38 protein-coding genes, 1 tRNA gene and 2 pseudogenes (2 of these 41 only partly in view) are annotated in these 57,671 nt (G+C 45.9%); 22 read left to right on the plus strand and 19 right to left on the minus strand.

Annotated elements, in window-relative coordinates:
• The 6 genes and pseudogenes from BQ9893_RS16015 to rpsO all read right to left on the minus strand — a co-directional run.
• Positions 1-2,275: the 5' portion of a SusC/RagA family TonB-linked outer membrane protein gene (locus BQ9893_RS16015; RefSeq protein WP_075966868.1), read on the minus strand. The gene continues 1,004 nt to the left of window position 1, outside the view; the window shows 2,275 of its 3,279 coding nt (coding positions 1-2,275); it begins with the start codon at positions 2,273-2,275; the stop codon falls past the left edge of the window.
• Positions 2,276-2,365: 90 nt separating this feature from the next.
• A pseudogene (locus BQ9893_RS16020) lies at positions 2,366-2,536 on the minus strand (DUF3037 domain-containing protein); the annotation flags it as partial.
• Positions 2,523-3,188: pseudogene (locus BQ9893_RS16025) on the minus strand (HipA family kinase); the annotation flags it as partial. The pseudogenes BQ9893_RS16025 and BQ9893_RS16020, both read right to left, overlap by 14 nt.
• A gap of 133 nt (positions 3,189-3,321) precedes the next feature.
• Positions 3,322-4,977: an AMP-binding protein gene (locus BQ9893_RS16030; protein ID WP_075966869.1), complete on the minus strand. Its 1,656-nt coding sequence runs from the start codon at positions 4,975-4,977 to the stop codon at positions 3,322-3,324.
• Between the two features lie 12 nt (positions 4,978-4,989).
• The gene (locus BQ9893_RS16035) at positions 4,990-5,574 is read right to left on the minus strand and encodes a helix-turn-helix domain-containing protein (RefSeq protein ID WP_075966870.1); all 585 of its coding nucleotides are present in this window, start codon (positions 5,572-5,574) and stop codon (positions 4,990-4,992) included.
• Between the two features lie 160 nt (positions 5,575-5,734).
• On the minus strand, positions 5,735-6,004 hold the full coding sequence (gene rpsO, locus BQ9893_RS16040) for a 30S ribosomal protein S15 (RefSeq protein ID WP_075966871.1): 270 nt from the start codon (positions 6,002-6,004) through the stop codon (positions 5,735-5,737).
• A 171-nt stretch (positions 6,005-6,175) separates the two neighbouring features.
• Between rpsO and typA the strand changes: the two genes are divergently transcribed.
• Positions 6,176-7,972, plus strand: coding sequence for a translational GTPase TypA (typA, locus tag BQ9893_RS16045; protein WP_075966872.1), 1,797 nt, complete (start codon positions 6,176-6,178; stop codon positions 7,970-7,972).
• Between the two features lie 85 nt (positions 7,973-8,057).
• Here typA and BQ9893_RS16050 read toward each other — a convergent pair whose 3' ends face one another.
• Positions 8,058-10,874: a M16 family metallopeptidase gene (locus BQ9893_RS16050; protein WP_075966873.1), complete on the minus strand. Its 2,817-nt coding sequence runs from the start codon at positions 10,872-10,874 to the stop codon at positions 8,058-8,060.
• Positions 10,875-11,176: 302 nt separating this feature from the next.
• Between BQ9893_RS16050 and BQ9893_RS16055 the strand changes: the two genes are divergently transcribed.
• The 7 genes from BQ9893_RS16055 (at position 11,177) to tyrS (ending at position 16,964) form a co-directional block, all read left to right on the plus strand.
• Positions 11,177-12,613, plus strand: coding sequence for a Gfo/Idh/MocA family oxidoreductase (locus BQ9893_RS16055; RefSeq protein ID WP_075966874.1), 1,437 nt, complete (start codon positions 11,177-11,179; stop codon positions 12,611-12,613).
• 193 nt (positions 12,614-12,806) lie between these two features.
• The gene (locus tag BQ9893_RS16060; protein ID WP_075966875.1) at positions 12,807-13,535 is read left to right on the plus strand and encodes a DUF4271 domain-containing protein; all 729 of its coding nucleotides are present in this window, start codon (positions 12,807-12,809) and stop codon (positions 13,533-13,535) included.
• The gene (locus BQ9893_RS16065) at positions 13,532-14,299 is read left to right on the plus strand and encodes a uroporphyrinogen-III synthase (RefSeq protein ID WP_075967406.1); all 768 of its coding nucleotides are present in this window, start codon (positions 13,532-13,534) and stop codon (positions 14,297-14,299) included. The genes BQ9893_RS16060 and BQ9893_RS16065 overlap by 4 nt, the downstream gene beginning before the upstream one ends.
• A complete protein-coding gene (gene rnpA / locus BQ9893_RS16070) occupies positions 14,289-14,678 on the plus strand; it encodes a ribonuclease P protein component (RefSeq protein ID WP_075966876.1) in 390 nt (129 codons plus the stop codon). The genes BQ9893_RS16065 and rnpA overlap by 11 nt, the downstream gene beginning before the upstream one ends.
• Complete coding sequence (gene yidD / locus BQ9893_RS16075) at positions 14,678-14,899, plus strand: membrane protein insertion efficiency factor YidD (RefSeq protein WP_036723952.1); 222 nt, start codon at positions 14,678-14,680, stop codon at positions 14,897-14,899. Before rnpA ends, yidD begins: the two co-directional genes overlap by 1 nt.
• A gap of 3 nt (positions 14,900-14,902) precedes the next feature.
• Positions 14,903-15,574, plus strand: coding sequence for a TatD family hydrolase (locus tag BQ9893_RS16080; RefSeq protein WP_075966877.1), 672 nt, complete (start codon positions 14,903-14,905; stop codon positions 15,572-15,574).
• 97 nt (positions 15,575-15,671) lie between these two features.
• The gene (gene tyrS, locus BQ9893_RS16085) at positions 15,672-16,964 is read left to right on the plus strand and encodes a tyrosine--tRNA ligase (RefSeq protein ID WP_075966878.1); all 1,293 of its coding nucleotides are present in this window, start codon (positions 15,672-15,674) and stop codon (positions 16,962-16,964) included.
• Between the two features lie 257 nt (positions 16,965-17,221).
• Here the strand turns inward: tyrS and BQ9893_RS16095 are convergent, their stop codons facing one another.
• From BQ9893_RS16095 to BQ9893_RS16105, 3 genes are read right to left on the minus strand one after another with little or no spacing between them, the layout of a single operon-like run.
• On the minus strand, positions 17,222-18,232 hold the full coding sequence (locus BQ9893_RS16095; RefSeq protein WP_075966879.1) for a S41 family peptidase: 1,011 nt from the start codon (positions 18,230-18,232) through the stop codon (positions 17,222-17,224).
• 41 nt (positions 18,233-18,273) lie between these two features.
• Complete coding sequence (locus BQ9893_RS16100; RefSeq protein WP_075966880.1) at positions 18,274-19,143, minus strand: DUF3316 domain-containing protein; 870 nt, start codon at positions 19,141-19,143, stop codon at positions 18,274-18,276.
• 26 nt (positions 19,144-19,169) lie between these two features.
• Positions 19,170-21,902, minus strand: coding sequence for a DNA gyrase/topoisomerase IV subunit A (locus tag BQ9893_RS16105; protein ID WP_075966881.1), 2,733 nt, complete (start codon positions 21,900-21,902; stop codon positions 19,170-19,172).
• Positions 21,903-22,073: 171 nt separating this feature from the next.
• Here BQ9893_RS16105 and ilvA point away from each other — a divergent pair, with 171 nt between their 5' ends.
• Complete coding sequence (gene ilvA / locus BQ9893_RS16110) at positions 22,074-23,273, plus strand: threonine ammonia-lyase (RefSeq protein ID WP_075966882.1); 1,200 nt, start codon at positions 22,074-22,076, stop codon at positions 23,271-23,273.
• Positions 23,274-23,305: 32 nt separating this feature from the next.
• Here the strand turns inward: ilvA and BQ9893_RS16115 are convergent, their stop codons facing one another.
• From BQ9893_RS16115 to BQ9893_RS16150, 8 genes are all read right to left on the minus strand, one after another.
• On the minus strand, positions 23,306-25,630 hold the full coding sequence (locus BQ9893_RS16115) for a TonB-dependent receptor (protein ID WP_075966883.1): 2,325 nt from the start codon (positions 25,628-25,630) through the stop codon (positions 23,306-23,308).
• Between the two features lie 173 nt (positions 25,631-25,803).
• The gene (locus BQ9893_RS16120) at positions 25,804-27,681 is read right to left on the minus strand and encodes a helix-turn-helix transcriptional regulator (RefSeq protein WP_244155160.1); all 1,878 of its coding nucleotides are present in this window, start codon (positions 27,679-27,681) and stop codon (positions 25,804-25,806) included.
• 104 nt (positions 27,682-27,785) lie between these two features.
• Positions 27,786-28,985, minus strand: a complete 1,200-nt coding sequence (locus BQ9893_RS16125) for a glycoside hydrolase family 88 protein (RefSeq protein WP_374046543.1) — start codon at positions 28,983-28,985, stop codon at positions 27,786-27,788.
• A 40-nt stretch (positions 28,986-29,025) separates the two neighbouring features.
• On the minus strand, positions 29,026-30,846 hold the full coding sequence (locus BQ9893_RS16130; protein WP_075966885.1) for a heparinase II/III domain-containing protein: 1,821 nt from the start codon (positions 30,844-30,846) through the stop codon (positions 29,026-29,028).
• Positions 30,847-30,996: 150 nt separating this feature from the next.
• Positions 30,997-32,736: a RagB/SusD family nutrient uptake outer membrane protein gene (locus BQ9893_RS16135; protein ID WP_075966886.1), complete on the minus strand. Its 1,740-nt coding sequence runs from the start codon at positions 32,734-32,736 to the stop codon at positions 30,997-30,999.
• 12 nt (positions 32,737-32,748) lie between these two features.
• Positions 32,749-35,895 (minus strand): SusC/RagA family TonB-linked outer membrane protein, encoded by a 3,147-nt coding sequence (locus BQ9893_RS16140; protein WP_075966887.1) that lies wholly within the window; start codon positions 35,893-35,895, stop codon positions 32,749-32,751.
• A gap of 163 nt (positions 35,896-36,058) precedes the next feature.
• Positions 36,059-39,982 (minus strand): hybrid sensor histidine kinase/response regulator transcription factor, encoded by a 3,924-nt coding sequence (locus tag BQ9893_RS16145; protein ID WP_244155161.1) that lies wholly within the window; start codon positions 39,980-39,982, stop codon positions 36,059-36,061.
• 198 nt (positions 39,983-40,180) lie between these two features.
• Positions 40,181-43,126, minus strand: coding sequence for a DEAD/DEAH box helicase (locus BQ9893_RS16150; RefSeq protein WP_075966889.1), 2,946 nt, complete (start codon positions 43,124-43,126; stop codon positions 40,181-40,183).
• A 355-nt stretch (positions 43,127-43,481) separates the two neighbouring features.
• Here BQ9893_RS16150 and BQ9893_RS16155 point away from each other — a divergent pair, with 355 nt between their 5' ends.
• From BQ9893_RS16155 to BQ9893_RS16215, 13 genes are all read left to right on the plus strand, one after another.
• Entirely contained in the window at positions 43,482-45,167 is a 1,686-nt protein-coding gene (locus BQ9893_RS16155; protein WP_075967408.1) for a hypothetical protein, read from the plus strand.
• A gap of 151 nt (positions 45,168-45,318) precedes the next feature.
• The gene (locus tag BQ9893_RS16160) at positions 45,319-45,672 is read left to right on the plus strand and encodes a DUF3244 domain-containing protein (RefSeq protein WP_075967409.1); all 354 of its coding nucleotides are present in this window, start codon (positions 45,319-45,321) and stop codon (positions 45,670-45,672) included.
• An 18-nt stretch (positions 45,673-45,690) separates the two neighbouring features.
• Complete coding sequence (locus BQ9893_RS16165; RefSeq protein WP_075966890.1) at positions 45,691-46,692, plus strand: DUF4848 domain-containing protein; 1,002 nt, start codon at positions 45,691-45,693, stop codon at positions 46,690-46,692.
• 30 nt (positions 46,693-46,722) lie between these two features.
• On the plus strand, positions 46,723-47,352 hold the full coding sequence (locus tag BQ9893_RS16170; RefSeq protein ID WP_075966891.1) for an outer membrane beta-barrel protein: 630 nt from the start codon (positions 46,723-46,725) through the stop codon (positions 47,350-47,352).
• Between the two features lie 457 nt (positions 47,353-47,809).
• Positions 47,810-51,052 (plus strand): glycosyltransferase family 117 protein, encoded by a 3,243-nt coding sequence (locus BQ9893_RS16175; RefSeq protein WP_075966892.1) that lies wholly within the window; start codon positions 47,810-47,812, stop codon positions 51,050-51,052.
• A gap of 2 nt (positions 51,053-51,054) precedes the next feature.
• Positions 51,055-51,663, plus strand: coding sequence for a polysaccharide deacetylase family protein (locus BQ9893_RS16180; protein WP_075966893.1), 609 nt, complete (start codon positions 51,055-51,057; stop codon positions 51,661-51,663).
• Positions 51,664-51,746: 83 nt separating this feature from the next.
• Positions 51,747-52,661: a tRNA epoxyqueuosine(34) reductase QueG gene (queG, locus tag BQ9893_RS16185; RefSeq protein WP_075966894.1), complete on the plus strand. Its 915-nt coding sequence runs from the start codon at positions 51,747-51,749 to the stop codon at positions 52,659-52,661.
• A 4-nt stretch (positions 52,662-52,665) separates the two neighbouring features.
• Positions 52,666-53,970, plus strand: a complete 1,305-nt coding sequence (locus tag BQ9893_RS16190; RefSeq protein WP_075966895.1) for a S28 family serine protease — start codon at positions 52,666-52,668, stop codon at positions 53,968-53,970.
• Between the two features lie 134 nt (positions 53,971-54,104).
• Positions 54,105-54,186 (plus strand) — tRNA-Leu (locus BQ9893_RS16195).
• Between the two features lie 96 nt (positions 54,187-54,282).
• The gene (locus BQ9893_RS16200; RefSeq protein ID WP_075966896.1) at positions 54,283-55,182 is read left to right on the plus strand and encodes a metal ABC transporter solute-binding protein, Zn/Mn family; all 900 of its coding nucleotides are present in this window, start codon (positions 54,283-54,285) and stop codon (positions 55,180-55,182) included.
• Positions 55,166-55,927, plus strand: coding sequence for a metal ABC transporter ATP-binding protein (locus BQ9893_RS16205; protein ID WP_075966897.1), 762 nt, complete (start codon positions 55,166-55,168; stop codon positions 55,925-55,927). Before BQ9893_RS16200 ends, BQ9893_RS16205 begins: the two co-directional genes overlap by 17 nt.
• Positions 55,920-56,120: a PLDc N-terminal domain-containing protein gene (locus BQ9893_RS16210; protein ID WP_075966898.1), complete on the plus strand. Its 201-nt coding sequence runs from the start codon at positions 55,920-55,922 to the stop codon at positions 56,118-56,120. Before BQ9893_RS16205 ends, BQ9893_RS16210 begins: the two co-directional genes overlap by 8 nt.
• Positions 56,121-56,132: 12 nt before the next feature.
• Positions 56,133-57,143, plus strand: coding sequence for an NAD-dependent epimerase/dehydratase family protein (locus tag BQ9893_RS16215; protein ID WP_075966899.1), 1,011 nt, complete (start codon positions 56,133-56,135; stop codon positions 57,141-57,143).
• 51 nt (positions 57,144-57,194) lie between these two features.
• Here BQ9893_RS16215 and BQ9893_RS16220 read toward each other — a convergent pair whose 3' ends face one another.
• Positions 57,195-57,671: the 3' portion of a head GIN domain-containing protein gene (locus BQ9893_RS16220; protein ID WP_075966900.1), read on the minus strand. The gene runs 309 nt beyond the window's last position; 477 of the gene's 786 nt are visible here — the last part of the coding sequence; the start codon falls outside the window, past its right edge; it ends in the stop codon at positions 57,195-57,197.

Consider the following 57,671-nt stretch of genomic DNA (forward strand, 5'->3'; position numbering starts at 1 on the left):
TATACATATCCGTTGTCTTACGGATGTAATAGTCACCGTTGAATTGCAGGCGGTTGTTCAGCATACCGAAATCCAACCCGACATCGGTTGTCGTAGCCGTTTCCCAGGTCAGTCCGTCGGGCATGACGGCAGGAGCGCTCGTGTACTTGTTCTTCAAACCGTTCAAGACACGTCCGGAAGTGTTGATGTTCAACAGTTCGAGGAAGCTGTAAGGAGAAACATTACCATTTCCTAACGAACCGTATGAAGCACGTATTTTCAGATTGGAAAACAGATCCGGATTCACCTTCCAAAACGCCTCTTCCGACACGCGCCATCCACCGGAGACAGAAGGGAAGAACGCCCATTGCTGGTCGGTCGGGAATTTGGAAGAGCCGTCATAGCGTCCATTCACCTCCAACAGGTAGCGATCCTTGAATGTATAGTTCAGACGGAAAAAGCCGCCTGCCACACGCCATCGGTTATAACCGCCCGATGTAGTGATAGCATCTCCCAACGCCAAGTTAATGTTTTCCGAATCGTCGAGCAGCAAACCGTTACGTTGCACATATGTGCTTTTATAAGTAGACTGTTCATAGTTGTAACCGACCATACCTTTGAAATAATGCGCATCACCGAATGTATTCTCGTAGTCGGCATACAGGTTGGTCGCGATATATTCGGTTCGCATATTACTTTCCTTCAAGTCGTTGTACTTGGTGCTCAGTTCGACTGTCTGCCCTTCATGAGTGCTATAGGGAACCGGCACGCGGCGTTGCGTCTGCCCCTCGTCTGTGTTGCGGAACGTGAAGTCGCCCCGTACGTGCAGTTTGTTCTCCAGGAAAGAAGCCGTAAAGCCGGTCGTATTCTTCAACACCTTGTTATTGGTATCAATGCCGTTCTTGCCATAGATAAAGTCACCGACCGAATAAGCAGCCGAGAAAGTCAGACTACCGTCGGGATTGAAGATGGGCGAACTCGGATGGCCTTCATCGGAAATGTTACGCCAGATGGAACCGCCTTCGCCGACATTGATCGGGTTATGGTAATCCATGTTGGAGAAATCCATGTTGTTCTCGATCTTCAGCCAGTCGAACACCTGTACGGAACCTTTCGCACGCAGGTTCATCATCTTATAATTGTCGGTATTATAGCGGAACAGACCGTCGTAGCCATAGAAACGCCCGGAAACGTAGTAGTTCAGTTTCCCGTTGTTACCGGTCACCGACAAGTTATGGTCCTGCGCAAAAGTCGTTTTCTTATACAAAGCGTCGTAATAGTCTTCGTTGCCGTAGTAGACATATTTGCCGGTAGCATCGACTGTCACCTCGTCAGTTATACCCTGTTCCTTCCGGTTTTTGAAGTCTTCCAGCCAGCCGAGGGAGAATTCTTGCGTCTTGTTTATATTCTTAGGGTCAGCAGAATAGTTGTTCCACGCATGATAGGCTTCATAGAAGTGGCTGGCATATTCATATCCGTCGGTCACGAAGTCGGGAACCGTCACCGGCTTCTGCATGGCGAAGTTTCCGGAATAGGTGATGGAAGTCTTGTCTTTGGTCGGCTCTTTCGTGGTGATCAGCACAACACCGAAAGTACCGCGTGCTCCATAGATGGCAGCCGAAGCGGCATCTTTCAGGACAGACACGCTGGCGATATCGTTCGGGTTCAACATCGAGGGATCACCTTCCACACCGTCGATCAGGACCAGTGCGCTACCCCCCTGCCCGATCGAAGTCGTACCGCGGACATTGTAACTCGCCGAACGGGTCGGCTTGCCGTCGGTCAACTGGATGTTCAAGTTGGGGATCGAACCTTGCAGGGCCTGTGTCACATTGGGGACGGAACGATTGTCAAACACTTCGCTGGTCACCTGTTCGACGGCTCCAGTCAGGTTCACTTTCTTCTGCGTACCGTAACCGACCACGACCACCTCGTCCAGCGTCTGCGTATCTTCCATCAAGACTACTTTCAGCTCTTTCTCTCCTTTCAGTGTGATTTCTTTCGGGATATATCCGATAAAAGAGATGGTTAACACAGCGTCAGGGGCTACTTCCAGCGAGAACTTCCCGTCGATATCGGTCACTGTCCCGTTTGTCGTTCCCTTTTCCATGACATTGGCTCCGATAACGGGTTCTCCGTATCCATCCACAATCGTACCTGTCAGATGATACGTTCCCTGCTGGGCTACGCTTATGATTCCATCAGGATTGGCGGAATAGATTACAGGGAATCCCTGTAATGCACTTGCGACACATAGTAAACCCGCAAGCCGGGTCACTCTACTCTTAATCTCCATGTTTGTTCTTTTTGCGTTTTTATCTATTAAAACTGCCGCAAAGGAACAACCGGAGTATTAAATCGCTGTTTACTATCAATTACAATATTGTTACAGAACCAATTCTTTGAACAGTATCTCCAACGTTTGATCCAAGTCGTCGGAGAAGCCCGGATGCGGACGCGAAGTCTGGATGGATGCGCTCCGCACGGCTGTCAGCCAGCGGAACCGTTCCGGAATGTCCAGGGCGGCAATAGGACCGCCTTCTTTCGCTCCAATGCAACCAATCGTCGGGAATCAGAGCCACGATCTCCCGTATCTTCTCTTCCGTCAGCAGGCGTTTCATCTCGGCATCCGCCTCTTCCAACCCGGATGCTTCGGGCAGCAGCACGTGGTCTTTGACCTGCACGAAAGGGCTTACGGCGTGTTTTTGCCAGTTCACCCACGAATAATGGAAATAAAGCGAAGCGCCATGATCGATCAGCCACAGTTCCTTATGCCACATCAGCATATTGGTATTCCGGAATGTACGGTCAACATTGGTCAGGAATGCATCCAGCCACACGATACGGGACGCCAACTCAGCCCCGACCTTCGTCATTGCCGGGTCGAAAGTAAGAGCTCCCGACAGAAAATGCAGTCCGAGGTTCAATCCCCGGCTGCCTTGCAATAGATCCTGTATTTCCTCGTCACCCTCGGTACGCCCGAAAGCCTCGTCCAAATTCAGAAAGACCAGTTCGGGAACCCAGAAACCGAGTGCACGGGCTATTTCACCGCCAACAAGTTCGGCTATCAGCGCTTTCGTCCCGTGGCCTGCCCCACGGAACTTCACGACATATTTAAACTCGTCATCAGCTTCCGCCAATGCCGGCAACGATCCGCCTTCCCGGAGAGGCATGATATAGCGCGTCACATTTGCTGTTCGTAATTCCATCACATTCCAATTATTTGAAGATAAAGATACACGTTCTTTTTAAACAAACAAAGGTTGACCGCACACTCTCTATAAGCTATAATAATTTCAGAAATACATCGTAATAAAAATTTACCGAAGTTACGGAAAAGCTTTAAACCGGAGTGATTCCCTGGTCGGCCAATAACTTCAATCCCAAATCCTTCAGTTTGAACTTTTGGATCTTTCCGCTACCGGTCATGGGGAAGGTGTCGACAAAGAATATATATTTAGGAATCTTATGCCGGGCAATTTTTCCGCGGCAGAAATCTTTAACGATTTCTTCTGTCATGCTAACTCCTTCGTGCAGGATGATAAAGGCACCAACTTCCTCTCCGTATTTTTTGGATGGGACGGCGGCAACCTGTACATCTTTCACGCCTTTCAGATGATAGAGGAACTCCTCTAACTCGCGAGGATAGATATTTTCTCCACCGCGGATGATCATATCCTTGATACGTCCGGTGATGCGGTAGTTGCCGTTTTCGTCTTTCACTCCCAAATCACCGCTGTGCAGAAAACCGTTTTTATCGATAACTTCGGCCGTCGCTGCCGGGTTATTGTAATAACCTTTCATGGTGTTGTAACCCCGGTTGCACATTTCACCTTGTACACCGACCGGGCATTCTTCACCCGTTTCCGGATCGATCACACGGACTTCTGTAAACTCGTAGTCGCGGCCTACCGTATTGTAACGGACTTCTGCCGGATCATCTATGCGCGAATGCGTCATACCGGGCGATGTTTCAGTCAATCCGTAGACGCTGGTCACACACATAAACATTTTTTCTTCTACTTGTTTCATCAGTTCCACAGGACAAAGAGAACCGGCCATGATACCGGTACGGAGAGATGTCAGGTCGAACATGCTGAACATCGGGTGATTGAGTTCGGCGATGAACATGGTCGGCACACCGTAAAGGGCCGTACATCGTTCCTTGTGGATGGAGGCAAGGACAACCAGCGGATCGAATTTTTCGACCATAACCTGTGTACATCCATGCGTCAGGACGTTCATAGAAGCGAGTACGACACCAAAGCAGTGGAACAGAGGCACACAGCAGCATAGTTTGTCATCTGCCGTGAACTTCATGTGTTCACCTGTTAGCAACCCGTTGTTGGCAATGTTATAGTGTGTCAGCATGACTCCTTTCGGAAAGCCGGTCGTGCCGGAAGTATATTGCATATTCACGACATCCTGCGGAGTCACCAGTTTTTTGGCTTCCACCAACGCTTCGTCACTTACGTTTTCACCTAAAAGCAGCAGTTCGGGAGTGTTATACATTCCTCTGTATTTCTCCTGCCCGATATAAACTACGTTTTTCAGTACCGGGAAGCGTTTGCTTTTCAGGTAGCCGCGTTGCGATTCCTTTAGTTCGGGCAGCATAGTATACACCATGTCGACATAGCTTCCGTCGAACACGCCATCGGTGATACATAGCGTATGGATATCTGCATTTTCAACCAGAAATTCCAGTTCGCTCTGTTTATAGTTCGTATTGACAGTAACGGCCACTGCCCCGATCTTGGCGGCGGCATACAAGAATGTAAGCCAGTCCGGCACATTTGTTGCCCAGATACCGACGTGCGTACCATGTTTGATCCCGATTGAAAGCATACCTTTCGCCATCCGGTCTACACGTTGGTTGAATTCTTTCCAGGTGAAACGGAGGTCACGGTCGGAATACACCAAGTATTCCTTGTCGGGGGTTATTTCGGCCCAATGTTCCATCCACTGACCGAGTGTCCGGTCTTGTAATTGTATTTCCATAAGGACTGTATATTAATATGGGGTGTAGACGACTCCGAGAATTTTTGCCGTATTATCGGCTGCGGCATGTACGTGATGGGCGACGATGGAATCGTAGTAGATGCTGTCGCCTTCTTCCAGGATATAGGTATTCTTGCCGTAGTTGATTTCAAGGACACCTTCCAGCACATAGATGAATTCTTCCCCTTCATGTGTGGAGAGTACGAAGTCCACCCCGTCTTCAGTCGGAGCGACATCAATCAGGAACGGTTCCATATGGCGGCCGGATTTGTCTTGTGACAAGGAATGGTATTCCATATGCTTGCGTGCCTTACTGTCGTTGTTGCTGAAACCGATGCCGTTCGTATCGTTGCTGTCTTTCTTGCGGCAGATGACAGGCCCCAGTTCGACCTGGTCGTCCAAGAATGTACCCAGACGTACGCCTAATACACGGGCTATCTTGATTAGCGGAGCGAGAGACGGAAAGTCTATGTTGCCCTCGATACGTTCTATTTGCCCGATGCTCAGACCTGAACGTTCGGAGACTTCCTGGGTGGAAAGTTGCTTGGATTCACGGATACTTTTGATTTTCGCTCCTATGATTTTGTTGTTTCCCATGAGTATTATATGTTTATCGTTTGTTGAATCTTTTAATTTGTAGCAGAACGACGCAAAAATACATTAATTTTTTATCAAACAGGGGGTATTTGGTAAAAGAAAAAAGGATGATCCCCGTAGAGACCATCCTTTTTGTAACTTCTTGCGAAGAAATTGTTTCTTACTTTCTGATACCGAGCTCTTTGATGATAGTACGATATCTTTCGATATCTATCTTGATCAGGTAATCCAGTAAACGGCGACGTTTACCTACCAACATTTTCAGAGCTCTCTCAGAGCTATGGTCTTTGTGATTAACCTTCAAGTGTTCTGTCAAATGTGCGATACGAACTGTGAACAGTGCGATTTGGCTTTCTGCCGAACCTGTGTTTGTAGCAGATTTGCCATACTTTTCAAAAATCTCTTTTTTCTTTGCTGAATCTAAAAACATGATTCTTGTGTACTTTAATAAATTAATACTATGTTATCTAAGCGGGGACAAAGGTAGACATTCATTTTTGATTGACAAATCTTTTTATGTATCTTTTTTGATTTTGAAGCCTCAATGTCATATACATATCGCAAATTTATTGTAATTTTGCAGCCAATAAATTAGTTTTCAATGCAAAAGATTAGAAACATCGCGATTATCGCGCACGTAGACCACGGTAAAACAACACTCGTGGATAAAATGTTATTAGCCGGTAAGCTTTTCCGTGAAGGACAGGCAGAGCCGGATCAGTTCCTGGACAATAACGACCTGGAACGCGAACGAGGGATTACGATCCTTGCCAAAAATGTCTCTATTAATTATAAAGGTTATAAAATCAACATTATCGACACTCCGGGTCACGCCGACTTCGGAGGTGAAGTAGAACGCGTATTGAACATGGCCGACGGCTGCCTGTTACTGGTCGATGCTTTTGAAGGGCCGATGCCACAGACTCGTTTCGTGCTTCAGAAGGCTATCCAGTTGGGGTTGAAACCGATTGTGGTGATTAACAAGGTAGACAAACCGAACTGCCGCCCGGAAGAGGTGCAGGAAATGGTATTCGATCTGATGTTCAGTCTTGATGCGACGGAAGAGCAACTCGACTTCCCGACGATCTACGGTTCAGCCAAGCAAGGTTGGATGTCGGAAGACTGGAAAGATCCGAAAGAAGATATTACCGCTTTGTTGGATGCCATCATTCAATATATCCCGGAACCTCAAGTGCTGGAAGGCGCATCCCAGATGTTGATCACTTCATTGGACTACTCCAAATATGTCGGCCGTATCGCCGTGGGCCGCGTACACCGTGGCGAGCTGCGCGAAGGCCAGGATATCATGCTTTGCAAACGCGACGGTTCGATGGTGAAATCGAAGATCAAGGAAATCGACGTATTCGAAGGGTTGGGACGCACGAAAGTAGACGTTGTCCAGTCCGGTGACATTTGTGCGATTATCGGCGTGGAAGGTTTCGAGATCGGTGAAACAATAGCTGATGCCAACGATCCGGAACCGCTGCCGACGATTGCCATCGACGAACCGACGATGTCCATGCTCTTTACGATCAACAATTCTCCGTTTTTCGGGAAGGATGGCAAGTTTGTGACATCCCGGCATATCTACGACCGTTTAATGAAAGAGTTGGACAAGAACCTTGCTCTGCGCGTAGTTCCGACAGATTCTGCCGATTCGTGGCTGGTGTACGGACGTGGCGTGCTCCACTTGTCTGTCCTGATCGAAACCATGCGTCGTGAGGGTTACGAATTGCAGGTAGGCCAGCCGCAGGTTATTATCAAGGAAATCGACGGCGAGAAATGCGAACCGGTTGAACAGTTGACAGTCAACCTGCCGGAAGAATGTTCCAGCCGCATCATCGACATGGTCACCAAGCGTAAGGGTGAAATGACTATGATGGAAAGCAAGAACGACCGTATGCATCTGGAATTCACGATTCCTTCTCGTGGTATCATCGGTTTGAACAACGCAGTCCTGACCGCATCCGCCGGTGAAGCGATCATGGCGCATCGTTTCCTCGAATATCAGCCATGGAAAGGTGAGATCGAACGCCGTACGAACGGTTCCATCATCGCGATGGAAACAGGAACAGCCTATGCTTATGCATTGAACAACCTGCAATCCCGCGGACGTTTCTTTATCGCTCCGGGTGATGAGGTCTATGCCGGCCAAGTCGTCGGTGAGCATACGAAAGACAATGACCTGGTGGTTAATGTGACGAAGTCGAAGAAACTGACGAATATGCGTGCTTCAGGTTCGGATGACAAGGTTTCGTTGGCTCCTCCTACGGTGTTCAGTTTGGAAGATGCCCTTGAATACATCAAAGGTGATGAATATGTAGAAATCACCCCAAACAGCATGCGCATGCGTAAAATTATTCTTGATGAACTTGAACGCAAGCGTCAGGGAAGATAAAAAGCTGCTTTTAATACAAAGAATATATTATATAGAAAAGCCGGAAGTGAATGTCACTTCCGGCTTTTCTATATATACACCCGGTTCACGGCTCCATTACCACCTCGATCCTATTACCTTGTCCTAACAGCTTTTTGGCAAAGGCCTGGAGCTTGGCGGGGGTGATGCCTTTTATCGTTTCTTCGTATGCCGTCTCGCCGTTGAACCCGCGGAAGTAATAATTATCTAAAGTCGTCAACCAATAAACATTCTCCTGCAGGTTCTCCGCATGACGTTTCAGGATATTATCCTGGCTCTTCTTGAAATCTTCAGCGCGCGGTCCGGACTTGACGATATTATCCAACTCTGCGCGAATAATGGCATTCATCTTTTCCCGTTTGGCCGGATCCGTATCGAAATAGGTTTGCAGGAATGTCTGTCCTTCGGGGAAGGAAGAAATCTGCGCGGAAGTCTGCACTCCATATGTCCCGCCTTCGTCCTCGCGTACCTTTTCCATGTAGACCAGATCGAGAATTTGCTTCAACATCATGGCGGTGAGGATGTTTTCAAGGTTATATTCCATCTTGCCGGACCAGAAGTTGACAACCGACGCTTTCGGTGTTTCCAGGGTACGTTTGAAGATATTCGTGTATTCGCCCGTGCGGATAGCCGGTACTTCGGCGGGATTGGCTCTCTCGACGCGTCCTTTGGCCGGGAGCGTCGCCAGATATTGTTCTACCAAAGGACGGATGCTATCCGTATCGATATTCCCGACGAACGTAAAGACAAAGTCCGAAGCGTCGGCAAACCGTTCTTTGTACATCTCCATGATGCGCGGGTAGCTGATTCGCTTGAAGTCGTCGGCAGTGATGCGGGCAGCACGCGGGTTATTGTCGTAGATCGCCTTTGTCAGTGTGTCGCTGAACGCCACCATCGGATTCAGTTCCAGGTTTTTCAACTGTGCAATCATGCGGTTCTCGAAGGAAGTATAAGCTTCTTCATCCATACGCGGAGCCGTGAAATAGAGATAAACCAACTCAAACAATGTCTTCAAGTCGGTAGGAGCGGCATAACCGTTTACATTTTCCGTATTCAGCCCGATGGAAGGAGAGCAGGAGACTTTCTTTCCTGCCAATATCTTGTTCAGATCGGTTGCTGAGAAGTTGCCGACTCCGCCAAGCGTAATGGCTTCATTGAAAACTTTCAGATTGTCGATATCTTTCGCCCCGAACAGGGTACTGCCACCGGGGCTGGTAGCCGTCATCAGGATCTCGTCTTTCTTGAAGTCCGTATGTTTCAGTACGACCTTGATACCGTTGTCGAGTGTCAGGACCGTCGCCCCGAACAGCGGGTCCGTCTTCATCTCCCTGATCTTTCCCGGAGCGGGCAGCCCGGGAACCAGCGGTTCGTTGGAAACAGTCTCTTTATAAGGTTCGACCGGCAATTGCCGTGCCTTGATGAAGTCTTCTAATAATCGGGCCTCGGTCGGATATTTCATGTCTGCCTTGTCAGGACCGGTGAGGCCGATTACGATATTCTTGTCGCCGATCAACTCCTGGGCGTATTGATTCACCTGTTCGACAGGGATTTGCGGTGCGATCTGGCTGATCAGTTGATATTCCGTTTCGATGCCCGGAATGTAACCGCCGTCCGTAAAGTGCCGGACATATTCATTCGTATAAGAGCGGTTCTTTTGCTTGTCGCGGTCGTTGAACAGCGATTCGTACTGTTTCAGGACATTGATACGGGCACGGTCATATTCGGAAGCCGTGAAGCCGTACCGTTTCACCCGTTCCGTCTCCGTCACAAGCGCATCGAGCGCCTTGTTTATCTCGCCTTCCTTTACCAGGGCGGCAACCGTGAAAGCTCCTTTTGTCTTGGCGATCATGAAATCGCCGTCCGAAGCCTGGGCGGCGACAAAAGGAGGATCCGCTTTTTGCACCATCTCGGCAAAACGTTCGTTTATCATCGTTTCGATGACATTTTCCATGTAGTCCTTCATCAACCCGGTGGCAGTGGCATACAGTTCTTTCGGCATTTTGTCGTGCTTATAGAATATGGAAAGGATTATATTGGATGCCTCCTTGTCCGTGGCGATGGAAACAAGCGGCTTGTCATTGTCCGCCACCTCCGTATATTCCCGTCTGGGCGGATTTACCGGAGCCGGAATATCGGCAAAGATACGTTTTACGGCCGCTTCGACCTTGTCTACATCTATATCCCCTACAATGATAATGCCTTGAAGGTCGGGACGATACCATTTCTTGTAATAAGCCCGGAGCTCGTCCGGCTTAAAGTTATTGATTACGTCGATCGTGCCGATCGGCATCCGGTGTGCATATTTGTTGTCCGGGAACATCTTCGGTAGCTGCTGTTCCCAGATACGTGCCTGGGCATCCTGCCGCGTACGCCATTCCTCCCGGATTACGCCCCGTTCCTTTTCGATGGCCGTATCTGCGAGCGTGATGAAGCCCGACCAATCGTGCAGGATCAGCAGGCAGGAGTCGACAATGCTTTCGCGGGTGACCGGAGCGTTCATGATCATATAGACCGTTTCGTCGAAACTTGTATAAGCGTTGAAGTTCTCGCCTCCGCGCATCCCGATGCTCTCGGTAAATTCATCCATGCCATGCCCAGGGAAGTTCTTGGTCCCGTCAAACGCCATATGTTCGAGGAAATGGGCCAGCCCGCGTTGGTTCTCGTCTTCCAGGATCGATCCGACATTTTGGGCGATAAAGAAATCCGCACGGTCTTTTGGCTGTGCATTGTGCCGGATGTAATAGGTTAACCCGTTGCTTAGCTGTCCGTATCTTACCTTCGGATCTATGGGCAAGGGCTGTATTTCCGATTGCTGCGCTGCCAAACGGAGGACGGCAAATACCCAAAGGAGGCATCCGATGGATAGAATCTGTCTGATCTTCATATCACTTTTGTTTTCATTTTTAATAGAACAAATGTATATAGTTTTTGTTACAAAATGACACTGCTACCCCATGTAAATAGGATTAATACCCCATATATTAGGAATTACACCTAAGGGTAATATATTTTAACACTACAAAGTGTTCGCAAGCTTGGCCTTTTGCTATCAGAATGACAAAAGGGGCTTTCTTACTTTTTGCTTGTAAAAATCCTTGAGAAAGTTTTTGTGTAAGAAAAAAATATCTACTTTTGTAAAGTTGTTATGTGCACGCAAACATTAATAATTTATCTAATATATTTACCATGAAATCTGAAGATATTTCACGTCGCTCGTTCCTGAAACGGGCAGCCGCTCTTTCAGCTGCGGCAGCAATTCCTTCTTTCTGGATTCCGTCCAAGGCCAATGCCATGCCGGGCGTTCCTTTTGTCAGCGCCAACGAAAAAGTGAGAATCGCTTTTATCGGTATCGGTAACCGTGGAGGTGAGATCGCACGCGAACTGTATAAAACAGGTTTGTGTGAAGTCGTTGCTCTTTGTGATGTAGATATGGGTGCGCCTCATACTCAGAAACTTATTTCGATGTTCCCGAAAGTACCGCGTTTCCAGGATTTCCGTCAGATGTTCGACAAGATGGCCGACAAGATCGATGCCGTAACAGTCGGTGTACCTGACCACGCGCATTTCCCGATCACTATCGAGGCAATGGCTCATGGAAAACACGTATATGTAGAAAAACCGATGGCCCGCACCTTCCAGGAAATAGAAGTGATGATGCGTGCCGAAAAGAAATTCGGTGTCGTTACGCAGATGGGTAACCAAGGACACTCCGAAGGCAACTACTTCCAGTTCAAGGCATGGAAAGAAGCCGGCCTGATCAAAGACGTTACCGCTATCACAGCTCACATGAACTCACCGCGTCGTTGGCATAACTGGAACCCGAACATCACGCACATGCCTATGGGCGAACCGGTTCCCGAAACATTGGATTGGGACACTTGGTTAGGTGTTCGTCCGTTCCACGAATATAACCATGATTACCATTTAGGACAGTGGCGTTGCTGGTACGATTTCGGTATGGGCGCACTGGGCGATTGGGGTGCTCACATCCTCGATACTGCTCACGAATTTTTGGAACTCGGTCTGCCGACAGAAGTAAACCCGTTGTATCTGAAGGACCACAACCCGTTCTTCTTCCCGATGTCTTCCCGTATCCTGTTCAGATTCCCGGAAAGAAAAGAAATGCCGGCTGTCGATGTCACTTGGTATGACGGTCTGGATAATATTCCTCCTGTTCCAGAAAACTATGGTTCTTCCGATGTCGATCCGAATATCCCGACAGTTGCCGGTGGCAAACTCCAGTTGGCCAAACTGAACCCGGGTAAGGAAATCTATACGAAGACTCTGACATTCAAGGGTGGTTCTCATGGTAGCACTTTGTCTGTAATTCCTGATCAGGTAGCGAAGGATATGAATCCGAAATTGCCGGAATATCCGAAGAGCCCGTCCAACCACTACGCAAACTTCCTGTTGGCTTGCCAAGGCAAGGAAAAGACCCGTTCTCCGTTCTCTATCGCAGGTCCGTTGAGCCAGGTATTCTGCCTCGGTGTGTTGGCACAGCGCATGAACCGCAAGATCGTGTTCGACCGCGACACGAAGCAGATCGTGAACGACCCGGTTATGAACCAGATGCTGGTTGGCGAAATGCCGCGTAAAGGCTGGGAACAGTATTACAATATTTAATGGACAGTTGGCAATGAACAATTGGCAATTGTGAAGACAAGCAACATGCGTTTTTTCAAATAAGATTGTTATTTATTAGGAAGGTAAACCCCGGTTGGTTTACCTTCCTTTTTTGTGTAGAGTAAATAAATGTCAAATGTCAATTGCCAATTGTCAATTGTCTCTATCTTTGCACCTGTAATACGCAGGGAACATGAATATATTTGAAGGATATGTGGGCATTCGCTTATGGGACGGACAGCTGGTGGATGATGTCATCTTCTCCCTGCTGTTATTTCTGCTTGTTGTCTTTTCCTTTGTATTCCGGGCTAATTTCCAATTGTTCGTGAAAATGCTGAAAGATGCTTTTCTCGTAAAGGAGAGACAGAATCTTTTTGACGATGTGGTGGGGAAGAATGTTTTCTTCTTTCGCAATTTTATGATATTTCAAGCATTATTCCTTTCGAGTATTGCCCTGATTGCGATCGGCAGGATATACGGATTTGTGAACTATGTGGAATGGCAGGAAGTTTTGTCGGCAATCGGGACGGTTTTTTGTGTTTTATTCCTGTTTTATCAGTTTAAACAATGCAGTTATTACCTTCTGGGTAGTGTGTTTGCCGACCCCAATAAATACAAATTATGGAAGACGAACTATAATGCCATTATGGGAATTTGGGGAGTGTCTTTGTTTGTTCCGGTTTTGTGGTTGGTGTTTGTCGGGACGCACGTAACTATACCGATAACAATGTTTTGCCTTCTCTATATTTTGTGTCGTTTTGTAATAATTTATAAGACAATACGGATATTTCACAAGAAAAGTACTGGTTTATTGTATATAAGTTTGTACCTTTGCGCCCAAGAAATTTTACCTCTGGTATTTTTGTACGAAGGTATGGTTTATTTGTATAACTTTATCGAGACAAGTACTCTATGGCATTGAACATCAAAAAGTTGCTGGTATCACAACCGAAGCCTGCATCCGAGAAGTCCCCGTATTTCGACATTGCAGAGAAGTATGGAGTTGAGATTGACTTCCGTCCATTCATTAAAGTAGAACCTCTTACATCTAAGGAGTTCAGACAGCAGAAAATTTCTATATTGGATCATACAGCTGTTGTTTTTACGGCTCGTACGGCGATCGATCATTTCTTTCACCTGTGTGAAGAATTGCGTGTATCCATCCCCGAAACGATGAAGTATTTCTGTATGACTGAGGCCATTGCCGTATATTTGCAGAAATATATTGTGTATAGAAAGCGTAAGATCTTTTTTGGACAGACCGGAAAACTGGATGACTTGGTTGCTGTTATCGCCAAACATGCAAAAGAAAAATATCTTGTGCCAGTTTCCGATGTGCATAAAGATGATTTGTTGACTATGTTGGAAGCGAAGAAGATTTCTTTTACGAAAGCTGTTATGTACCGTACCGTAAGCAATGACTTCTCGAAAGACGAAAAGTTTGACTATGACATGCTGGTATTTTTCAGTCCTTCAGGAATTTCCTCTCTGCTAAAGAACTTCCCGGATTTCAAACAAGAAGATATAAAGATCGGATGTTTCGGCCCGACAACGGCCAAAGCGGTCAAAGAAGCCGGTTTGCGCCTGGATGTAGAAGCGCCTACTCCTGAAGCTCCGTCTATGACGGCTGCCCTGGAATTGTATCTGAAAAAAGAGATGGGTGGTAACAAAAAGAATGGTAAATAGAAGGTATACCCTTTCAAAAGAAGAGCGCCTGTCGTGGAAACGTTACATTGACCTGCTGTTTGCAAAAGGGCAATCGTTTGTGGCGTTTCCACTGCGGGTCGTTTATTTATCGGTGGAAAAGGAAGAAACATTGGCTCCGGTATCCATTCTGATAAGTGTTCCCAAAAAGAAATTCAGACGCGCCGTAAAACGAAATCTGATCAAACGTCAGGTCCGCGAAGCCTATCGGGTACGCAAATATGACCTGATCGATCCGCTAACGGGGAAAAACAAGTGTATGCTGGTCGCTTTCCTTTATCTGGACAAGGAAATCCATTCTTTCGCCGATATGGAGAAAGCCATGACAAAGGCATTGAACATACTTCGCGACAAAGCATGATAAAGCGTTTTTTCACATTCCTTCTGCTATTACCGGTCTATTTCTATAAATATTGCATTTCTCCCATGACGCCGGCATCGTGCAGGTACACGCCTACTTGTTCCGAATATGCCGTGCAGGCTCTCAAAAAACACGGTCCGGTAAAAGGATTGTATTTAGCTGTCAAACGTATTCTTCGCTGCCACCCCTGGGGAGGAAGCGGATATGACCCTGTTCCGTAAAGAATGGTTTATTACGACATACATACCCATCATTTGCCCGTTCATCCCGAAGATATCGCGATCGTCAACCGCCTTGTTCCCACGCTCGACGCAGGATCGCATTTGGAGCAGGCCATGTCGCGATTAAACGCGAGAACAGGGTTGTTCTGTTCTGTCGGTATTCATCCTTGGTATATATATAGTGTAGAAGAACAACTTGCCGAACTGGAACGGCAGACGTCATTCCCGAATGTGGTGGCAATTGGCGAAACAGGCCTGGATAAAGGAGCGGAAGCTCCGCTGGACCGTCAGCAGGAAATTTTCAAGGCGTCGGCATCTCTTGCCGAAAGCACCGGCCTCTTCTTAATTATTCACTGCGTAAAAGCTTGGGGCGAACTGATCGCCTCGAAAAAAGAACTAAAACCCCGTATGCCCTGGGTTATACACGGTTTTCGTGGTAATGCCATATTAGCCGGACAACTTATCCGGCAGGGCTTTTACCTCTCTTTTGGCGAGTATTTCAATCCCGGAGCCGTACGTGAAGCATGGCCTTGCCGTTTGTTTGCCGAAACAGACGACCGCGAAATCGATATCCGCACCGTCTACCGTAACCTTTCGGCCTCCCTGGATCTCTCACCGGAACAGGTTGCCGCTCAGATCGCCCGAAACGCCCACGACATCCTCCATCTCCCTTAAATCACTGTTATACCCTAATTTTCAATTCTCAATTCTCAATTTTCAATTATAAAGTCGTACCTTTGTCGACATTCAATTAATACTATAATCTAAAACGATGAATTTTGTTGAAGAATTAACATGGAGGGGCATGATCGCTGATATGATGCCCGGAACAGAAGAACAGTTGCAAAAAGAGATGACTTCTGCTTATGTAGGTATTGACCCGACGGCTGACTCATTACATATCGGTCACCTGGTATCGGTTATGATGCTGAAACATCTCCAACGTGCAGGACACCGTCCTATTGCTCTGGTCGGTGGAGCTACCGGTATGATCGGAGACCCTTCAATGAAGTCGGCAGAACGTAACCTGCTCGATGAAGCAACGCTTCGTCATAACCAGGATTGCATCAAGAAGCAGTTGTCCAAGTTCTTGGATTTCGATTCGGATGCGCCTAATGCAGCCAAGTTGGTAAACAATTACGACTGGATGAAGGATTATTCTTTCCTGAACTTTATCCGTGACATCGGTAAGCATATCACCGTTAACTATATGATGGCTAAAGAATCCGTTAAAAAGCGCCTGAGCCGCGAATCTTCTGTCGGTATGTCGTTTACGGAATTCTCTTACCAGTTGCTCCAGGGATACGATTATATGTATCTGTATGAACACGAAGGCTGCCGCCTGCAGATGGGAGGAACCGACCAGTGGGGTAACATCACGACCGGTACGGAACTGATCCGCCGCAAGTTGGGCGGTGAGGCTTTTGCCTTGACCTGCCCGTTGATTACGAAAGCCGACGGAGGCAAGTTCGGCAAGACCGAGTCCGGCAACGTCTGGTTGGACCGCCGTTATACCTCTCCTTACAAATTCTACCAGTTCTGGCTGAACGTGAGCGATGCCGATGCTGCCAAATATATCAAAATCTTTACTGACCTGCCTAAGGATGAAATCGATGCCCTGATCAAAGAACAGGAAGAAGCACCCCATCTTCGTCCGTTGCAGAAACGTTTGGCAAAGGAAGTGACGGTCATGGTACATTCCCAGGAAGATTACGATGCTGCCGTCGAGGCCTCCAATATCCTGTTCGGCAACTCAACATCAGAAGCATTGAAACATTTGGACGAACAGACATTGTTGGATGTGTTCAACGGTGTTCCTCAGTTCGAGGTTTCCCGCGAAGATCTGAATGCCGGTGTCAAAGCGATCGACCTGTTCACTGAAAAGGCTGCTATTTTCCCCTCGAAAGGTGAAATGCGTAAGCTGGTTCAGAGCGGTGGCATCAGCGTGAATAAGGAGAAACTGACGGACCAGGATATGGTAATCGACTCTTCTTCCCTGCTGGATGAAAAATACTTATTGGTCCAGAGAGGTAAGAAGAACTACTATTTACTGATCGTAAAATAAGAAATTCATGCAAAAATACTTGCAAGGTAAGATTTTATTCTTACCTTTGCATCGCTTTAGATAAAGCACCGGATTGTCTCATGGTGTAATGGTAGCACTACAGTTTTTGGTTCTGTCTGTCGAGGTTCGAATCCTCGTGAGACAACTCACAGAATAAAAAAGGTCGGAATGAAAATTCCGGCCTTTTTTCATATATACCCCATGAGTGTGATTCAACCTAATCCCGTTTCATCCGTCATCACCCCTTGTTTGCGTTTTTATATCTCTGTCGAATCGTTCTTCGCCAGCAGCAATTCGATTGCGGCATCTATGATCGTATCCCGCCCTTTCATGATATCCTCGCCTGTAATGGAGACCACAGTGTCAGGATCGATCCCGAACTCCGTATGCTGTTTGTTCACATCCAAGACCGGACAGGCTGAGAAACGGACACTCCATCCGTTCGGCAATTCCGAACTGAAAGGCAGGCCACTGCCGCCTCCCGTACGGTCGCCCATGATTGTAACTTGTGGAAGGAGGCGCATCGCGTTAACAAAATCGTTTGTGGCGCTATAGGAGTGTCGGTTGGTCAAGACAATGACCGGGCGCAGCCAACGGATACGATCCGACGGATCAAGATAGACCGGACTGGGCTCGGTGAAGTCATTATGACCGTTCCCTTTTTTATATTGCGTATAACCTGTCAGTGTTCTTTCTTCAAGGAAACGCGAGGCGATGCGGTCGGAAAAGAGCATGGAGCCGCCACCATTGTCACGCACGTCGAATATCAACCCTTTACATTCCTTGAAATGCGCAAACATATAATCCAGATTGTTTTCACCCACGCCACTCGAAAAACTGCCGTAATAAACATACCCGACCTTATCGTCCGCCAAACGCTTGTACTTCATTCCCCCGGCAATCTTGTAGTCCGTACCGAGATAATTGTCTTGTATTTCTTTATAGAAGTTGGCCGGATAATCTTCGTACCAGGCCCAATAACGGGACATATCGAAAGAAGAGATCAGGTTTGTATGCCCGTCTTTCACTTCGGCAAGCATCTTGCCCAGGATATCGAACAATTCATACTGGTTCATCGTGTCCTTGACAAGCCGGTCATACCGGTCATGCACATCGTCCCAATCCACATCCTTAAAGGCAAAGAAACAGTAGTTCTCATCCATGATGCGCCAAAGTGCCTCGAAGTTATCGTGGGGAGACGAATTGTATTCCGTTGCTTTCTCGCAACCGGAGAACAAGACACATAAGAGGAGAAGATAATACTTCATTAAATTAGGATTTAAAAATTAAGAATTTCCAGTTTTTGATTTTAGTAGTATGCACTCCTGTATCGATGTGCGTCCTTCTTCAAACGCTTGCCTCCGAAAGAGACAAACTCTTTCACAAGTCCGATCATAAACGAGTTGGAGAGAACATGCGTCTTGATGTTATTCACATCCGTCCGATACATGCTGTTCAGATAACCGACACGGACCGTAAAATCAGACACCGGTACATCAAGAGTGAAATAATTCTTCATCGCAAACTTATTATGAAACGAACTGAACCGTACAATCCCGTCCGCACTGCCTTGTGTCAGGAAATAATACGGTTCGCCTTTATGTACCGAGAAGAGCACGCCGGCAAACGGTATCTCCGCCTGATAACGAATCGTGAGCGGAAAGTTCTTGAGCTTGAAATTATAGATTGCCATAGCCGACAGGTTCAGGTCGAAATCCGCCTTGCCGGAAACCGGATTGTTGCTGTTACGCGTATTATAGATAAAACCACCTGAAAGACGTGCGGAAGCACCAGTCAAGATTTTCAATCCGGGCAGTACTTGCGAAAAATGATAATGATATCCCAAGCCGTAATCCACGAATCCGGCATATTCATTTGCCGTCTCCGCGCCGTTGCGGGTCGAACCGAACTCCACGTTAATCAGTTGCTGGCGGGATACTCTATAGTCTGCCAACCGTACAACCTTCATCCGTTCATTGAGAATCCGTGCTACCCAGCCCGTATAATTAATGTCCGTACTGGGCGAGAGATAGGTGTCCCGCAGATTATAACTGCCGACCCCAACCATTGTGCTCTCGTTGATCGAACGGGGCACTTCGTCCTCCTCGGACTGAGCCATCAGTGGCAAAGCCAGACAAAGGAAACTGAAAATTGAAAGTTGAAAGTTGAAAGCCGACATTTCTTTTTAGGTTTTTGATTTCTAATTCAAAAAAGTTTCATTTGTCCGGTAATTTCATCGATAATATCCGAATTGCTTTTATCAGCTTCCGGATCGGGAACCGCTTCCTCTTCATCGGCATCATTTCTCTCCTGCGGTTGTGTCTCCGAAGCAAAAAGGACCGGATCAAGCTCATTGATTGTTTCTATGTCAAAAGTCGAGATACGTTTTCCTTTTGCTTTGAATCCTTTTACTGCAATAAATTCTTCCGCATCCAACACCAATGGTTCGCGGAAGGCGTCGTGCCCGCCAAACACCACCTCGATCCGCGGATAGGCCTCGTCGGTAAGTAGCATCAGGTGGCTCTTCGGATTTTCACCGAGGAAGTTCTGCTTACGGCTTCCGGCCTCCAGTTGGAAACGTTTCAAGTAGTAATACTTTTGATCGGCATCGTAAAGGGCGGCCGTCCATACTTTATTCGCATCGAACTTTTCGATACTCAATATATTAGGTTCATAATGATTACTCAGATCGAAGTTGGTCGTATAGAAATAGCCGTTCTGGAGGATTACCAAGATCAGGTCGTCACTTTGGAATTCGCCTAACTCTTCTCCACGCCCGTCGTAATTCAAGCGCAACACATCACGGTCAAACCAAACCATACGGCCTCCCAGAGTCGAGCTTCCTTTCTGCTTCAGGCTGATCTTATGTATATCCGCCTTTGTCAGTATGTTTCCCATAGAGCCACGCCCTTTGATTGCGATCTCGCTGAAATCTTTTTCAAAAACAAGCAACTTCTGGCGAGGTTTCGGTTTCAGGATCACCTTCACCGTCTCGGCTTCTCCATTGGCATTGGCGCTGAAATAAAGGATGCGTGAACCTTCCGTTCCCTTGGTGATGTCATATTCCTTATCACGCGTTACACCTGTTACGGCAAAACGCTTGATATAATTATAGCCCGCCTTTCCATCCCGGTAGATCACGTTATAGATCGTGCGGTTGTCGTTACGTTTGAAGACATTTAGGTAAAGGATATCCTTTCCGACGAACATCTTTTCACTCACCTTCACGACTTTGTACGTACCGTTGCGGTAGAAAATAATAATATCGTCGATATCGGAACAGTTACAGACATATTCATCTTTTTTCAAACCTGTCCCGATGAATCCTTCAGCACGATTGATATACAGTTTCTCGTTCGCTTCGACCACCTTGGTCGCTTCGATCGTGTCGAAGTTGCGCACTTCGGTCATGCGCGGATAGTTCTTGCCATATTTTTCTTTCAACATCATGAACCAATCGACCGTATAATCGATGATATGCGCCAAATGGTCATCGATCTTGGCTATATCTTCTTTGTACTGGGCAATGATCGCATTACACTTGTCCGTATTGAACTTAAGGATGCGTCCCATCTTGATCTCCATCAGTTTCAGGATATCTTCGCGAGTCACTTCACGGATGAAGTGCGGTTTGAACGGGTCAAGACGTTTGTCAATATGGGCAATTGCCTCATCCATATCTTTCGCCTCTTCGAATTCCTTGTCTTTGTAGATGCGTTCTTCGATGAATATTTTTTCCAAGGAAGCAAAGAAGAGCGATTCTTCCAGCTCCCCTTTTTGTATTTCCAGTTCGGTGCGGAGCAGGTGCAGCGTGTCGTCTGTCGAATGCTTCAACACATCGCTTACCGTCAGGAAATGCGGCTTGTTGTCCATAATGACGCAGCAGTTCGGCGAAATGCTGATCTCGCAATCCGTGAAAGCATACAATGCATCGATCGTCTTGTCGGAAGAAACTCCGGGAGCCAGGTGCACGAGGATCTCCACGTTACGAGCCGTATTATCATCCACTTTCTTGATCTTGATCTTTCCCTTATCATTCGCTTTCAGGATCGATTCGATCAAAGTAGAGGTAGTCTTTCCATATGGGATCTCGCTGATGACAAGCGTCTTGTTATCCATTTTCGTAATCTTGGCACGTACCTTTACGGAACCGCCACGCTCACCGTCGTTATATTTGGTGACATCGATATATCCGCCGGTCTGGAAATCGGGATACAAGGTAAACGCCTCCCCTCGCAGATAAGCGACAGACGCATCCAGCAGTTCATTGAAGTTGTGCGGCAATATTTTGGAAGAAAGCCCCACGGCGATACCCTCCACTCCTTGTGCCAACAGCAGAGGAAACTTAACGGGAAGCGTCACCGGTTCCTTATTTCGTCCGTCGTAGGAAAGTTGCCAAAGAGTCGTTTTCGGATTAAATACCGTTTCCAGTGCAAACTTGGAAAGGCGTGCCTCGATATAACGTGGAGCTGCCGCACCGTCTCCGGTGAGGATATTGCCCCAGTTTCCCTGGCAATCGATCAGCAGGTCTTTTTGTCCGAGTTGTACCAGTGCATCACCGATAGAAGCGTCGCCATGCGGGTGGAATTGCATGGTATGTCCGACAATGTTCGCCACCTTGTTGTAGCGCCCGTCGTCCAACCGCTTCATAGAATGCAGGATTCGACGCTGTACAGGTTTCAGCCCGTCGTTGATATGCGGAACAGCACGCTCCAGAATTACATAGGAAGCATAATCGAGAAACCAATCCTGGTACATACCCGACAAATGGTAAGACACCCGACTTTCCGATTTCCCCGGTATCTTATATTCCGAATGTGTCTCCTGGCTTGCTTCTGTTTTGACAGTTCCATTCTGGTTTTCATCAGCAGCAGATTGTCCTTCCGTCTCTTTTATTTTTTCGTTTTCGTCCTGTTCAGTAATATCTTCTGGTCTCATATATCTCTATCCAATTCTTTTGCTTCATCCCGGGCTTTGGGGCAATTGCTCATAAGCCATAATAGGCTGTAAATATACGAAATATTGCTGAAATAATAAAAAGTAAACTTTATTAGCCCGGATTTTATAGCAGGTTTTATATCTTTGCCTCGTTGTTTTAACAAATAAAAAATGCTGACACTCGATAGAATTTACCAGGCATCGTTTGCCTTGAAAAATGTGATTCGCCGTACGGATCTGATTATGGCTCCTCATATCAACCCGGAAAGTAATATTTATCTCAAACCTGAGAATCTCCAAATAACAGGGTCGTTTAAAGTTCGTGGAGCTTGCTTCAAGATTTCCCAACTGACCGAAGAAGAAAAAGCGCGAGGCGTTGTCGCCTGTTCCGCCGGTAACCATGCACAAGGAGTGGCATTGGCAGCCACCACACACGGTATCAAATCTTTGATCTGCCTTCCGGATAATGCACCCATCTCAAAAATCGAATCTACCAAATGGTATGGAGCGGATGTCTGTCTGGTGGAAGGAGTTTATGATGATGCTTATCGGAAAGCTCTGAAGCTCAGGGATGAAAACGGATATACATTCGTTCATCCTTTCGATGACGAGGATGTTATTGCCGGACAAGGTACGATCGGCTTGGAACTACTTGAACAATTACCGGATGTGGAAGCCGTGATTGTTCCGATAGGTGGCGGCGGACTAATATCGGGTGTAGCTTTTGCCATCAAGAACCTGAACCCGAATATCAAAGTTTACGGCGTACAGGCAAGTGGCGCTCCGAGCATGTTGACTTCCATCGAACATGACAAGATCGAGCGGTTAGGTTTCGTACGCACGATTGCTGACGGTATTGCCGTCAAAGAGCCGGGCGAACACACGTTTGAATATTGCCGGGAATATGTGGATGAGATCGTTACGGTCAACGATGACGAGATTTCGACAGCAATCTTAGCTCTGATCGAGCGTCACAAGCTGATTGCCGAAGGAGCCGGTGCTGTAGCTGTTGCCGCGGCAATGTTCAACAAAGTGCCGATCAAGGGGAAAAAAGTGATCTGCCTGGTCTCGGGTGGCAATATAGATGTAACGATCCTCTCCCGGGTTATCGGCCGCGGTCTGCAAAAGTCCGGTCGTTCCTATACGATGACCATCGAACTGGTCGACAAACCCGGACAGTTGCAGCATGTTTCCGAAATCATCGCTTCGACAGGAGCGAATGTCGTATCCGTGCATCATGAACGGGTAAGCCACACGACCGACATCAACGGTTGTTACCTCCGTCTCGAAATGGAAACCCGCAACCAGCAACACATCGAAGAGATACAGCATGCACTGACTGCCTCAGGATATAAGATCATTCCAGGATAACAACCCAAGAGCCGATTGTAGCATAAAAGTGATTATTTGGAAGTATTCATCACACCTGTATCCGTATCCTGATTCCAGATTTTCTTTCCATCGCTCTGATATTTCCGTCCAAACTGGAAATTCCAGGCGAAGGTAAGAAAGAAGGCGCGGGAACTTTCGTTGACATATGTTTCTTTAAAAGAGGATACATATTTATTCCGGGTTTCATTGATCCGCTTGTAATTGTCGGTAAACGGATTGACCATTCCCAGCCCGACAGCGATTTGTTTATGTTTGTACATGACGGACAACATATGCAGGTTTTCCCCGCTTGACATGCTCTCGCCCCAGAAACGGTTCCGGCGGTTATATATCGAAAAAGAAGCTGTCAGATGTTTATACTGCGCCATCACCTCCGCCCGGTAATACCAGTTTGTATAGGTATGGCTGTAATCCTTTCCGTCGCTCCAAAAACGATTTACGCCACCGCTCAAGGAAAATTGCAGGATATTCCACAGCATACCGGCCCGTACATTCAGCTCGCTGTTGAAGAACCGGAACCCATTCTGGTTTTCATAAGTATGTACAAACATACCATCCTCGATAAATGTCGATTCCATAATGGCATCCGGATTCGTTTGATAGAGCGAAGAGAGGCCGACAGAGACCTTTTCCTTCCGATATTCCATATACAAATTCGTCTGAAAACAGTTATAAGGATTCAAAGCCGGATTTCCTCTCTGCATCTGCATAGAATCGATCATCTGTTCCACGGCACTCAATTCGGACAATGCCGGCGGATTATTTACCAAGTCACCATTTAAGCGTGCATAAAAATGGTCTGTAAAAGCATAGCGGAACGAGAAACGGGGACGGAACGTATAGGTCTGGTATCCTTCTTCTCCCTCTTGTTTCAACCAGGAACGGCTCACTCCGATCCCCACCGTATAGTTCAGCCTGTTCCATTTGCCCTGAAATTCGGAATACAAATAGGTGTCCGCCTGCTTCATATTCGCCTTATACTCCAGATTGCCTGCATAGGTGTTATCCGAAAAAGCCTGTGTATGTTTCAATCCGGCGCTTAAACGTCCTTTTTCAATCTCTTTTTCATAGATACCTTCCCCAATCACAGAATACTTGTTCCCTCTGACGCCTGAAAAGATATCAGTCAGCAAATCCTCATCCAGCCTTTCCTGATAAGAACGCTTGGAGTCCGTATAAATATAAGTGCCTACTAAGTTCAGCGCCAGAAATTGTTTGTTTCTCAACTGATGTTGGTAATATAAATCCAGATACGGACGATGTGTCGACTGATTTGAATAGTCCTGCATAACCGTCATATGGTCCGGATATTCCACATTGTATAAATTGCTTCTGTAATCCGTATGCGGTTGCATATATCCCCAGTATCCCAATTGGGCATTCAACAGGTATTTCTCCGGTTCCTGATAGTTATAGGTAAAAGAACCTCCGTGATTCAATTCTTGCAAGTGTCCCGGTTTCCCTTTTTCATAACGGTTCAAGGAAGTTCCGTCCTCAAAATGAAAAGTCTCTTCATTCGAACGCCAGCAATCATAAAAGTCACGCGGACTGGCATGATAATTAACACTGAATTCAGACTTCTTATGGTTCAAACGGGCAGAAATCGCATCGTTATGAAATACGATATGCGGAGAGTTCATCATATCCAGGCTGACCGAGCCACCCGTTTCATGCCGACGAGTGATATAGTTCAACACGGCTTCAGCATTTCCATATCGCAAGCCTGGATCTTCGATGTATTCGATACGGAGAATATCGACCGGTTGCAAAGCGTTGATATCTTCAGCCGAAACCTTTACACCATTCATGCAGAACTGTACGGTTCCACCTCCCGCCATACCGACCGATTTCGACAACGGATTGACTTGTATACGAGGCAGCATCAAAGCCTGCAGCAGATTGATCCCGTTTGTAGAAGCCTCCATTTGTTTTTGGCTGGGAAACACGATTTTTCGGTCTGCCTGGTTGACGATATTGGCTGCCGTTACGGTTACTTCCCGTAGCTTTTGTGTAGCTTCGCCCAACATAAGTTCGCCCAGATCGACAGACTTGAACAAACCGGCCAGATCCGTAATCAAATCCGTATATCCGACAGCCGAAATAATCAGGCGGTAGTCCCCTTGCTGTATATTTTCCAACTTGAAACTTCCTTTGGCATCAGTGGAAGTCCCTGTCACGAAAACAGAATCCGATGTTTGCAGAACGACATTTGCAAATTCGAACGGGACATTATCCATACTCCCGTCCAAGACTTTCCCTGTGATCCTTATCTTTTGAGCAAATGCAAATCCAACCGATAAAATAAGGCAAACGATTAAAAGACCTATTCTTTTCATACAACATAGAATTTGAGTGATTATCCAATGCAAATGTAGGGAGTTCACCTACTTAAGACTCAAATTCCACATGGACAATAAAAAGGGAGGATCTGTACAACCGATTATATATAACAAACTGTTTTTAAGCAGTATAAATAGTTTGTCCATTCATAGGTGGACATCTCAGCAGGCTAATATCCCCACAGGTAGACATCGACCGGTTGCTCCTTTCCGATCAATCCGGCTTTTGCTTGATTTATCCTTTCTTTTATCCTTTGTTTACGCTTCGTAACCGAGGGAGACGCGATCCCAAACAGGCGGGCGATAGCAGAAGTGGAAAGCTGCAATTTGATCAGGCAACAACACTGGATATCCTCATCCGTCAACCCCGGATAGTTTTGCCGTAAACGCTTTGTGTAATTATTGAAAAGTTGATCCAAGGTTTTGTATACGGATGGCCAGTCGATATCGGACAGGTGCCTGAACTCTCCTTTTTGCAAACGTTTCAGATATTCATTCTGCCCGATCAAAATGGCCGACAGCTGTTTGGCACAGGTAACAAAGATCATATTCTGCTCGGTTATCCGTTCATAGGTTTCCATCTCGATGCTTTTTTCCGGCACAGTCTGGACAAAGCGGTTCATCTCCTGTTGCAATCTTTGTTTCTCTCTCAACAGCAAATTGTTCTCCTGTCTTATTTGTTCGATCTCCTCTTGGCGGTCCCGCAACTGATCATTCAACCCCTCCTGTCCATCCAGTTGGGCAGAAAGAGCATGTATGACCTCCTCATTCCGCCTCATCTGTTGTTCATTCTCGCTTAAAGCAATCCTGTGCAACCGCATCTGCTCCTTTACCTGCTGCAAATAACGTTCTTTCTTCAAAAGTTTCCGTTGGTATAAATAGACCAGGACAGCGACGATAAATCCGGTCGCCAATAAAATATACAAAATCAGCCGACGCCCCTGCTCTTCTTTTATTTTCAACAACAGATTGCTGCGTTCCAGTCTATTTTGGCTCAGGATACGTTCTTTGTCGATCCCCATCTGGTTAGCCTCCCAATTCGCAACCATTTCACTGATCGTATACATGCTTATCAGATCGACCGGCTGTCCTACTTTTGCCTTATAGGCCGCATGCAATAACTCGGTTATGTAGAGAATGGATATCCTATACTTGTTCTGATAACTTTTGTCGACAACCGTTTTGCCATATCGGTCCAGCCGGTCCAGGCAAGACCGCACGGAATCCATTTTCCCTTGATTCATCCAAAGGCAAGCATATGCAAACTCTTTCACCGGATAGTCATTGTCGCTCGTAAGAGAAAAACGTGTGTAAAAATTATCCAACAAGGCCCGGACCTCCTCGTTTCGCCCGGTTGCGTTCAGGCAATCTATATAGTTCCGGACAATATAGAACTCCATACTATTATCGTATTTCCGAGCCAAACGAATTGCTTCTTCCATATATAACCGCATCGAATCCGTTTTGCCCAATTGAGCATAGCAACAACCTGCCGTATACAATTCGGTCATTTTTCTCTCAGCGCCTTCTTCCATGTAAGGAATCACCCTATTGCAGGCATCTACAGAAAGACGATGTTCATTCAACAAGAAATACACACGAGCCAATTTAGAACCTATATTGACAAACAGGGCTGTATCGCACGAGTTTTCAGCAAGCGACCAGCCCTTCTTTATGTATTCGATCTCTTCCTTTGATTTGTCTCCGGCCCAATTTTTTTGCATCCCGGCCAACACATATGCATAGGGCAAACGCGGAGAATTGATTTTCTCGAAGTAGCGCAAAGTATAATGAATAATCGAGTCATTCATCAAACTGCGTTTTTGCCGGTCATGCAACCGCGTAATCCACCAGCCATATTCCGCCTTTAAACTATCCGGTAAAAGAGCCGGATCAGTCCGTTCTTCCAACCAGACGGCCAAACTGTCCGGATTATCCGTCAAAAGAGCCTCGGCAACTTCCTTATCCGGAAAAGGTGTAACCCGTTTTTCACAAGAGACAAGTACCAGAGCGAACAATAACAAACATATATAAATGATATCCTTCATGCAATAAACAAAATCAATTTACAGCAAAGGTAAAAGATTCTCTCTAAAGCCTGACATTTATTACATTTGTTTGTTAGAATGTACGACCTCGTTACAGAACGATCTCAGGAACCCTTTTGTTCGATATCTCGTTTCCGCTTCAAAGCCTCCAGAAAGTAATAGTCGGCATAATTCAACGGAACGTCTATTTCTCCATTATGCGGAATGCTTCCGACGCAATGCATCAGCAAGAAATTTCCGTTCGTCCCCAATTCTGCCCGGTAAGCCGGAGAAGCCAAACTTTTCATGATCCGGTCGGCATATGCCTTATACATTTGCGGTTCTGGCACATCCATCGTACTGATCTCATATAAGGCGGAAGCAATACAAGCAGCAGCTGAAGCATCCCGATAATCGTCAGGAATGTTCGGAGCATCCATATCCCAATAGAACACAAGATCTTCGGGGGTATTCTTATGATTAAGCATAAAACGGACTGCTTTTAAAGCCAAGTCAAGATACTTCCGATTTCCGGTCTCCCGGTAACACAGCGTCAGACCGTAAATACCCCAAGCTTGTCCACGGCTCCACGCCGATTCGTGCGCATATCCCTGTGCTGTATGGCGATTGCGTACGGAACCGTCTTTCATGCTGTAATCTACCACATGATAACAGCTGCCATCCGGACGATATTGTTCCTTCATCGTACGGTCAACGTGCGAAACGGCAATCTTATAAAAAGTAGAGTCGCCGGACAACCGTGTAGCAGCAAACAGCAATTCTAGGTTCATCATATTATCGATAATTACCGGACACTCCCAACCCCGTTCAGAAATCCATCCTCTATCCACGTCCCACGACTGGATAATACCTGCCACCGGACGGAAGCGGGTAGACAATGAGCGGGCAGCTTCGACAATCACTTCTTTATATTCCGGATCACCCGTCAAACGCAAGCCATTTCCAAAGCTGCAATAGATCATAAAGCCAACGTCATGGTTCCACTTGATATTCTTAGCCTCTTTCACTGCTTCCGTGTATTTCCGCGCAAGAGGCAACAAATTCTTATCTCCTGTCAGCTCATACAAATACCAGACTGAACCAGGGAAGAAACCACTGCGCCAGTCCGCCAGGTTACAATAATAAACGGAACCGTCCGGATTCAGCGTAGTCGGGTTCATAAACTTGCCACTCGCCTCGATCAGTTCGATTTCTTTTCCTATCTGTTTATGGGCAAACTCAACGTTCTCTTCCACAAATCTGTCTCTTGCCCCTCTGCATGAGATCAGTGTAACACCGAGTATTACACCAATTAAATACCTCATATTTACCATTTTATAATTATTTTTTTAATAAAATACTCTTCTATTCTCCAGACAGGAGAACTTTAATCACCTGTACAGGTTCACCCGATACCGATGCCGACAAAATCGTATATCCCTCTATCGGCTTCTCTGCCTCCGAACCTCTTTTCGCCGTTTTTGTCGTAAAAGAAGCATTGGTTGGCAAAGTGATCTTCAAGGAAAAGGATTTACCGTCCTTCCTGAGAACAACTGTATTTCCTTTGTTTTCGACATCTGCCGAAGTTATCACGGACCATTGCACCGATTGGGACGGGCTCTGCAACCCTATACTGTCCGTAACCAGTATATGGGTATCGTCGAGCATACGGAATGTTCGGTAGACAAAACGGCTCTGTCCGGCATAAGCCGTGCTCATATCCATAGTGACAAAAGGTTGGGCAGCCTTGTCATCCTGCTGTTTGATCTTACCTGTCCCGGCCGAGTTCTGCAATTTATGGTCGATCGACAACGTGTTGTGGCTGAAGTTCGAATTCCTGAAATAACTCCAGCGCTGTCCGTCCGGCTTGTAATCCCAAAATCCGGGCAGGCTATAATTATCGGCTCCCAAATCGTCTGTCCACCTTATCCCATTCGTCTCGACAATAAAGGTCCCGATATCCAGCTGCTGGTGTGCCATATCTGGATCTCCAGTCTTGGCGATCAGATAGAGACTGTTGGAAACATTCCGATTTCCGTTGAACACGATAATATCATTGATACCTTCGTATACTTTCAGTTTCGGCAAAGCATCGGCAGGAGAAGAGGCCGTATCATACCAAGGAATGGACAAGAAATAGAACCTGAAATAATTCCCGCCCTGTACCGTCTTTGACAAGATATTCCGGTAAAAATCCGCTACTTCCGGTTGGTTGAAGGCCCGGCTGAAATAAAAGTAAATAGGTTCTGCCGCAGGGGCCGTACTACCCGAATTGGCAAAATTGAATATCTTGCCAGAAGGGCTTGTGCTATGCATATAATACAAAACGCTTTTATCCACTCCCTTCATTTTCGATAGCCCGAAATCTTCGCCAAGATTATCGTTCAGTGCTTTCAGTAAAAGAGACAGATACATGTTCGTATATCCCCAATAGGCAGGTCCTTCATAGCAAACACCATCCGGAGCAAAATGCTTCAGGCAGTTCGGGATATACCTGACTGCTTCACCGATTATGTGCTTGGCCAGTTCCGGATAATGCTCTTCAATGGCCAAAGCTCCCAAAACCATTCCGGTATTGCATACCACATTCCAGTTCGTTTCACGTTTCGCCCAGGAATCCGCATTTCCGGTTTTATATTCCTCTACGACAAAGTCCAATGCCTTTGTTTTAATCGAGTGGACAACCAACTGTCTGGTCACAGGAGCCAACACATCGTACAGCCAGTCGTAACCAATAGCTACAGCTGTCGTCATTTCTGCCACATCCAGGTAGTGAATAGGGTCCCAGTCCGAGAAATTGCAAACATGGACTAATTCTTTCTCCGCTTTCTCTGCAAAACGTCTTTCTCCGCTCAACCGATAGGCCAAGGCCAAGTTGACCATCCGGTAAACCTGTTCACGGCTGACAGATAGTATGTCTTTCGTGTTTTTTATTTTCCTTCGAGGATCTTCCTGAGGAGGAACCGCCAATAAACGTTCCGCCTCCTTCATCAAACTGGCACGTAAGCTATCCAATAAAGGTTCAGTTCCGAATAAATCACGAATTCGCTGTTCTTCTTGCTTGCTGAAAAGCAACCTGGGGTGCTGGCGCAATTCTTTTCCTGATTGCCGGACAAGGAGATTCCGTCCCGTCATCGTAAAGGAGAACAACAGGAAAAACAGACCTACCAAATTAATTAATCTCATAAACACATAAGTTAAAGGTATTTTTAATAACCCAAATAAAAGAGACACAGTGTTCACAAAACTCTCATCATATGCCAATCAGAGTCCTGCGCGACTCTGTGTCTCCATGCTGCTATATCAAACTTAACACAACCGCTTAATCAATCGAGATTACCAACCCGGATTCTGCGTCAACGCATCATTCCGTTCTCTTTCCACACCGGGTATAGGCCAAAGCATATCACGTTCGGTAAACAGATGGGTATAGATCGGCTCGCCATAGATATTGACAGCATCAACATTGTCAAGCGTTTTACTGGCAATCTCATATCCCCAACGGCGCAAGTCGCTGAAACGAAGTCCTTCCCCAGCAAACTCAACGGCACGTTCCTTACGTATCCGTTCAGCCATCTGTTCCTTATTGCTGACAACCATCCATTCTGGACCGGAGTTCAAACCCGGCATATCGACACGGGCACGAACTTTGTTGAATTCGGTCACGGCCTTGTCTAACTGCCCTGCTTCATTATAGGCCTCGGAAAGCATCAAGAGAACGTCGGCAAAGCGAATCAAGGGGAAAGCAAACGGAGTATGCAGACGGTTGCTGATCGCACCGCCCTGGTCTCCTTCGGTCACGAACTTCCGATAGAGATAAGAGACCCAACCTGCATTGTTCTGGAGCGTGCCGCCATTGGCATTTCCCGACAGATTGTGGTCCAAAGCGAAGATCAAATCCACATTGGTTGTTCGGCCAATATTCCCCATATAATGTGAATAAGGAACGATCACGGTGGCCATCAGGCGTGGATCGCGACAGGTATAAGCACTCAGTATCTTGGCTGTATCCGCCTCACGAAGCCCTACTATAGTTCCAGACCCATCCATCTCGACACTGAGGAGTTCCTTGCGCTGTTCGGGTGTCATAGCATTATAACCGGGGAAAATCTCATCCCAGTTGAAGGGGCGACCATCTTTGAACTCATACATATCCACCAATTGTGTGGAGGGGACTGTATTGTTCCAGCAGCTTCCGTAAGCGCCACGACATCCCATCAAGGCCTGTGTCTGCATACCATATTCGGTGCCGACACCACTTTTGTTCTGGATCGAAAAGACCGTTTCCGAGCTTTTAGCTCCGTTATAGAGTTTGAAAACACGGGCGTAATCATTATCGAGGGCATAGCCATAGTTATTGGATTTATTATAGACAATTTCCTCAAAATCGTTAATGGCAGCTTGCCATTCCCTGTCATAAAGGTGTACTTTTCCACGAAGAGCGTAAGCAGCACCTTTGGTTGCACGCCCATATTCGCTGGCAGCATGTTCGACTGGAAGATATTTGATCGCTTCGTCCAAATCTTCCAAAATATGGGCACGTACCTCTTCGAGATTGCTTCTCGGTTGCTTCAGGTTCATAAACTCCTCGTTGACATTTGTCGATTCGTCATAGTAGGGAACCCCACCGAAAAGGTCTGTCAAGGAAAAGTAAAACATCGCACGCAGGAATTTGGCTTCCGCCACGTACTCTTCGATCTGTTCGTCCGTAATGATACCATGCATGCCCTTTACCGAACGTATAAAAGTATTGACACGATGTATGCCGTCATAGAAGGTCTGCCAATGATTTTGTATCGTTCCGTCACGGTCTGTATAGGTCGACAGGAACATCATATAATAGTTATACCCGTAAGCGATATCTCCCAAATGGTCGAAGCAGAACTGGTAACCGTATGCCTCGTTCAGGCGCAGCATACCATAGATTCCCATCAAGCCTTGATGAGCATGATCGCTGGTTTTGTAGAATGTTCCTTCGTTGACTTTATCTCCCGGATAAGTCTCCAAATCATAGCAAGCGGTGAATGTCATGGCAGCAAAAAGCATTGTCGCCAAATAGATTATGATCTTTTTCATGTCTTCAACTAATTAAAATGTAAGGTTTAAACCAAATGTTGTTAATCGCATAGTCGGATATTTCGTGCCCGACACCTCAGGGTCCAATCCCTTATATCCCGTAAAAGTCAAAGCATTGTCGATGCTGACATATAAACGGAAGTTATCGATCAGGAGTTTTTGCGAGAGATGTTTCGGAACTGTATATCCCAACTGGACGTTTTTCACTCTCAGGTAAGATTTGTCCTGTACCCAGAAGTCGCTTGCCACTCGGTTCCGTCCGTCGGTATAGTTTAAGAGGCGCGGATAAGTGGCATCCGTACGGCCCGGATACCAACGTCCGTCTGCAATGGTCTTGTTGATCTGGTTACCCCGGCGTACTTGAGGCCAATAACTGGCGCCATCCAACCCATTCCAATAGGTTTTCAATCCGGTTGCACCTTGCAAGATACAACTGAAATCCCAGCCTTTCCAGTTGGCACCGAAATTGAATCCGAAATTGAATGTCGGGTTAGTTCCATTACCGACTTTGATCTTGTCATTGTCAGTGATACATCCATCCCCGTCAATATCTTTATATAAGAAATCGCCATATTCCGGCTTTTTATATTGTTTGAAAGCGTCCGGATTATTCGCTTCCATCGCTTCCACTATCGCCATGTCTTCTTCCGTTTGGACGATCCGGTCGACTGAAAGTACATACTGGATATTGATCGGTTCACCTTCCAAAATCATATTGGTCCCGTTCAGAGACATTTCATCGCCTTTAAACTTCGTCACTTTATTTTTAACGTATGAGAAATTTCCTCCAACAAAGTAGTTGACAGAACCGACTTTATCGTTCCAGTTCAAGCTTAATTCGACACCTCGATTACGGACTTCAGCCGCGTTGGATTTAGGAACGGTAGCATTACCATGTACCAATGGTGCCGGTAGTTCGATCAAGATACCTTTGGTCTTTTTGACAAAAGCATCGATAGTCCCGCTCAATTTAGAAAACAGAGCGAAGTCTACACCGAAGTTAGTGACATAGGATGTTTCCCAAGTTAATGCCGCATTCGAAAGAGCACGTTGCGCCATACCGATCTGCAAAGTGTTGTTCAAAACATAGTTAGATGACTGGTAATACAACTGATAGTCATAGTTACCAACGGCATTATTCCCCAACGAACCATACGAAGCACGGAGTTTCAATTGGTTAAGCCATGAGATATCTTTCATGAAAGCCTCTTGTTCCATACGCCAACCTAACGAGAAAGAAGGGAAGTAACCCCAACGGTATTTCTTGGCAAAACGGGAAGAGGCGTCGGCACGAAGATTGGCTTCCAACAAATATTTTTCATCCCAGTTTAAATTGACACGCCCGAAGAATGAACGCATGGCCCAATTGGAGTAAGTTCCTGTAGCCGTTGCATTGGCAGTAGCAGCATTCAATTCTGTCAATTCCGAAGAGGTCAACTTCTCTTTAGAAGCTTCAAACCAGTTGTTACGATAGGCCTCCTGGCTGGCTCCGACTGTCGCTTGGATATTCAACCGGTCAACATTGGCCTCATACTTAACCAATCCGTCCATATTGTTACGAACGGTCTTATTATTGCGGTTGATAACTTTCGACACTCCGGTTCCGGCAATTTGCAACGTATTGTCATACAGATTCCACAAATCATGAAAAACCGGCTGCTGATACAGGAACTGATCAGAAAAAGAGTACGTATAAGATCCTTCGATCGTCAAGCCTTTTAACGGCCTCAGTTGGGCATAAAAACGAGAAACAATATTGTTGGTCGTACGGTTCCCTTTGACATCGTTCAACATCTTCAGGACATTGTTGGAACTACTCTGCGGATCGTCTTCCGGATTGTTTACACCTCCATATCGGCCATCCGGTGCCTGATAGCAAATTCCCGGCGTAGTAGCTTGCATATAGGTGTAGAAATTGTTATTCGATTCGGTTTTCAACAATCCTAATTCCTCTTTTCCACGCGTTCCGTAAGCATTGACACCTATAGTAAACCAATCTTTAACTTCCGCGTCTAAATTGACACGGGCACTATAACGTTCGTACCCGGAATTTTCCATAACACCGGGGTTATCCATGTAATTACCGGAAATATAATAATGAATCTTGTCAGATCCTCCATTGATATTGATCGTATGGTTTTGCATCCACCCAGTCTGGAATAGAGCATCCTGCCAGTCTGAGTTCGGATATCTGACAGGATCGCTGTCTCCTGCCGCCCGCCACTCGTCGATCTTTTCTTGACTGAAGATAGTGGGAAGGTTGCTATTGAGCTGCCCTTCGTTATACAATTCCATATAATCGGCATAATTGGAGACCAAGTCGATTCGGTGAGCCACTTTCTGCATTGTGACATAACCGTTATATGATATTTTTGCCTCGCCTGATTTTCCCTTGCGGGTAGTGATCAGAATAACACCGTTTGCTGCACGAGAGCCATAGATAGCAGACGATGCAGCATCTTTCAATACCGAAATGCTTTCTACGTCTTGCGGGTTGATATTGTTCATGCTGGCTTCCACTCCATCAATGATTACCAAAGGGTTGGAATCATTTAACGTACCCTGTCCACGTACACGGATCGTAGCCCCGTCGTTACCGGGACGTCCGCCATTACCGGCTGTTACGGAAACACCGGGAGCCATACCGGCAAGTCCGGCTGAGAGCGATGTGATCGGACGGCTGTCGACCATCTTGCTCATATCGACAGAAGCGACCGCACCGGTCATATTCACCTTCTTCTGTGTACCATATCCCACAACCACCACTTCATCCAAAGCCTGCGAATCTTCTTTCAGCAGAACAGTTAAAGAATTCTTTCCGTCTACCGGAATTGTCTGGTCTATATAACCGATATAAGAAACAACCAGTACTGCATTCGGAGATACCTGCAAAGAAAAATGTCCTTCCATATCTGTAACTGTCCCGTTCGTGGTCCCTTTTTCCACAACGTTGGCACCGACTACCGGACCAAGCACATCTTTTACTGTTCCCGTAATCACCACTTTCTTTTGTTGTGATAATGCTACAGCATGTTTTTCCGCCACTTCCTCCCCGACACCGACCGGATTGGCTTGGGTAACTCCCGTCGACAAGAATAGTGTGGCTATTCCTGCAAACATCGTTTTCCTATAGAAAGGAATGTTTAAATCATTCATCATTAATAGGTAGATTTAGATTAATAAATTTTGATAAACTCTGGTGGCAAATGTAGGCGGGTGTAAAAAAACGGACCTATACAAAGCGTCCGTTTCTTATATACACACAGTCCAAATAGAAGATTTAACTATTTGAATATAACCGACTAATAATTCTATGTAGCTCTTACTGTTCTTTTTTCCTGAATCGGGCAGGCGATACTCCGAATTTCGCTTTAAAGCATCGACTGAAATATACGGTTGAGGCAAATCCTAACCGGTCCGATATTTCATTCACCAGTAGATCCGGCTGTTCCTGCAACAGGGTAGCCGCACGATTGATACGCTGGTTTTGTATAAATTCACTGGGAGTCATTCCGGTCAGGTTCTTGATTTTTGTAAAGAACGAACTACGCCCCATATTCAATTCGCGGGCAAGAGCATTGACATCAAAATCCGGTTCTCCCATCCGCTGATCGACTATTTCTGTAATCCGGTTCAAAAGCTGTTGGTCTAATGAAGTCGTAGCCAGCAACTGCACATCAAAGTCAACTTGTTTTGTCAATCGGGATTTTAACAACAAACGGTTACGAATCAGATTATTACAGCGCATCAACAATACTTTTGCATGAAAAGGCTTGCTGATATAATCATCCGCTCCTTGTTGAAGTCCTTCTATATTATATTCTACAGAATCAAGAGCCGTCAGTAAAACGACCGGAATATGGCATAATTCGATATTATTCTTGATTTTCATACACATCTCCATACCACTCATCAAGGGCATCATGACATCACTGACAACCAGATCGGGATTTTCCTCTTTCGCTTTTTGCAATCCTTCTTCCCCATTCCTGGCTAATATAACCTGATAGAAAGGGGCAAAAAGCGTATTTAATATCTGTAGCAGCTCTTCATTGTCCTCGACAATCAGAACTTTATAGGAACCTGCTTTCAAACCGGGAAAGGCTTTATCCATTTCTTCATATTCTTCGGAGGAAACAGAATTCGGCAAAGATCCTCCTTTGATCATTGGTTCGTCCGGGCTTTCCAGAAGAATAGCATTTTTATCATTTTCAAAATGGCCCTTTCCTTTCAACAACGTGACTGTAAATATCGTTCCATAACCGACCTGGCTTTGTACCACGATATCTCCATGATGAAGAAGAACGATGCTCTTGCTTAAAGCCAGTCCGAGCCCGGTACCCGGGTTGGCTCCCGCGACCTGTTTCCCGTTTTCGGCCTGATAAAAGCGGTCAAAGATATGCGATACGTCATCAGCCGAAAGCCCGATACCCGTATCGATTACTTTTATATGGACCTCATTCTCATCCGAAGATACATGCAATTCTACCGTACCTCCCGGTTTCGTATATTTAAAAGCATTTGACAAAAGATTGTAAAACACTTTCTGCAACTGATTGGAATCAAACCATAACAATAGATTTTCCTCTGCATTTTGAAAATTAAAAGTAATGGATTGCTGAGCCGCCAACTCACAATAGGAAAGATAAATATCTTTCAAAAATGGAATCAGGTTCTGTTCGCAAACATGCAACGAAACATAGTTTTGCTCCAACTTCCTGAATTCCAATAATTCGGAAATCATATTTCGCATTCGGTTTGCATTCTTGCTGATCTTAATAATTCGGTTATAAAGGGTCGGAGGAAGGGAAGAACTCTGAAAAAGCATATCTATCTGACTGATAATAAGCGTCAGAGGTGTCCTAAACTCATGGCTGATATTGGTAAAGAAACGTAGTTTCGCTTGGTTCAACTCTTCGTTGCGCTTTTTCTCTTCCCGCTCCTTTTCAAGGGACAATGCCAATTTGCGCCGTGCTTTCAGAATCCGTACAGTCAGATAAGTGATCGTAAAAATAGTCAGCGCATACAGTGTCCATGCCCAACCCGTTTTATACCAGGGTTGGGTGATCTGGATATCCAAAGATATTTCACGACGGTTCATCAAGTATTGGGACAAATTCTTTTCACGGACCAGTAATGTATATTTACCAGGATCCAGATTGGTATAATAAATAGTGGAAGAAGAGGAGGAAACCCAATCATCGTCAAAACCGACCAATCGATATTGATATTCATTATTCTTTTGAATATCGATATAATTGGTTGTGGCAAAATTTATTATCAGATTGTTTTGCTTGTAGTTCAACCGGATAGACTTGCAAAAAGGAAAAGCTTCTTCTAAGATACCTCCTGAAACGGCTCCCGGATAGATTCTTTTATTATGTATATATAACTCTGAAAAATATAGGGAATAATTTTTTTCTGTTTTATCCAAGTCCTCCCGGTAAAAAGAAGTCAGTCCGTCATTTCCTCCGACAAAAAGTTCATTATTTCGGCACACCAGAATGCCGCAGCCGTCTGCAATGGATGTGATCGGCAGATTCGTACCCAATGTCGCAAATCGGGTACTCCCGTTGGAAGGATTCAGGAAGGTGACTCCTTTATCGCAGGTCACCAATAACTCATCCGAATTGGTCTCCGCGACATTATAACAATAATTACTCAATAGATGCCCACTCTCTTGGGAGTAATGGATAAAAGAATCCGCCTGTTTATCATACCGATACAGTCCGCCTCCCAAAACCACGAAATAGATATCTCCGTTACGGGTAGTCATGATCCGTTTAGGCTCGAACTGGATCCCATAGAAAGGTAAAGCATAATGTTTCTGATTATCCGGATGGGCCAACTCTATTCTGTATAAAGAAGTTCCAATCAAAATCCATATGTTTTCTTCTTTATCGATCGTAAAACTCTGCGCGTTTCTACATAGCCATTGGAATCGGTCCGTATCAAGGTCCATGACAAAGGTTCCGTTCATCGCGCTTACATACAGCTTATCGTTATGAATCATCGTATGGAAAATGATACCATCCGGCTTTATATCTCCTTCTCTGTAATCATTCAGGTAGTTATGAAAAATACCGGTTTTTATATCGTAGCGACTAAGTCCTCCGCGATGCGTGCCGATATACAGGCGATTCCTTTTCTCGTCATATGCGATGCATTTCAAGTTATTCTGCAATACGGAATTGGGATGACCGGCAGTGAAATATTTAAAGGTGCGTGTCTTACGATCCATGAAGTTCAATCCACCCCCTTCGGTACAAATCCAAATGTTCCCATCTCTGTCTTCCGCCAGATTCCCGACGAACGAATAGTTCAGGCATTCCTTTCGTAAAGGGTTATTCGTATAATGGGCGAATATTTCTCTTTCCGCATTAAAATAGTTCACACCTCCATAATAAGTGCCGACCCATATCGTTTCTTGTGCATCTATATAAACAGAAAAAACAGAAGAGTGCGACAAGCTTCCCGGCAAAAGATCTTGTTGATATACCGTAAACCGATCCGTATAGGGGTTATATTTATGTAGTCCCATAAAAGTACCGAACCAGATATTTCCAAACCGGTCTTCAGCAAAACTCCGTATTTGATTGTTTTCTATATGGAAAGGTACTGGATTACTCTCTGAATACCAGATGATCCTCTCGTCTTGTGTGATTCTATACAAGCCACCGGTACGGCAACCTGCCCATATCTCGCCCGTCGAACTTTCAAATAAGCGGTAGAATTCAGGTCCATCGATCAGGCAACGAACTTTTTTATCTTCCTCAATCACATACAGGCCTTCATAAGTCCCGACCCAAATCTTTTTCTTCGAAATCAACAGACTGGATATACCGGGAGTGTTTGTTTTTACATAAAGTTGCAGGCTATCTCCTTTTTCATCATACCGGCAAATCCTATCGTCATACCCTGTCCATATATCACCATTCGCCGAAGTAACAGCTTTCGCCTTACAACCGCCGACGACACAAAATTTCTCCTCCCGTATGTCATACCTAACCAACGAATCGCAAGTCCTAAAGAAAATATCCCCGTGTCTGTTTCCGGCAAGATGATCACATTCATGCCCAAGCAATACATTTATAGAACTTTCCGGATCCAGGTTTTCCCAGCCTTTATACACACGCATCCGTTCTCCGTCATAGACACTGACACCTTCGCGTGTACCGAACCACATACGTCCCAAGCGGTCTTGATAAATCGACATAACAGAAACCTGCGACAAACCGTCACTCATGCCAAGATGTTTAAAATAAACCGGGTAGACCACTTGGTGTATGAATATAAAACACAACAACAGCAGCTGCTTTTTCATATCTTATGCCAACAAACTGATAAAACTGATAAAATAGTATTCTCGTTCCTCAACACAAAGATAACGATATTTACATGATATCATATTCGGGTAAGCAAAATACTCTCTTTGCCGCTCTTCTCAAACAAGCTCCCTCCATTCCTCGTCGGTCAGTTGTTGCAGTGGGTCGTTTTCTGTGATAAAGCGGTCCGATAGGTCGCTTTTCCGTTCTTGTAGGCGGCGGATTTTTTCTTCGATCGTGCCGGAGGTGATGAAACGGAAGACAAATACTTGTTTCTGTTGTCCGATACGATGCGCACGGCTCTCTGCCTGCATTTCGGCTGCCGGATTCCACCACGGGTCCAGGATAAAGACATAGTCGGCGTCAGTCAGGTTAAGCCCGACTCCACCGGCTTTCAGAGAGATGAAAAAGGCGGAGATATCCTTGTTATGGGAAAAACGGGCAATCTCGCCTTCGCGGTCTGCCGTACTTCCGGTCAGCAACGCATATTTCCAACCGCGCGCCTCAAATTCGGCGGCAAAAAGTTTCAGATGGGTGACAAAGGATGAGAATATCAACACCTTATGTCCCTCGCTCAACAGAGTTTCATACGCTTCCAACACTTGGTCCATCTTTCCGGAACTTCCCGTATATTCCGGAAAAATCATACCGGGATGATTGGCAAGTTGCCGAAGACGGGTGATGCCGTTGAGGGCGATAATTTTGTTCCTATGCCATTCTTCAAGCAAAGAGTTACGCAACGTGTTTTTCTCTTTCGTATAAACATCCTGTTGCTCTTCCGACATTCCGCAATAAACCACCTCTTCCATCAACGGTGGCAATTCGGGTGCGACCTGCATTTTGGTACGGCGAAGAAAAAACGGACGGATCATTTGCTGCAACTGCTGCCGGGCGCGGTCGTTGCCTTCTTTTACAATCGGATGAATGAAACGGTTCCTGAAATCCGCCAGCGATCCCAGCAGACCGGGGTTGATGAAGTTAAACTGGGCCCATAAGTCTTTCAACGAGTTTTCAATCGGAGTCCCGGTCAATACCAACCGGTTGTCACTCTTAAGACGCATAACGGCATGATAAGAGACCGAATCGGGATTTTTGATGTTTTGGCTTTCATCCAATATCACATATTTAAAGGCATAGTTTTCCAGCAATTCAATATCCCGGCGCAGCAGTCCGTAGGTCGTCAATACTACCGGATAACGGTCGAATTTCTTCCACGGCTGACGGCTTCGTTGATCTCCTGCATAATCATATACCCGTAAAGAACTGAACCGCTGTATCTCCCTTTTCCAATTAGGAAGCAAGGAAGCCGGAACGACAATAAGAGAGGCTTGTATTTTATCCGGTTGTGCAATGATTCGCATTGGAGAAACAGAATCATCCTCTTCTTCTCCGCCAAAGAGAGAAAACTGCCCGAACCCATCGACCGGACAAGACGCCGGAGACATCGGTTCCTGCGGGCGGGTAGCCTTTGGGGCGGACGGATCATACAGGTATTGCAACAACGTAATGGTCTGCAAAGTCTTTCCCAATCCCATATCGTCCGCCAGACAGCCCCCGAAGCCGTTGGTGGCCAGATGTGCCATCCATGTAAAACCTTCCCGCTGATAGGGACGGAGGGTTACACGTATCCGGGGAGGAACCGGGATCTCTTCTTTTTCCACATACTCTCTTGAAGCGGCCGGAACAGCATCGCCTCTCAATCCGTCGACTAGCCCCAAATGCATCTTGCGCACACGCAACTTCCCCTCCTGTTCACGGCCAAAGCTAAAAAGGGCACTGTATTTTTCAAACCATTCTTCCGGCAGCAAAGCCACCTTCCCGTCAGACAGTTTGAACAATCGGTCTTCTTCCAAAATATGCTTCCGGAAAAGGATAAACGGGAATACATACTCTCCGATCCGGACGGTTATACGAATTTCGAACCAGTCCGGCGTATCCTCTATGTCTTGTTCCAAAAGAATATCGCCCATAAAATAGGTCGTACCGGAGTTGTCACCGGCATTCAACGTAAAATGTTTTTCCAACTCTTCTTTATGATCATGAAGCCATTCAACCAGTTCATATTCCAATACACAACCGGCACGTGAAAACTGCGTGTCTCCCACTTGCACAAAACCATAACCGCCCAATAAATCCATGTACTCCTGCTCCTTCTCCGGATTTCGTTTGAAATAGCGGATCGCCGGTTTTCCTGCCTCACCGTCCTCCAAACGCGGATAGCAACGTTGCATCGCCTGTCCGGGAGAGAAACAGACATCGCCATAATAAAAACGCAACTGCAAAACCGGACAGTCCAATACAGAAGGCGTAACCGACAGTTCCGCCACGCAGGGCCGGGATTCCAAAATCATGTCAAAGCCCGAAGCGCTGACCGGATAGCGAACCATCATCGGCAAAACGATCTTCTCCAAATACCGGCGAGCTTCGGAAGCGGGAACTTCCACAAATGTCTTTTCCAGAAAAGGATTCAGCCTCGGCATTTCGATCCGCTTGAATACGAGCAGATCGTGTCCCAAGACCAATATGGCGGGCCGCACGCATAACACAAACACCGGTTTCTTCTTTTGCAACGAGATCGGATGTCCCTCCGATTCGCAATCCACCGCATAGCGAAAGACTTGTTCCGTCAGTTCGAACCTGAACGAGGCCTCGGCCAAAGAGGTGGAAATAGAAACCCGGTGATGCTCGTATAGGAGTTTAGTGGCAGTTTCCCGAATATACAAAGGAATGGATGAAACCTGGAGCAGCTCGACAATCTCCCGTTGCTTCCGGTCGATGTAGTTCCGTACCGGTTCTCTCCGGGCAGGATCGGAAAGCTTCGACAGAAACGCATTTACGGTCCGCTCCTTCGAATAGACTTTCATCAGATTCTTTTCGGTACAACACTGGGACAAGGCAATGATTTTTTCCCCGACAGCAGACAACCGGCTTTCTTCTATAAAGGCAGCTTTCTCCTCCGCCTCAAGCACACCGGGCGAAACTTCTTTTGCCAGGTACGGGATCAGTAGCGAACCGAGAACGGGATGATTATTAATCGTAACTATTAGTTGGCGGGCTTCAGACATATCTTTTCTTTCAATCTTACAAAGATAGTGGGCTTTTGTCGATCCGCCAAGACCATTCGGGATTTTCTGCCATACTCATTTCCCCCTTATTGTCATATTCTCCAAAAAGCCATTGGTTCAAATCGAAACTACTACCGCATCTAATTCGATTTTCTACCCCATATAATCCAAATTTCCCTATAGGGTAATATTTTTTAAGAAACAGACAATTTAGGTAAATACCTATTAATGAACAGATTTATCCAATATTGCCATTCCGGGTGTGTTATTGTCATTTTACTTTAATAATCAATAGATATTTCATTTATTTGCATATCTTTATAGCGTAGAATAATATTACTACAGTTTTATGCTTATGAAAAATACACTCTTGTTCACCTTCTTATTCTTTTCCTTTCTCTCTTGCAAAGAAAATCAAGCAGTTTCGGGACAAATGAACCGGGCGGAAACGTTGTTGGCTTCAAATCCGGACAGCGCATACGCCATATTGGAGAATATCGAACTGCCGGACAAGCTGAGCGAACGGCTGTTCGCCCGTTGGTGCATGCTGTATTGCCAGGTGGCGGATAAACTGTATAAGGATATGCTTTACACCGAACAGCTCAACCGTGCTTTAGACTGGTACAAAAGCCACGGGACGGCAGAGCAACGGGCTTGGATCGGCCTCTACTTAGGACGTTCGTATGTGGAAGACAAACTTTTCATCCCGGCAACAAAGGCATATTCGGAAGCGTTGGATTTGGCAAAGGAAAAACATTCATATAATGTGGCAGGATATATTTGCAGTTATATGGCAGACTTGTACACTTACACCGGGCAACACTCCGAAGAACGGCGAAAGTATGAAGAGGCAGCCGATTTTTTCACAAAAGCAAATAATATGAGGAGTTATGCGTTCGCTCTGCGCGATATCGGCATAACGTGGGTATTCGACGATTCTTTGTCTCTTGCACTTGACCTGATGCTGCAAGCGGATTCGATCGTTACAGGGATGAATGATTCCATAGGAATAGCATCAATTGCAAACGGATTAGGAAATATTTATGACCACTTGGATCAAATAGACAAGGCAAAGTCCTGTTTTTTCAGAAGTCTGGCTTATGACACGATAGATAACGCTCCTACTTATCTGTCTTTAAGTACACTGTTTTATAATTACGGTCAGTTAGATTCCGCTCGTTATTATGCAAAAATGGCGAATCGTCCGACCTACAATCCATACACACCATCCGACCATTTATACCTAAGTTACCTGATCGAAAAAGAAGTTGACAATATCTCAGAAGCATTCCAGTATCTTGAACAATGTTACGAAGCAAAAGATAGTTTATACAACCAACAGAAACAAGTCGATATCATCGATGCTGAAAAACGGCATAATTCACTGACTGTCATTCGACAAAATCAAAAATTATACTCCATCATTCGCTCATTAATCGGATTTATCTTTATAGCCGGCTTAATCGGTGTTTCGTTTTATCTGTATAAAGACCGGAAAAGATTAGACAAAATCAACAAGCAACAGTTACTGCTGGACGAAAAAGAGCTATTGTTATCTAAGCTGGAAAATGAAATCAAGCAGAAAGAGATATCTAAAATCAGAACAGATAGAGAAGAATACATACAAATCCGCAAAAAGTTGTTCCAAACCAAAAAAGAAGTTTTTCTACTGAAATATGAGAAATTACAACATTCAACCCATTTTTTGAAACTGAAAGAGCACTTGAACAGCAAAGAAAAATATAGACAAATGCTTTCCGAACAAGACTGGGAGAACTTAAAAGAACAAATTGACTCTATATGTCCGAACTGGCAGGCTGCCGTACAAGAGTGTGCACTCCTAAAAAAAACCGAAATAGAAACCTGCTATCTTAGTTTCCTGAATATCAGTATAAAATCAGAAGCCATACTTTTAGGGATCAATCCCGATTCAGCCAATAAGCGCAGGCTCAGAACTCGCCAAGCATTAAAACTGACCAATTCAAAAACGGGTATTTGTGAATTTATTATGCAAAAAATATCGGAGAATACAGCGATTTAGCCTTCATGTTCTAATCCTATATCTTACTGATAAATAACACTTTACAAACAATGTCCATATAAATCAGTCCTTATCCATATCTCTTCTGACCCTTTTTTGCCTTTTCCAAAACAAACCTGCACCTTTGTCGAAAATTCAAAAACAAAAAGAGATGGATACAATTAAGAAATTAGGAAGTCTGATGTTGATTCTGACAATTTCACTTCCTTGCTTTGCAAAAAAGAAAGTTGAATTCAAAGGGAATTTTAACAAACGGGTTAAAACATCCACTTCCGAACTCCCCATCCGCGGATGGCTTGAAGACAACAACAAAGACTTGTTGTTGGAATTCTCCACTAATTTAGGTACAGTTCAAGTGACCGTGACAAATTCAATGGGAGAAGTAGTGTATAACCAATCTGTAGTGACGAAACCTTCGGTTGGCATTTCTTTGGATGAGGAAATAAAAGAAGGTTCTACAGTCTCCATTACAGATGGGAAAAATTTAGTTTATGGTGAAATCTAATTTAAAAACAATATTGCAATGAAAAAAATTTTATTTAGTGCAGCAGTATGTTCGTTATTTATGATCTCGTGTAACAATGAGATGGAAAGTGATCTTTCTAATGTAGAAGGTAAGATAACAACAAAAGCATTTGTAGATGATGCGGACTTTCAAATCGTGAATTATAATGGAGAAGATTGTCTAAAGTTTAAGAATGATTCCGTTTATAAAGAAACAGTTGCCAAATTGACCGAAATGTCAAATGAAGAAATAAACGCTTTTTTTTCCGGATTCAATTTTATCAGTCAACAAAAACTAATGGAAGATGCTGATAAAGAACAAGAAGCAATTGTTGATGCATACGAAAAAGATCCGAGTCAACCTTGGCCTTATCAGCAAATAACAGAATTCAAACATAAATATGAAGATGTATTTATGTTCAATCCTTATGATTCAACAGATTTCATACCTAATTATAGAGCATCTATGTATAGATATCTTATCAATAGACAAGGACTATTTTTTATAGGTGATAGTGTTGTAAACGTTCCACAATATACATCTGAATATATTTTTGGATCACCAATAATGGCTTTAGGTTCCAATAAAAGTACAGACTATAATAGTATAAATAAAGCCGAAATAAAATATCAAATCCCGAATGGAGATTATGTAAAGGCTCGAGTTTTAATCGAATTCGTAGGGGTAAACTATGATAATCTTCATCGAGAATCCAAAGTTTTTGGTTTTGAACTTCTTAGCCAAAAAAGGAAAGTTTTATGGAAAAAGCATCATGCAGACCTTTATTTAACCTATCGTTTAGAAGGCCGGCGATATATTGCACCAACTCCCGTTACTTTTTCTGCAAACAATGTAAAATTTGCTGTATATGGAAAAATTGATGCGAAAAATCATCCTGTTGGTGATGTATCTCAAAATAGTAATGGTAGTCCTCGTTATGGATTGGAAGGTACTCTTGAAGTCGGAACAAATGAGATTCCTTTTAAAGGGTATACAACAGTTTCTCTTCGAGAAGGGTAACTCAAATTTTATTACCAAATGGAATTTATAATGAGAAATATCCTTTATATCTTATTATTCCTTTCAACCACCGTGTTCGCTCAAACCGAGCACGGTCTGTTGATCGGTGGCGGTGTCGGATTTCCGATGCACGATGGCGCAGTGTATATGACAACTCCTCATTATGGATATAATAATGATGTGAAAGCGAATGGAATGCTTGGCTATCGATTCCGTTTCTTAGCAAATCAAATGTATTTTCTCGACTTGGATGCAACAGTCGGTTTTCAATGGATGCAAGTTTACAAATACAAAGCACTTCTTCTTGGGGATATTGATAAAATACCGGAAGGAGACTATGTCATCCCACCCGGAGAAAGTTTTACTGATTTCATCATGCCGATCTCCGTTGCCGCCAGTTGGAACTATCGCCTCACCGATAAATTCCATTTCGGATTAGGCGTAACTCCGACATTATATGTACAACCACAAGTCGTATTCGACCTTTCCGTAATGGCTAAAGTCGGCTACCGGTTGAGTAAACATTGCGAATTAGGACTGTCCTATCAATATGGTTGCCTAAACACGCTGAAGCACTTCAACGATGGTCCGGCACTCGGACGCCGGGGGCATTTGTCCGATTTGATGTTATCGGTGTACATTCCGTTTGTTACCAAATAAAAGACAACAATAATCCACCCTTTTTCCCATGTCAGCAGAAAAAGCCTTCCTTTCCGTTTCGTCTTTTTGAAACGGGAAAGGGCTTTTTCTCCGACACTCACCTATTCCATGAAGGAAAAATTTAAACCAAGATATCGATTACAATATTAAAATTAGGACTCTTATCACTGAGTTATACCATTCCCTTATTTCATTTTTAGCTTAAAAAGTGAAATAAGACTATCAACAAGATACGAATCCGATCCGCAGATGTCGGTTTGTCGTCATCCGAATGTCGGCAATTTATCAGATTTCAGACTGTCATTCAACGGATTCTTTTAATATATTTCTAATCTCTTCCACACAATTTATGGCGTATCAAGGCGTTGGTATTAAACGTAAATGCTTACCTTTGCGGCCAACTGTCCGTCTGAGGATACAAATTCGAGATAATTAATTATTACACTTTATACAAAGTATGGGAAAGTATAAATTGATCAACAACGTGTTGGGCTGGATCGTTTTTGCGATCGCTTCGACCGTCTATTTGATGACTATCGAACCCACTGCCAGTTTCTGGGATTGCGGTGAGTTCATTTCTTCGGCTTACAAGCTGGAAGTAGGGCATCCGCCCGGAGCACCGTTCTTTATGTTGACGGCCAACTTGTTCACGCAACTTGCATCCGATCCGTCCACTGTGGCAAAAATGGTGAATACGATGTCTGCCTTGTTTAGCGGACTGACAATCCTGTTCCTTTTTTGGAGTATCACGCATCTTGCACGCAAGATTATAGTGAAAGACGGAGAAGAAGCTTCTTTAGGACAGATGATCACCATCATGGGGAGCGGCCTGGTCGGAGCATTGGCTTATACATTCAGCGATACGTTCTGGTTCAGTGCCGTGGAAGGAGAAGTGTATGCCTATTCGTCACTCTTTACAGCCGTTGTTTTCTGGCTGATCCTGAAGTGGGAAGCTGTTGCCGACAAACCGCATGCAGATCGCTGGATCGTACTGATCGCCTACCTGATGGGGTTGAGTATCGGCGTCCATTTGCTGAACTTGTTGTGTATTCCGGCTATCGTGCTGGTATATTACTATAAGAAATTCCCGGACCCCACGATGAAGGGTACGTTGGTTGCCCTGCTTGTTTCTTTCGCCATCGTCGCTTTGATGATGTATGGCGTCGTACAGGGGTTGGTCGAGGTTTGCGGCTATTTCGAACTGTTGTTTGTCAATGTCTTAGGCATGCCTTACAATTCCGGAGTATTTGCTTATGTGATCATTGTGGCAGGCGTATTGATCTGGTCTATCTGGGAAACCATGCGCGACGAGATCCATCCGACACGCATGAAAATTGCTTTCATCCTGTCGATCGTTTTGATCGGTATTCCGTTTATCGGAAGCGGCTACGTTTTGGCGGTCATCCTGACGGCAGCGTTGAGCTTGTACCTGTTCAAAAGCAAGAAGGTGGATATCAAGACGCTGAACACGATCCTGGTCTGCCTGATGGTAGTCGTCGTGGGCTATTCTTCGTATGCACTGACACTGATCCGTGCAACGGCCGACACGCCAATGAACCAGAACGCGCCGAGCGATATCTTTACGTTGCGTACGTATCTGGCACGTGAACAGTATGGTAAAACCCCGCTCCTCTACGGACAGACCTACGTTTCGGAAGTGCAGCGCGAGAATCAGGGAGGAAGCTGCGTGCCTGTCACGACAGAGGGCGAACCGACCTGGAGCCGTGTGATCAAGAAGGATAAAAACGAGAAAGACCGCTATTTCGTGTCCCGCACCGATCAGGAATACAAATATGTCGACGAACTGAACATGCTGTTCCCACGTATGTACAGTTCCGACCCGCGCCATGTACAGGCCTACAAGGACTGGGCGCAGGTAAAAGGCCAACCGGTGAAATATAACTATTGCGGAGAGATGAAGAGCGTAATGAAACCGACATTCGCGGAAAACCTGAAGTTCTTCTTCTCTTATCAGCTGAATTTCATGTATTGGCGCTACTTCATGTGGAACTTCTCCGGCCGTCAGAACGACATTCAGGGTAATGGCGAGGTGCTGAATGGGAACTGGATTACCGGTATTCCGTTTATCGACGAAGTTCTGGTGGGTCCGCAAGAGGATATGCCATTCGACATCATCAATAATAAAGGGCACAATGTCTACTATATGTTGCCGTTGCTGTTAGGTATTTTAGGTTTGCTCTTCCAGGCTTATTCGGGACAGAAAGGAATTCAGAGTTTCTGGGTGACCTTCTTCCTGTTCTTCATGACCGGCCTGGCTATCGTGCTATATCTGAATCAGACGCCTTACCAGCCACGTGAACGAGACTATGCATATGCCGGATCGTTCTATGCGTTCTGTATCTGGATCGGATTCGGTGTCGCGGCACTGGCAAAGGGACTGGAGCGATATGCCAAGCTGAATCCTGTCATTGCCGGATCGGTGGCAACCGTATTGTGTCTGTTCGTACCTATCCAGATGGCCGGACAAAACTGGGACGACCACGACCGTTCAGGCCGTTATGTCTGCCGCGATTTCGGTTCCAACTATCTGGAATCCTGCGAACCGAACGCGATCATCTTCACCAACGGCGATAACGACACATTCCCCTTGTGGTATGCACAGGAGGTAGAAGGTGTCCGTACCGATGTCCGCGTATGTAACACCAGCTACCTGCAAACAGACTGGTATATCGACCAGATGAAGAAGCAGGCTTACGAGTCCGCTCCGCTACCGATCACTTGGACACGCGACCAATATATACAAGGTACTCGCGATGCAGCCTATGTATTCCCGTTGACAAAAGATTCGATCGACCTGAACACCGCCTTGAACTTTGTCCGCAGCGACGACCCGAAATTCAAGAAGATTCCGGGTATCAACCAGGAACTGGACTATATCCCGGCCGACAAGCTGTACTACAAAGTCGATTCGGTCGCCGGAGCCAAAATCTTAGGCGGCAAGACAGACGGTATGGTAGACCGGATGATGATCAACCTTGCCGGAAAGAATGCGCTGGGCAAACAGGAACTGACGATCCTCGACATGTTGCAGACCAACAACTTCGAACGTCCGATGTACTACGCGATCACGGTCAGCCCGGATCAGTTCGTCAACCTGGACGGCTACTTCGAACAGACAGGTCTCGCTTATCAGGTCGTCCCGAAAAATGCCAACAAGGCTGTCAATACCGACAAGATGTATGACAACGTGATGAACAAATTCAAATGGGGAGGCGTGGACAAACCAGGCGTCTACATCGACGAAAATGTGATGCGCATGTGCAAGAGCTACCGTATGATGCTGTTCAACAAGCTGGCAGAAGCATTGGTAAAAGAAGGAAAGAACGACAAGGCATTGAATGTATTGGACAAATGCATGCAGGTGCTTCCGCCGGAAAATGTTCCGCTCGACTATACTGCTCTTTCGACTGGCGAGCTATATTACGTGCTGGGCCAGAAAGAGAAAGCAGAGGAAATATTTACAGGTATTGCCGATAACATGATGCGTAACATAAACTGGTATTTCCGCTTGAACCCGATGCAGTTGTCATCCGTAGAAACTGAATTGCTGCAGGATATGCAGATTCTGAATCAAGTATTGTTAATCAACAAACATTACAACCCCGAATTCAATAAGAAATACCAAGAAGAGTTTGACAACTACCGTATGGCTTACGAATCGGTGGGGCGTAGAGAATAAATATGTTTATAGAACAACCGCCCTGGTTTTACAGGGCTCTGTTTCCGGGGGTAACCTGGCGGATTCCGGCCAAGAAGAAGTGTGTATATCTCACCTTCGACGATGGCCCGATCCCTGAGGTTACCCCTTGGGTATTGGATGTATTAGATAAATATGGTGTGAAGGCGACCTTCTTCTGTGTCGGGGACAACGTCCGCAAGCATCCGGATATCTACCGGATGGTACTGGAGCGGGGACATCGTGTGGGCAACCATACTTTCAACCATATCCAAGGTATCCGCTTCTGGACCAAGAACTATCTGGCGAATGTGGAAAAGGCTGCCGAATATATCAAAAGCAACCTGTTCCGTCCGCCTCACGGACACATGCGTTTCCCGCAGGTTGTATGGCTCAGGAGACGTTACCGGATCATCATGTGGGACGTAGTAACGCGCGATTATAGTCCGCACATGACGCCGAACGGTGTCTTCAACGTAGTAAAGAACTATACCCGCAACGGTTCCGTGATCGTCTTCCATGACTCGCTGAAAGCCGAACGCAACATGCGTGAAGCGATGCCCCGGGCCATCGAATGGCTGCAGGAACAAGGATATGAGTTCAAAGTGTTTTAAATAGTATAAAAAAACAGATATGAATAAGAGCCAGGTACGCGGATGACGCGAATGACGCGTACCTGGCTCTTCCTTATATAATAATGTTTTCTGCTGCCGAAATAAAAGAGAAAGCAAAAAAGACCGGCTTCGATGCCTGCGGAATCGCACAAGTGGCGACCGCAGACAGCGAAGCCTTGTTTTTTGACAGATGGCTGAAGGAGGGCAACCATGCAGGGATGGCATACATGGAGAACCACCGAGAAATACGGCTTAATCCTGCCGGGTTGGTGGAAGGGGCCAAGACAGTCATATCCGTGGCATTGAACTATTATCCGGAACAGAAACTTCCACCCGAAGCGCCTCACATCGCTTATTATGCGTACGGAAAAGACTACCATTTCGTCATCAAGGAGATGTTGAACGAACTATGGAGTGCAGTAACGGGACAGACAGACACCGGAACCGCCCGCTTTTTCACCGACTCCGCTCCCATCCTCGAACGCTATTGGGCCTGGAAAGCCGGACTGGGCTGGATCGGGAAGAACACGAACCTGATTATTCCCGGAAAAGGCTCTTTTTTCTTTTTAGGAGAAATCGTCACCTCCCTCGAAGCAGACCATTATGACATGCCGCAGAAGGATCGTTGCGGCAGTTGCAGCCGTTGCCTGGAGGCCTGCCCGACAGAGGCGCTGGAAGGTCCCCGCCATCTGAACGCCCGCAAATGCCTTTCCTATCTCACCATCGAGAACCGCGGAGAAATTCCAGCCGAACAAGCAGCCTGCCTCGGCAACCGCCTTTACGGTTGCGACACCTGCCAGGAAGTCTGCCCGTGGAACCGTTTCGCCCGCCCGACCCGGATAGAGGCATTTCGTCCCGCACCGGCTTTGTTTTCTCTTCGAAAAGAGGATCTAAAGGGCTTTTCACGTGAAGAATATAATCGTATATTTGCCAAATCGGCGGTTAAAAGAGCCAAATACGAAGGATTGATACGGAATATACATAACTTAAAAGATTAGTACCATGAGAAGGACATTGAAAACCTTATCCCCATGCCTCGTCGCATTCCTGTTGATGCTAACAGTCGCATTTACTGGTAACGCGCAGGATTTACAAAAGAAATTAGAAGGACTGAAAGGAGTCGGTGGTATCGAGAAGTTGGAATCGGACCATTATGCCGAAAAATATCTGGTGCGCATCACCCAGCCTGTCGACCATAAGAATCCGGCAGCCGGAACATTTACACAGCGTGTGATCGTCGCCCACGTCGGTTTCGACCGCCCGACCATATTGGTCACAGAAGGATATGGCGCGGCGTATGCCCTGAGCCCACGTTATCAGGAAGAGCTGTCAAAGTTGCTCGATGCCAATATGGTATTCGTGGAATACCGTTATTTTCTCGAATCAACCCCGAACCCCTGCAATTGGGAATACCTGACGGCAGAGAATTCGGCCTACGACCTGCACAACGTCAACCGTACATTCAAGCAATTGTATGCCAGCAAATGGGTCAGCACCGGCATCAGCAAAGGCGGACAGACCACCTGCCTGTACCGTGCCTGGTTCCCGGACGACGTGGATTTTTCCGTTCCTTACGTAGCCCCCTTGAACAGAGGCGTGGAGGACGGACGCCACGAACCGTTCCTTCGTAAAGTAGGCACGAAGAAAGATCGCCAAAAGATCGAAGCTTTCCAGACTGAAATATTGAAACGCAAGGATGAAATCATCCCGATGTTGGAAAAGTTCTGCAAAGACAAAAAGCTGGAATTCCGTATTCCGATGGCCGAAGTATTGGATTATTGCGTTTTGGAATACCCGTTTGCTCTCTGGCAATGGGGTACGCCGACCAGCGTGATCCCGCCGCTTACATCCGATGCAAAGACTCTGTTTTACCATTTGGCCGACATCAGCGGCCCCGACTATTTTGCCGAAGACCAACCGAACATATCTTTCTTCGTACAGGCTGCCCGCGAACTGGGCTACTACGGTTATGACACGAAACCGTTCAGGAAATACCTGACAATCGACAGCAGCAAAGGATACCTGAACCGCATCATGTTGCCGAAAGAACTGGTCGACAAAGTAGAATACCGCCCCGAACTCTACCACAAAGTCTATGATTTCCTTCGTGACAACGACCCGAAGATGATTTTTATCTATGGCGAAGTGGACCCGTGGAGCGCCACCCGCGTCCCGACTTTCAAAGGCAAGGTAAACGAACAAGTCTACATCCAGCCCGGAGGTAGCCACCGCGCCCGTATCGGCAACATGCCGGAAGACATGAAAGAAAAGATACTGACGCAAATCAACAAATGGCTGGCGGAATAGGAATATTCCCATACTCATACAATTTAGCTCCATGTGTGGGCATGGAGCTAAACTATGCGTGAGACACAAAAACTAAAATCTCTCCGGCAACATTTGCACATTAACGGATTTTGTTTACCTTTGCATCACGCAATGCGCCTGTGGTGTAATTGGTAGCCACGCCAGACTTAGGATCTGGTGTCGTGAGACGTGTAGGTTCGAGTCCTATCAGGCGCACATAAAGAGGAAAGAGCTTGTTCATAATGGACCGGCTCTTTTTTTATTTGCGGGATGTTTCTATCTTTGTATCCTTGTCACAATTAAAGTAATAAAATGAAATATACCGGAATATATATCCTGTTGACAGCCCTGTTACTGCTCACCGCATGCGGCGGAAAGCTGGCGGATGGAAAGGTGGTGACGGTGACGATAGAGCCGCAACGTTTCTTTGCCGAAAAAATCGCAGGAGATAAGTTTGCCATCCATTGTGTAGTTCCTTCCGGACAGAGCCCGGAAACGTATGATCCGACTCCTAAACAAATGGTGCAGATCGGACAGAGCGAAGCGTATTTGCAAATCGGTTATATCGGCTTCGAGCTGGTATGGATGCAGAAGATCCGCGAAAACAATCCCGATTTGAAGATATTCGATGTCTCGGAGGGCATGAAGTTTGTAAAAGAAACGGAAGAAGAAGAACATGAGCATGAAACGGATGACGGACATCATCACCATCATCATGCTGGCGGTATCGACCCGCATATCTGGAGTTCCATCGAAGGGGCAAAGGTCATTGCATGGAATACGCTAAACGCTTTTATCGAGCTGGATAAGGAGAATACGGAGTATTACTGGAAAAATTACAACGATTTGTTGGCGGAGATCGATAAGACGGAAACCGTGATCAAGAGGTTGCTCGATCCGCTGACCGACCGTACTTTTATCATCTATCATCCAGCTTTGACTTATTTTGCCGATGAATTCGACCTCGTCCAACTCTGTATCGAGATGGATGGGAAAGAGCCTTCGCCTGCCCAATTGAAACAATTGGTGACGACGGCAAAGGAGCACCATGCGGCAGTCGTTTTTATCCAACAAGAGTTCGATCAGAAAAATGCCGAACTGATTGCGAAGGAAACTGGCTGCCGGCTCGTGAAAATCAACCCGCTGGATTATCATTGGAACACAGAACTGATTCAGATTGCAAAGGCATTGGCAGATGGAGAAACTTATTGACATAGAACATGTGACGGCTGCCTACGGAAATAAAACCGTATTGCGCGATATCTCTCTGACCGTCTGGAAAGATGATTTCCTGGGGATTATCGGACCGAACGGAGGAGGAAAGACGACTTTGTTGAAAGTTATACTCGGTTTGTTGCCGCCCGTTGCCGGTACGATCCGCTTTTATGAGGCCGAACGGCCTGTTCCTTCTCTCCGGATCGGCTATCTTCCTCAGTTGAACAATATAGATAAGAAATTCCCGATCTCCGTGCGTGAAGTGGTGGCCTCGGGGCTGGCTTCGGAAAAGCGGCTTTTCCGTTCTTACAGTGCGAGCCAGAAGCAGCGCGTGGAGGAAGTGCTGGAAAAAATGGGGCTGGAAGATTTGGCGAGCCGGGCGATCGGCGAACTGTCCGGCGGACAATTGCAGCGCGTGTTGTTGGGACGTTCCATCGTTTCCCGTCCGCAAGTGCTGATCCTGGACGAACCGAACTCGTATGTGGACAAGCGTTTCGAATCTCATTTCTATAAACTCTTGGATGAGATTAATAAGGAGAGCGCGATCATTCTGGTTTCGCACGATATCGGAACTGTATTGGCGATGGTGAAAAACATCGCTTGTGTAAACGAAACATTACATTACCATCCCGGGGCGGATGTGTCCGAAGAATGGCTGGGTGAGAAATATGCCTGCCCGATAGAACTGATCGGACATGGTGATTTGCCACATCGGGTTTTGAAAAAACACGAACATGAGTAACCTTTGTTTGATAGGCTTGCCGGAGGTCGGATATATCGTCGGTATCGCTGTTCTTCTTTTCGGCATTACCGCAGTGAGGCAGAATCCTTTCATCAGTCGCGGACAAAAGATTCTTTGGATACTGACTATCATCGTATTGAATTGGATCGGCCTGTTGTTGTATTACTATACCTATTACATTAAGAGGAATTGATAATTGACAATTATGAAGAAGATATTGATTACGGGGGCCAGTGGCTTTATTGGCGGTTTCCTGGTGAAGGAGGCACTTGAGCGGGGATATGAAACCTGGGCGGGTGTGCGTTCGACAAGCAGCCGTGCTAATTTGCAGGATGAACGGATTCATTTTATCGATCTGAAATATTCCGACCGCGAGTTATTAACCGCCCAATTAAGCGATTTTGTTCGTGAAAATGGTCCCTGGGATTATGTGATCCATAATGCCGGATTGACAAAGACGCTTGATAAAAGAAACTTTTACCGTATCAATGCTCAGAATACGGCTAACCTGATCGAGGCACTTGCCGCATCGGGTTGTAAACCGGAGAAATTCCTCTTGATGAGTAGCCTGAGCAGTTACGGACGTGGGGATGAGAAGACATTCCGCCCGATCTCATTGGATGATCCTCAACTGCCCGATACGGCCTATGGGAAGAGTAAATTGGAAGCGGAAAATCATTTGCGGCATCAGTCTTATTTTCCGTATGTGATCCTGCGTCCGACAGGGGTGTATGGACCGGGCGAGAAAGATTACTTCATAGAGATAAAAAGCATAAAGTCCGGTTTTGATTTTGCAGTCGGATTTACGCCCCAACGCATTACTTTTATATATGTGAAAGACTTGGCTACTGTCGCTTTTCTTGCCTTGGAGAATGAAGCTGTCCGAAACCGCCACTATTTTGTGGCGGATGGTGATGTCTATACGGACGAATCGTTTGCCCGGATGATACAGGAAATCCTGCAGAAGAAACATGTCTTGCATGCTCGTATACCGATGGGGCTGGTACATGTCGCTTGTCAAGTATCCGAGTGGATAGGGAAACTGCTGAAAAAAAGCATGACTCTGAATACGGATAAATATATAATCCTGAAACAGCGTAACTGGATTTGTGATGTTACACCGCTTCAGGAAGAATTGGGCTTTGTCCCGGCTTATCCGTTACATCGTGGTCTGGAAGAAAGCATCGAATGGTATCGGAAGGAAGGTTGGCTATAGGTCAGCTCCTTTCAAGGCGATCCGTGTTTAAAGGGCTGTATCGAAATCCCTTTATTTTACTTCTTCGACGGTTCCTTTGCCGATGACTTTCTCTTGTACGGCTGTCGGGCCTTTGTAGCGGATGTTCCCTTTTCCGATAACTGTCGCTTTCAGGTTGTTGGTCGGATGGATTTGAGCGGAACCTTTCCCTGCGATCTTACAGTTTACTTCAGGTACAGCCACTCCGAAAGCCATGATTTCACCGTCGGTCGTGATGCTGTAGTCCGCTTCTTTGGCACTTCCTGCTTTCAGATTGATCGTGCCGGAACCGTTAATGCTGCATTCCAACTTGTCGGTTTTTAGCTCATTCACAACCATATTGGCGCTACTGGACACATTCAAGTCGAGTTTGCCGACTTCAACTTTTTGTTTCAACTGGATAAGACAGTTGGAATTGGCGTTGATTTTCAATTCGTCACCTGTCAGTGGGCTGTTAGCCATGAAGTTGGCATTGCCGGAAGCTTTTACCTCTTTCAACCATTTGGAGTT

Source organism: Parabacteroides massiliensis (assembly GCF_900155425.1).
In the GTDB taxonomy this organism is placed as follows: domain Bacteria; phylum Bacteroidota; class Bacteroidia; order Bacteroidales; family Tannerellaceae; genus Parabacteroides; species Parabacteroides massiliensis.

What these genes read in the sequence shown, in the direction of transcription:
- BQ9893_RS16030 (WP_075966869.1), bottom strand. Translation starts at nt 4,977, where the DNA reads ATGGAAATACAATTACAAGACCGGACACTCGGTCAGTGGATGGAACAT.
- BQ9893_RS16035 (WP_075966870.1), bottom strand. Translation starts at nt 5,574, where the DNA reads ATGGGAAACAACAAAATCATAGGAGCGAAAATCAAAAGTATCCGTGAA.
- rpsO (WP_075966871.1), bottom strand. Translation starts at nt 6,004, where the DNA reads ATGTTTTTAGATTCAGCAAAGAAAAAAGAGATTTTTGAAAAGTATGGC.
- typA (WP_075966872.1), top strand. Translation starts at nt 6,176, where the DNA reads ATGCAAAAGATTAGAAACATCGCGATTATCGCGCACGTAGACCACGGT.
- BQ9893_RS16050 (WP_075966873.1), bottom strand. Translation starts at nt 10,874, where the DNA reads ATGAAGATCAGACAGATTCTATCCATCGGATGCCTCCTTTGGGTATTT.
- BQ9893_RS16055 (WP_075966874.1), top strand. Translation starts at nt 11,177, where the DNA reads ATGAAATCTGAAGATATTTCACGTCGCTCGTTCCTGAAACGGGCAGCC.
- BQ9893_RS16060 (WP_075966875.1), top strand. Translation starts at nt 12,807, where the DNA reads ATGAATATATTTGAAGGATATGTGGGCATTCGCTTATGGGACGGACAG.
- rnpA (WP_075966876.1), top strand. Translation starts at nt 14,289, where the DNA reads ATGGTAAATAGAAGGTATACCCTTTCAAAAGAAGAGCGCCTGTCGTGG.
- BQ9893_RS16080 (WP_075966877.1), top strand. Translation starts at nt 14,903, where the DNA reads ATGGTTTATTACGACATACATACCCATCATTTGCCCGTTCATCCCGAA.
- tyrS (WP_075966878.1), top strand. Translation starts at nt 15,672, where the DNA reads ATGAATTTTGTTGAAGAATTAACATGGAGGGGCATGATCGCTGATATG.
- BQ9893_RS16095 (WP_075966879.1), bottom strand. Translation starts at nt 18,232, where the DNA reads ATGAAGTATTATCTTCTCCTCTTATGTGTCTTGTTCTCCGGTTGCGAG.
- BQ9893_RS16100 (WP_075966880.1), bottom strand. Translation starts at nt 19,143, where the DNA reads ATGTCGGCTTTCAACTTTCAACTTTCAATTTTCAGTTTCCTTTGTCTG.
- BQ9893_RS16105 (WP_075966881.1), bottom strand. Translation starts at nt 21,902, where the DNA reads ATGAGACCAGAAGATATTACTGAACAGGACGAAAACGAAAAAATAAAA.
- ilvA (WP_075966882.1), top strand. Translation starts at nt 22,074, where the DNA reads ATGCTGACACTCGATAGAATTTACCAGGCATCGTTTGCCTTGAAAAAT.
- BQ9893_RS16115 (WP_075966883.1), bottom strand. Translation starts at nt 25,630, where the DNA reads ATGAAAAGAATAGGTCTTTTAATCGTTTGCCTTATTTTATCGGTTGGA.
- BQ9893_RS16120 (WP_244155160.1), bottom strand. Translation starts at nt 27,681, where the DNA reads ATGAAGGATATCATTTATATATGTTTGTTATTGTTCGCTCTGGTACTT.
- BQ9893_RS16125 (WP_374046543.1), bottom strand. Translation starts at nt 28,985, where the DNA reads ATGAGGTATTTAATTGGTGTAATACTCGGTGTTACACTGATCTCATGC.
- BQ9893_RS16130 (WP_075966885.1), bottom strand. Translation starts at nt 30,846, where the DNA reads ATGAGATTAATTAATTTGGTAGGTCTGTTTTTCCTGTTGTTCTCCTTT.
- BQ9893_RS16135 (WP_075966886.1), bottom strand. Translation starts at nt 32,736, where the DNA reads ATGAAAAAGATCATAATCTATTTGGCGACAATGCTTTTTGCTGCCATG.
- BQ9893_RS16140 (WP_075966887.1), bottom strand. Translation starts at nt 35,895, where the DNA reads ATGATGAATGATTTAAACATTCCTTTCTATAGGAAAACGATGTTTGCA.
- BQ9893_RS16145 (WP_244155161.1), bottom strand. Translation starts at nt 39,982, where the DNA reads ATGAGTGACGGTTTGTCGCAGGTTTCTGTTATGTCGATTTATCAAGAC.
- BQ9893_RS16150 (WP_075966889.1), bottom strand. Translation starts at nt 43,126, where the DNA reads ATGTCTGAAGCCCGCCAACTAATAGTTACGATTAATAATCATCCCGTT.
- BQ9893_RS16155 (WP_075967408.1), top strand. Translation starts at nt 43,482, where the DNA reads ATGAAAAATACACTCTTGTTCACCTTCTTATTCTTTTCCTTTCTCTCT.
- BQ9893_RS16160 (WP_075967409.1), top strand. Translation starts at nt 45,319, where the DNA reads ATGGATACAATTAAGAAATTAGGAAGTCTGATGTTGATTCTGACAATT.
- BQ9893_RS16165 (WP_075966890.1), top strand. Translation starts at nt 45,691, where the DNA reads ATGAAAAAAATTTTATTTAGTGCAGCAGTATGTTCGTTATTTATGATC.
- BQ9893_RS16170 (WP_075966891.1), top strand. Translation starts at nt 46,723, where the DNA reads ATGAGAAATATCCTTTATATCTTATTATTCCTTTCAACCACCGTGTTC.
- BQ9893_RS16175 (WP_075966892.1), top strand. Translation starts at nt 47,810, where the DNA reads ATGGGAAAGTATAAATTGATCAACAACGTGTTGGGCTGGATCGTTTTT.
- BQ9893_RS16180 (WP_075966893.1), top strand. Translation starts at nt 51,055, where the DNA reads ATGTTTATAGAACAACCGCCCTGGTTTTACAGGGCTCTGTTTCCGGGG.
- queG (WP_075966894.1), top strand. Translation starts at nt 51,747, where the DNA reads ATGTTTTCTGCTGCCGAAATAAAAGAGAAAGCAAAAAAGACCGGCTTC.
- BQ9893_RS16190 (WP_075966895.1), top strand. Translation starts at nt 52,666, where the DNA reads ATGAGAAGGACATTGAAAACCTTATCCCCATGCCTCGTCGCATTCCTG.
- BQ9893_RS16200 (WP_075966896.1), top strand. Translation starts at nt 54,283, where the DNA reads ATGAAATATACCGGAATATATATCCTGTTGACAGCCCTGTTACTGCTC.
- BQ9893_RS16205 (WP_075966897.1), top strand. Translation starts at nt 55,166, where the DNA reads ATGGAGAAACTTATTGACATAGAACATGTGACGGCTGCCTACGGAAAT.
- BQ9893_RS16210 (WP_075966898.1), top strand. Translation starts at nt 55,920, where the DNA reads ATGAGTAACCTTTGTTTGATAGGCTTGCCGGAGGTCGGATATATCGTC.
- BQ9893_RS16215 (WP_075966899.1), top strand. Translation starts at nt 56,133, where the DNA reads ATGAAGAAGATATTGATTACGGGGGCCAGTGGCTTTATTGGCGGTTTC.